This window comes from Streptomyces atroolivaceus (genome assembly GCF_000717025.1).
GTDB classification, from domain to species: domain Bacteria; phylum Actinomycetota; class Actinomycetes; order Streptomycetales; family Streptomycetaceae; genus Streptomyces; species Streptomyces atroolivaceus.
On record NZ_JNXG01000006.1, the window covers coordinates 230,687 to 287,923 of the forward strand.

Consider the following 57,237-nt stretch of genomic DNA (forward strand, 5'->3'; position numbering starts at 1 on the left):
GGTGTTGCGCAACGCCTACGGCGTGAGCCCGGGCATGCAGCAGAGGGTGCGGGCCAGCATCGCCGAGCTGGACTACCGCCCACAGGCGGCTGCCCGCGGGATGCGGGGGCGGACGTACACGATCGGCGTGCTGCTGGACAACGTCCGCAACGCCTTCTTCGCAGACATCCTCGACGGCATCCAGGAGGAACTCCGCACCAGCGAGTACACGGTGCTGATCGGCGCGGCCGGCTTCGACCCGGACGAGCAGGCGAAGACGATCCGTTCGATGGTCGACCGCCAGATGGACGGCCTGATCCTCATCGCGCCGGGGACCTCGCGCGCCAAGGTGCTGGCAACGGCGACGGCCACACCGACCGTGGTCATCGGCCATCACGACGGCACCGACACCCACGACTCGGTTGTCGACGCCGACGATACCGGCGCCGAGCTGGTGGTGGACCACCTCGTGGCGCTCGGCCACCAGGACATCGCCCTGGTCTCCGCCCCCGGCACCAAGGCCAATCAGTGGAAACGCACACCGGAGGTCGTCCTCGCCGACGGCTACCGCGCGGCCATGGAGCGGCACGGCCTCGCCGAGCATGTACGCGTTCACCACGCCGCGTACTCCGACGAAGGAGGCTTCAAGGCCGGCATGACCCTGCTGACCGCCGAGCGCCGGCCGACCGCCGTCATGACCGGCGCCGATGTCGCGGCTCTGGGCATCTACCGGGCGGCCCACGAACTCGGGCTGAGCATCCCGGACGACCTTTCGCTCGCCGGGTACAACAACACGGCCCTGGCCGCTCTGGCCCCCGTTCAGCTGACCAGCGTCGACCAGGCAGGGCACACCATGGGCTCCTCCGCCGCCCGCATGCTCATCGAGCGCGTGGAAGGCCGACGCGACAGGGCCATGCAGACCTCCATGACACCGCGACTGGTGGTACGCGGCAGCACCGCCGCCCTGAGTGGCAGTTAGGCCGAGGATGGAAGCGGGTCTGCCGTGCGCTCTCCGACGCCTCTCGAACCAAGTCTCGTACAGAGGATCCTGATGGACCATGAGAATGCCGCACGCCGCAGAGTGGGCATCAAGGATGTCGCGCGGGAGGCCGACGTTTCTCTCGGCACCGTTTCCAATGTGCTCAACCGCCCGGAGCTGGTGGCTGGGCCCACACGAGCCCGCGTGCTGGCAGTAATCGACTCGTTGGGCTACGTGAGGACGGAAGGAGCCAGGCAACTGCACGGGTGGGCGGCCCGTGTCCTCGCAGTGGTGGTGCCAGATCTGGCTCACCCGTTCTTCACGGCCCTGGCCGTAGGCGTGGAACAGGCCGCCCGCGAGGCCGACCTCGGTGTGATGGTCTGCATCGGCACCCGCGATCCCGAAGAGGAGGCGCGCTATCTCTCCCTGATCACCTCGCACCGGATCCGAGGTGCCGTGCTGACCTCCGGAGAGGCCGTCGGGCGCACAGTGGCTGCCTTCCGGCGGAAGGCTGTTCCATTCGTCGTCGCCGACCAGTGCGGCCCCCAGCCCGGCGCCTGCTCCGTCGGCATCGACGATGTGGCGGGTGGGCACGCCGCGGTACGCCACTTGATCGACCAGGGACACCGCTCCATCGCCTACGTCAGCGGGCCCGACCTCCAGCAGGTACGGGACCGCCGCAGGGGAGCCGTCAACGCCGTCACCCAAGCGGGGCTCCAGCCCACAGCCCTGAGGGAACTCGCCTGTGCGGACCTCACCGTGGGCGCGGGCAAGGACGCCGGGCACCGCATCCTCGGGCTCCCCCACCGCCCCTCCGCCGTCTTCTGCGCCAACGACCTGCTTGCCCTGGGCGTGCTCCAGGCCCTGTACGAAGCCGAGCTGAAGGTGCCGGAGGACCTTGCGGTGGTCGGCTACGACGACATCGAATTCGCCACGTCCGCCGTCGTCCCGCTCACCTCGGTGCGACGGCCTGCCGTGGCGATGGGCCGGCGGGCCGGCCGTCTGCTCGTCGAGGAGACGACCCGCGGCGCCGGCCACGAGCACGCCCACGTGGTACTGCAGCCGGAACTGGTCGTGCGCCGGTCGACCCTGGCCGCGCCGGCGCGGTGACAAGGATCGGTCAGGGCTGTTCAGGAGCACGGTGATGCAGCTCCCGCTGCGTCGTACGGCGCGTAAAGGGCAGCAGCGCGGCCGAGACCAGCAGGGTGACCAGCCCGAGTAGTCCGACAGCCGATGCCAGGTCGCCCAGAAACTCCTGACCACCCAGGAGGACCAGTGGGCAGAGGAACTCACCGAGAAAGAACGCCGCCGTCCACAGTCCGGTACCGCGCCCCCGGTCGGCGAAGTCGAGCCGGGACATCGCCAGCGTCAGCAGCGAGGGCAGAAGCAGCCCCGTCCCGACGCAGTTCAACACGGCGCCCACGATCAACAAGGGGAGGCTGTCGGCGGTTCCCATGACAAGGAAGCCGGCGGCACACAACAAGAAGAGTCCCGGCAGTCGACGTCGCGGCCGGTCGGTGAGCCGGGTGAAGACAAGCGAGCCGACCACGGTGGCGGCGCTGGCGATCGCCGTAACCGCTCCAATGACGCCGGTGGAATCCACACCCAAGTCGTCGAGCAGATAGGACATCTCCACAGGGACGGCGTAGAAGACAACCGCACCGAACACGGTCAGCAGGCACAGGCCGGCCATCCGGCGCACGGGAAAGGGCCGACGCTCGGCCCCGGCGGGCTCCTCCCCTGCCACGCGCTCGGCGCCGGGCGCCGGTGCCGGCAGCACCCGGGCCATGACGGGGGCAAGCAGCAGACCCACCGCGTACAGCCAGAAGGGTGCACGCCAGCTGACCGCCCCGAGAACACCTCCGAACACGAAGAAGACGGTGGCCGATGCCGACGCGCACATCGTCTGCAGGGCGAAATAGCGGTCACGCAGCTTGCCGGTGTAGTAGTCACCGATCAGGGTGGTGCAACAGGTCATGATGGCGGCCTCCGCGATCCCCAGCAGCACGCGGCTGACCACGATGCCGTGCAGGGAGTCCAGCCACAGCGGCACCGTGCCGAACAACGTGTACAAGATCGCCGCCACGACCAACAAGCGTTTGCGGCCGAGCCGATCGACGATGACACCGGCGAACGGGGCAAGGAGAGCCAGTGACAGCGCCGGGACCGTCAGCACCAGGGGGACCAACGCCGCGTTGCCCGGTACACCCTCGAAGTGGTCCTGCATACGAGGCAGAACCGGCGCGAGCAGCACTGCGCCGAGGATGGGCAGACAACTGCCGGCCATCAGCAGAGCAGCTGGCAGGCTGCCCACCACCGGGTGGTCGTCGCGCTCACTGACAGTCGGGGCAGCAGAAACCGGCATGGCGGCACTCCAGGATGCGAGGCGGGAAGGTCGCGCCGTGAAGCGGGCGAGTCCGGCTGTCGGAGGTCGCTGCGCATGGGCGCGTGATGTGCCATGACTATGCGGTTCGGGCGATGCGCTGCCCACCCCCCACGCGATCCAAGTTTCGGATGACGTCGATCCAAGCCGTGGATGACGCGATGTTTCCCCGCCAGGTCTCACCGGTGGCCGCAGGGACGCACACTCATCAGTCTGCGGTCGGCGCCTCTGACACCTCAGCCATGCGCCTGCCTACGCGGGCTGTCGTTTCACGCAGCCAGATATGGGCCGCGTCGTGCGTGTGCACCGGGTGCCACCACATCGCCTCCCGCAGCGGGACCGCTTCGTAGGGCGGCTGCACCACGTGCACGGCGGCGAGCGGTGCAAGGAGCCGGGCGAGGCGGGCCTGGATCAGGGCGATGCGCCGCGTGCCCGCCACCAGCAGCGGCAACAGCTGAAAGCTGTCCACGGAAACTTCCACGTGCGGCTCGATGCCGAGCATGCCGAGCTGGCGCACGGCGGGGGCGTCGTAGGTCCGCTGGTAGGTGACCCACGGCAGTCGTCCCAGATCGTCGAGGGTGAGCCGGTCCTCGATGCTCGGGTGATCGTCCGCGACGAGGAAAACCCAGCTGTCCTCGTAGAGGTCGGTGGCCGGGAAGTCACTGATCACGCCGTGCGGTATGAGCAGACCGTCGGTGGTGCTCAGCAGCGTGGCTGTGTCGTCGACCACGGTGGGCGGGGTCTGGACGAAGCGCAGCCGGATGCCGGGCGCCTCCTCGTGGACCACCCGGGCGAGTTCGGCGCCGAAGACGGCGACAGCGTAGTCGGACGCCACGAGTTTGAACTCGCGCTTCTCGCTCCCCGGGTCGAAGTCGGCCTGGCTGGCGAAGAGGCGTTCCACCACTTCATAGGCGGTGGAAGTGCGGTGCAGGAGAACCTGCCCGAGGGCGGTGAGTTCGTAGTGGCCGCCGACACGGGCGAGCAGATCGTCGCCGAAGTGGCGGCGCAACCGGGCCAGGGAAGCGCTCATCGCGGGCTGACTGAGCCCGACGCGCTCCCCGGCGCGGGTGACGTTGCGCTCTTCGAGCAAGGCACGGAGGGCGACTACGAGGTTGAGGTCGAGGCGAGCCAGATTCACGATTTTTCCCCTTGCGGTAAGGCGCCGACCAGGAAGGAATAAATTTGATGGATGGCGGCCATCCATGGAATCGATTTCCGTGATCCCGGGTGCTGGGTCCAGATTAGTCACACCGCAATCAGGAGGACATGTTCGTGAAATCTGCATCCGCGTCCGCGCTGTTCGCCGGGCCGTTCGCTCTGGCCACGCTCTCGCACCCGGACGGACCGGCCTTCCCCGCGCTCGTCACGGCGGACGCCCAGGTGATCGACCTGCGCACTGCCTTCGGTGACAAGTCCCTGGCCATCCGTGATCTCCTGGAGACCTGGGACACTGCTGAGGAGCGGCTTACGGCGCTGGCCGGTGACAGTGCTCTGGAGCGAAGGCCACTGACGGACTTCCGGGTGCACGCACCGGTCGAGCCCCGTCAGGTGTTCCAGTCCGGCGCCAACTACCGGCAGCACGTCATCGACCTGCATGTCGCGCACCGGGCCCCGGGCGACGACCGCTCCGAGGACGAGCGGCGTGCCGAGGCCGCAGAGATCATGGACCGCCGGGCGGACGAGGACCTGCCCTACGTCTTCATCGGCCTGCCGAGCGCGATCACCGGCCCGTACGACGATGTCGTACTCCCCTCCTGGGCCGAGAAGCCCGACTGGGAGCTGGAACTGGTGGCGGTCATCGGCAGGCCGGCCCACCAGGTGCCCGTGGAGGAGGCCCTCAGCCACGTCGCCGGCTACACGATCGCCAACGACCTGACCGACCGGGCGACCGTCTTCCGCCGGGACATGCCGCAGATCGGCACCGACTGGCTCCGCAGCAAGAACGCCCCGGGATTCACCCCGCTCGGCCCGTGGATCGTGCCGGCCGCGACGGTCGGGGACACCGACGACCTGCGCCTCGTGCTGAAACTGAACGGCGAGACCATGCAGGACGAGTCCACCAAGGACATGATCTTCGACGTCGCACGCATGGTCTCCTACGCCTCGCAGACCGCCCACCTGCTGCCCGGTGACCTGGTGCTCACCGGCTCCCCGGCCGGCAACGGCATGCACTGGGGACGACTCCTACGTGACGGCGATGTCATGGACGGATCCATCACCGGCCTCGGAGCTCAGCGCACCCGATGTGTCGCGGAGGCGTCATGACCCTCGACCGCACCGATCCCGAGGGCTCGATCGCCGAGGCCGCCAAGGCGTACTCCAACTGGGGGCGTTGGGGCGCGGACGACGTGCTGGGCACCCTCAATTTCCTGGACGAGGCGAGGCGACGTGAGGCCGCCACGCTCATCCGCCGGGGCGTCAGTTTCTCCCTCGCCCAGAGTTTCGACATGGACGGCCCGCAGAAGGGCTGGCGCCGCCGCACCAATCCGGTGCACACCATGCTGGACACCGGCACCGACGCGGCGCTCGGCCTGCAGGGCTTCCCGCACGGCCTCGGCGGTGCCGACGACGTCATCGCGATGCCGCTGCAGTGCTCGACGCAGTGGGACGGGCTGGGCCACATCTTCGACCACGGCAAGGCGTGGAACGGCCGGGACGCGGCGAAGACGGTCACCTCCGAAGGCGACCTGGTCACCGGCATCGAGCACATGGCCCCTCATGTCGCCGGACGTGGCGTGCTCCTGGACGTCGGCCGCACGATCGGCGAGGACGGGGAACTGCCCGACGGCTTCGCGATCACCGAGGAACACCTCACGGCAACCGCCGGAGCCCAGGGCGTGACTGTCGGCCGCGGCGACATCGTGCTGGTTCGTACCGGACAGCTCGCCCGCACCCGCCGCGACGGCTGGGGCGACTACGCAGGCGGCGCGGCCCCCGGCCTGTCCTTCACCACCGCGGGCTGGCTGCACGGCAGCGAGATCGCCGCGATCGCCACCGACACCTGGGGCTTCGAGGTACGGCCCAACGAGTTCGACGTCGCCTTCCAGCCGCTGCACCAGGTCGCCATCCCCAACATCGGCCTGCTCATCGGGGAGATGTGGGACCTGGAGGCCCTTGCCGCGGACTGTGCCGCCGACGGCGCGTACGCGTTCTGGCTCACCGCCGCGCCCCTTCCCATCACCGGCGCGGTCGGCTCCCCCATCAACCCGATCGCCGTCAAGTAGTACCAGCCAGGAACAAGGGAGTTCCCCCATGAATGAAGCTCGTACGGTCCTGGTGATCGGTGGAGGCGCGGCCGGTAACGCCGTGACCCTTCTCCTGCGTCGCGCGGGTGTCGACGTGAACCTGATCGAGGCCAAGGAGGACTGGAACGCCACCGCCGGCTCCGGCATCACCCTCCAGGGCAACGCCCTACGCGTGCTGCGCGAACTGGGAGTATGGGAGCAGGTCGAGGCCTCAGGATTCGGCTTCGGGTCAGTCGGCATCACCGCCCCCGACGGGACCGTCCTGCACGCGCAGGACGACATCCGCAGCGGCGGCGACGACCTTCCCGCCACCGTCGGCATGCAGCGGCCACAGCTGCAGCGCATCCTGATCGAGGCCGTGCGCGCCAGCGGCGCGTCCGTCCGCCTGGGGGTCACCGCCGAGATCACGGCCCAGGACGCCCACGGTGTCTCCGTCCGCTTCAGCGACGGCTCCGAGGGGCGCTACGATCTGGTGATCGCTGCCGACGGCCTCGGCTCGACGACCCGGGCTGCCATCGGCATCACGGCGAAGCCCGAGCCGACCGGCATGGCCATCTGGCGCGTCGCCGCCCCCCGCCCGACCGGCGTGGAGCGCACCGACCTCGCCTATGGGGGCCCTGCCTTCATCGCCGGCTACTGCCCCACCAGCGACAGCACGCTCTACGCCTACGTCGTCGAGGCCAACCGCGACCGCGCCTCGATCCCCCCGGAGTCGTACGCCGACGAGATGCGACGCCTGGCCTCCGCCTACGGCGGCAACTGGCCGGAGATCACCGAGCACATCACCGACCCGGCGCAGGTCAACTACACGTGGTTCGACCGCATGCTGGTCGAGGGCTCGTGGCACCGGGGCCGGGTGGTCCTCGTCGGCGACGCCGCCCACTGCTGCCCGCCCACCCTCGCGCAGGGCGCCGCCCTGTCCCTGGAGGACGCCTGGGTGCTGACGCAGATACTGACCGGCTCCGACACCTGGGACGACGCCCTGTTCCAGCAGTACTACGAACGACGGATCGCGAGAGTCCGGCCGGTGGTGGAAGCGTCCGTACAGATCGGGCAGTGGCAGCTGGACGGCGTACGTGACGCCGATGTTCCCGGCCTGATGGGCCGCACCATGACGATGCTCCGGGAGCTGCCGTGACCGCCCCGACCGTGGACGTACACGCGCACGTCCTGCTTCCCGAGGTCGAGGCACTCGTGGCGGGCCGGCCCGGCCACGATGCGGCAAAAGCTCTGGACGCCCGACGCAACGGCGCCGAGGCTCTCGCGGTGAGCGGGCCCATGGTGGGTGAGCGCATCCCGAAACTGACTGACGTCGCCGTGCGCCTCGCGGCGATGGACCAGCAGGGCGTCGACGTTCAGCTGGTCAGCCCGTCCCCCTCGCACTACCACTACTGGGCCGACGAGGAGACGGCCACGAAGGTGTACCGGCTGGCCAACGAGGCCACCGCAGCGCACTGCGCGGCGGCCCCGAAGCGGCTGCGCGGCCTCGGACTCGTACCGCTCCAGCACCCGGAGCTGACGGTGGAAGCTCTCGACGACGCCCTGGGGAACGGTCTCCTGGGTGTGGAGATCTCCAGCCACGCACCGGGCCGTGAGCTGTCCGACCCTGCGTACGAGGCGCTGTGGACCCGGGCGGAGGAGAGCGGAGCGGTGCTCTTCCTGCATCCCTTCGGGTGCACGCTCGACGAACGCCTGGACCGGTGGTACCTCTCCAACACGGTCGGCCAGCCCACCGAGAACGCCGTCGCACTCTCCCACCTCATCTTCTCCGGGGTGCTCGACCGGCACCCCGGTCTGAAGCTGGTCGCCGCCCACGGCGGGGGCTACCTGCCCACCCACATCGGCCGCTCCGACCACGCCTGGTCCGCACGCTCCGACGCGGGCGCCGGGTGCGCACACCTGCCGAGCAGCTACCTCAGGCGGATGTACTTCGACTCGCTCGTCCACGACCCGCACGTCCTGCGGGAGCTGGTCCGGGTGGCAGGGGCCGACCGTGTGCTCCTCGGCTCCGACTTCCCCTTCGACATGGGCTCCGAGGACCCGGTCGGTGCTCTGCGCGCCGCGGGACTGTCCCCGGCCGACTTCGACGCCGTACGCGGTGGCAACGCCGCCGCCCTGCTCGACCCCACTCTCACCTGAGGAGGAAACCATCATGAGCGCACGCCTGCTCACCCATCTGCGTCACGTCGACCTGGCGGTGCCGGACTACGAGAAGCAGCTCGACTTCTACTCCGGCGTCTGGGGGCTCACCAAGGTCAGCGAGGACTCCGGGATCTCCTTCCTGGCCGCCGAGGGCTCCCCCGAGCAGTACGTCGTACGGCTGCGCAGGGCGGAGGAGAAGCGGCTCGACCTCGTCTCCTACGGCGCTGCGAACCCGGCCGACGTGGACACCCTCGCCGAGCGGCTCCTGGCCGGCGGAGTCCGGCTGATCTCGCGGCCCGGGGCCGTGGACACCCCGGGCGGCGGCTACGGCTTCCGCTTCTTCGACGTCGACGGCCGCACCATCGAGGTCTCGGCCGACGTCGAGGTCCGGCAGCACCGGAAGATCGAGGAGAAGGAAGCCATCCCGGTCAAACTCTCCCACGTCGTCCTCAACTCCCCCGACCTGAACCGCACCCGTCAGTGGTACGAGCACCACCTCGGCTTCGCCCTCTCCGACACGCTCTCCTCACCCCACATGGGCGAGGTCATGCACTTCATGCGCATCAGCAACCAGCACCACTCCATGGCCATCGCCCAGGGCCCGCACACCGCCCTGCACCACGTCTCCTTCGAGATGCGGGGCATCGACGAGTACATGCGCGGCTCCGGCCGGGTGATGCGGGCCGGCTTCCGCAAGATCTGGGGGCCCGGACGGCACATGGCGGGCGACAACACCTTCACGTACTTCCTCGACCCGCACGGCAACACGGTGGAGTACACGACCGAGCTGGAGAACCTCGACGAGGACACCTGGCACCCGCACGTCTACGACTTCTCCCAGCCCGAGGTCACCGACCAGTGGGGCACCGCCAACGCGATGAACGAACTCGTCGCCAAGGAGTCCTTCAACGACCCCGACCGCGGCGTGTTCGTCGCCCCGCCGGTCTGAGCCGGACCACTCCTCTCCTGTCGGGGGCCGCTGCGGCCGTGTCACACACACTGCCGCAGCGGCCCTTCCCCGCCCCCTTCTGGAGCCGCACCATGCGTTTCGCCACTTACGAACATCAGCACCGCCACCGGGTGGCCGTCGTGGAAGAGGACGGCACCCTCTTCCCCCTGCCCGGGGTCACCTCACTCACCACGTTGCTGGCGGAGACCGACGGGCTGCCCGGCCTGCTCGCCGCGGGAGCGGCGGCACTCGACGTACCGGCCGGCCCCCATGTCTCCCAGGTCCGGCTGCTGGCGCCACTCCAGCCCACGTCCGTACGCGACTTCGTCACCTTCGAGGAGCACGTCGAAGGTGTGCGCCGCGCGGTGGACGGCGTCGCCGGTGTACCCGAGCAGTGGTACGCGGCACCGACCTTCTACTTCACCAACCCCCACGCGATCTACGGCCCCCACGACGGCGTCCCGGTGCCGCCCGGCTCCGCAGTGCTCGACTTCGAACTCGAGGTCGCCGCCGTCATCGGTCGCGAGGGCCGCGACCTCACCCCGGAACGGGCCCGTGACCACATCGTCGGCTACACCGTCTTCAACGACTGGTCCGCCCGCGACCTCCAGTCGGCGGAGATGAAGGTGGGTCTCGGCCCTTGCAAGGGCAAGGACACCGCGACCACCCTCGGCCCCTACCTGGTCACCGCGGACGAGCTGGAGCCCTACCGCGACTCCGAAGGTTTCCTGCGGCTGGCCCTCACCGCCAAGGTCAACGGTGAGACCGTCGGCGAGGACCTCCTGTCCAACATGAGCTGGACCTTCGAGGAGATGACCGCCTACGCCTCACGCGGCACCCGGGTGGTCCCGGGCGACGTCCTCGGCTCCGGCACGTGCGGTAACGGCGGCTGCCTCGCCGAGCTCTGGGGCCGCCGCGGTAAGCAGACCCCGCCCCCCTTGCAACCGGGCGACACCGTCACTCTGACCGTCGAGGGCGTCGGCACGCTCACCAACAGCGTTGTCGTCGGTGCTGGGCCCCTGCCCCTGCCGCCCGGCCGGCGCCGCAACCGGGAGCGGCCGTGACCGGCCCGCACACCACAGGTCTGCTCGGCAAGGTGGTCGTCGTCACCGGCGCGGCCCGTGGTCAGGGTGCAGCCGAGGCCGCCGCCCTCGCCCGGGAGGGCGCCCACGTCATCGCCACGGATGTCGACCCGGTGGACGGGTGCCGCGGCCTGGATGTCACCAGCGAGAAGGACTGGGCGGACCTCGCGGCCGAACTGCGGGAGACGTACGGGCAGGTGCATGGTCTGGTCAACAACGCCGGCATCACCTGGCGCGCCCGCGTCGCCGACGTGCGCCCCGAGGACATGGCGCGCGTCCACTCGGTCAACGTCACCGGCCCTCTCCTCGGCATCCAGCACCTCATGCCCCTGATGCCCCCGGGCTCCTCCATCGTGAACGTCGGCTCCTCCGCAGCCCTCACCGCCCACTACCCGGTCGCGTACACGACCAGCAAGTGGGCACTGCGTGGCTTGTCGAAGACGGCAGCACTGGAGCTCGGCCCCCGCGGCATCCGTGTCAACACGGTCCACCCCGGCTACATCGAGACCGAGATGACCGCCTCCGCCACCCCGGCATTCCGCGAGACCAACATCCGCGAAACCCCCCTGGGGCGCACCGGAAGCGTCGACGAGGTGGCGCCGCTTGTGGTGTTCTTGATGTCCGACCAGTCGTCGTTCATCACCGGAGCCGAAATCCCCGTCGACGGCGGCCTCACCGCACACGGCGGCGTCAAGTCCGTCTCCGACGCCCTGCGCCCCGCGGCCGCTGAGTGAAACGGCTCGAAGGCAAGGTGGCTCTGATCTCCGGCACCGCCCGAGCTCAGGGCCGGGCTGCGGCCCTGCGCTTCGCGGCCGAAGGCGCGGTGATCGCACTGACTCGCCCACTCGCCGCCGAGGGTGCCCCACACGGCATCCGCGCCGACTGCGTAAGCCCCGGAAATGATCGACACCGTCGGCTCGCGGTCCAACCTCCTCTCCGAGGAGCACCCGATGCGCAGCATCGTGGAGCGCATCCCTCTCGGCCGGGTGGGAGTCCCCGCCGACGTCGTCAACGCAACCGTGTTCCTCGTGTCCGGCGAGGCCTCGTTCATCACGCACGCCAACCTCGTCATCGACGGCGGCTGGTCCACGGTGCTGCCCGGCGCCCTCATACAAAAGGAATCACGCACGTGAACAAAGTCAGCGGCAGTGCTGCCGAGGCGGTAGCCGACATCCCCGACGGCGCCTCACTCGCCGTCGGCGGTTTCGGACTCTCCGGAGTTCCTGACGTCCTCATCGGCGCCCTCCTCAAACAGGAGGCAGCCGGACTGGAGGTCGTCTCCAACAATTGTGGCGTGGACGGCCGCGGCCTGGGCGTCCTGCTGGCCGCAGGGCGCATCGCCCGGGTCACCGGATCCTACGTGGGTGAGAACAAGGAGTTCGCTCGGCAGTACCTCAGCGGCGAGCTTGAGGTGGAGCTGACCCCGCAGGGCACGCTCGCCGAACGCCTGCGGGCCGGCGGCGCAGGCATTCCCGCCTTCTACACTCCAGCCGGCGTCGGCACCCAGGTGGCGGAGGGCGGCCTTCCCTGGCGCTACGCGCCTGGGGGCTCGGTCGCCGTCGCCTCACCACCCAAAGAAATCCGGGACTTCTCAGGGCGGCCGTACCTCCTGGAGCACGGCATCACCACCGACTTCGCCCTCGTCCGGGCCTGGCGCGGCGACCGGCACGGCAACCTCGTCTTCCGCCGGGCCGCCGCGAACTTCAACCCGCTCGCCGCCATGGCCGGCCGCATCACCATCGCAGAAGTCGAGGAACTCGTCGAACCCGGCGAGCTGGCACCCGACGACGTCCACCTGCCCGGCATCTACGTGCAGAGAATCGTAGAACTCACCCCCGAACAAGCCGCTGACAAACGTATCGAGAAGAGGACGGTGAGCATCTGATGCCCTGGACCCGTGAACAGATGGCCTCCCGCGCAGCCGAAGAACTCGCTGACGGCTCCTACGTCAACCTGGGTATCGGCCTCCCCACCCTGATACCCGGCTACCTCCCGCCCGGAGTCCACGTCGTGCTCCACTCCGAGAACGGCATCCTCGGCACCGGCCCCTACCCCACCGAGGACGAGGTCGACCCGGATCTCGTCAACGCGGGGAAGGAGACAGTCACCGTCCTGCCCGGTGCCTCCTTCTTCGACTCCGCGCTCTCCTTCGGCATGATCCGGGGCGGGCACATCGACACCGCCTTTCTCGGCGCCATGCAGGTGTCGGCCCACGGAGACCTCGCCAACTGGATGATTCCCGGCAAGATGGTGAAGGGCATGGGCGGCGCCATGGACCTGGTCCATGGCGCCCGGCGTGTCGTCGTCCTCATGGAACACACCGCCAAGGACGGCAGCCCCAAGATCGTTGAGGAGTGCACGCTGCCCCTCACCGGTCGGCGATGCGTGGACCGCGTCATCACCGACCTCGGGGTGCTGGATGTAACCGCCCGCGGCCTCGCCCTCGTCGAAACGGCCCCGGGCGTCACCTTCGCGGACATCACCGCGTGCACCGAGGCTCCCGTGCACGCGGACAGCCACACGGCCGCATGTTGATCCCACGGACCTGAGCCGCGTCCCCGGCTGACCTGTCTCACCGAAACCGTTGACACCGGGGTAACACTCTCGCAATATGATCAGTACACCAATGATTGACGTACTGATCATTCGGGCGGCGCTTCTCGTCGCCTTCCATCGGTGTCCTCCACTTCCCTGCCAAGGAGGCCATATGTCCGAGACCCCTGTTCCACTCCGCATCGCCGTAGTCGGCGGCGGTATCGGCGGTCTGGCCGCAGCCCTGTCCATCGCCCGCGCCGGTCACCACGTGACCCTGGTGGAACGCGCCGCCCGGTTCGGGGAGATCGGAGCCGGCCTACAGCTCGCCCCGAACGCTTCACAGGCGCTCGAAGAGCTGGGGGTGCTCGATGCGGTCCAGCGCACCGCGGTCGCCCCGCCCCGGCTCGTGATGATGGACGCCCTCAGCGGAGATCAGGTCACCTCTCTCGATCTCCGCAGCCCGGCTTACACCGAGCGCTTCAGCCATCCCTACCTGGTCACGCACCGCACGGACCTGCATGCCGCGCTCCTCGCCGCCTGCCAGGAACACCCCGCCATCACGCTGCGCACCGGGCACACCGTTACGCACGCCGAACAGGACGACTCCGCGGTCCACCTGCATTTCGCCGAGACTGCGACGGAGTTGACGGCCGACGCGGTCGTGGCGGCGGACGGTCTGCACTCGCGGCTGCGCCAGGCCCTGGTCGGTGACGGCGAACCTGTCTGCTCGCGCTACGTGGCGTTCCGCGGAGCCCTTCCCGCGGACAGGATGACCGGCCGGATGTCCCAGCACGCCGCGTCGGACGCGGTGATGGTCTGGGCCGGGCCGCGCATGCACCTGGTGCAGTACCCGGTACGTCGCGGCGAGCTCTACAACCAGGTCGCGGTGTTCGAGAGCGACCACTACACACCGGACTCGGACGCCTGGGGCACCGAGGCCGAGCTCGAGGAACGCTTCGCGGGAACCTGCCAGGCCGTGCGCGACGCCCTACCCCTGATAGCGCGGGACCGGCGCTGGCCTCTGTTCGACCGTCTCCCCGTCGACAACTGGGTACACGGCCGGATCGCACTGCTCGGTGACGCCGCGCACCCGATGCTGCAGTACCTGGCCCAAGGCGCCTGTCAGGCTCTGGAGGACGCTGTCGCCCTCGGAGGGGCTCTCGGCCGGTTCACCGACCCTGCCGACGCTTTCACGGCGTACGCCGATCAGCGCCGCGAGCGCGCGGCCCTCATCCAGACCAACGCCCGCCGCTTCGGCGAGATCTGCCACCTGGAGGGAATGGGGGCCACCCTGCGCAACCTGCTCTTCGCGTCACGTGAGCCCGAGGACTTCGACGACGTCTCCTGGGTGTGGACGCCGTTCCCGGCCAGCGTCCCCATCCCGTGATCCAGCAACCGCAGGAGGACACCATGACGACCGACGCACTCGCTTACCAGGCCCTGCCGGGCCTGGGGGCGGCTCCGCTCTGGCGCTTCTACGGGAACCTGTTCCCCGCTCAGCCGAAGAGCCGTGCCGTTCCCTACCGCTGGAGCTGGCAGGAACTGCGCCCCCTCCTGCTGCACTTCTCCCGGACCCTCTCGCTGGAAGAGGCCGAACGCCGGGTCCTCATGCTCGTCAATCCCGGTCTGACCGATCCCCCGGCAACTGTCAACACGCTTTACGCCGGACTGCAGGTCATCCTGCCCGGCGAGACCGCGCAGGCCCACCGGCACACATCCAACGCCTTCCGCTACATCCTGGAGGGCAGCGGCGCGTGGACGACGGTCAACGGGGAGCGTGTCTTCATGGCTCCGGGTGATCTGCTGCTCACCCCGGGATGGCACTGGCACGACCACACCCACGAGGGCGACGCGCCGATGATCTGGCTCGACGCTCTCGACTACCCACTGGTCAACGCCCTGGAGGCCGGCTTCTACGAGAAGTTCCACCAGCGCCTCCAGCCCGTCACGCGAGCGGACGACGCGGGCAGCAGGCAGTTCCTCCACGGGAGGCTCAATCCCGTCTGGCTCTCGCAGGACGGGCCCCACTCCCCCGTGACCCGCTACACCTGGCAGGAGACCCAGCGGTCACTGGAGGGCATCGCCGACACCGCCGAGGGAAGCGATGTCGACGGCATCGTCCTGGAGTACACCAACCCGTGGACGGGCGGCCCGGTCATGCCCACCATCGGCTGCCGCGTCCAGCGTCTGCGCCCCGGCTTCCAGGGAGCCGGCCGCCGGCACACGGCCTCCACCGTCTTCAACGTCGTCCGCGGTGAGGGCGCCACGATCGTGGACGGCGTACGGCTGGAGTGGGCCGAACACGACACCTTCGCCGTGCCCGGATGGGCTTCCTACCGTCATCTGAACGCCTCCGCCTCCGACGACGCGGTCCTGTTCTCCTACAGCGACGAGCCCGCCATGCGCTCCCTCGGCCTCTACCGCACCGAAGACGCCGATCCCGGCGCCTGATCTCCCCCACCCGACACTCCACAAGGAGGCCACGATGCGTCTGGCCCTGTTCAACATGGGACGCCTCGGAATCGTCGACGGCGACGACCTCGTCGACGTGACCGAACAACTCACCGGAACCGACACCCCGAGTGCGGCCGGTGCGCTGCACCAGCACATCGAGACCGTCGCACGCGACGGAGCCGTACAGGTCGACCTCACCGGCTGCGCTCGCGTTCCGCTCGACGAAGCGGCCCTCGAAGCCCCCCTGCCCCGGCCCGGAAAGGTCGTCGGCGCACCGGTCAACTACCTCGACCACAAAGCTGAGATGGCCTACACCACCTCGGTCGCCGACCTCGGGGTCTTCCTCAAGGCCAACTCCTCGGTCATCGGTCCGGGCCAGGACATCGTCCTGCCCTACACCGACAAGCGCACCGACCAGGAAGGCGAGCTCGGCGTCGTCATCGGGCGCACCGCCAGTCACGTCGACGCGAAGGACGCACTGGATCACGTCTTCGGTTACACCTGCGTGCTGGACATCACCGTGCGCTCCGGTGAGGACCGCTCCACACGCAAGTCGTTCGACACGTTCACACCGATCGGGCCCTGGATCGTCACCGCAGACGAGATCCCGGACCCCGACTCCCTCGACCTGCGCTGTGATGTCGGTGGCACCACCCGGCAGCGCACCAACACGGCCGATCTGATCTTCGGGGTCGCGGAGCTGATCGCCTACACCTCGTCCGTCATGACACTCCACCCCGGCGACGTGATCGCGACAGGCACGCCCGCTGGAGTGGGACCGCTCAGCCACGGGGATCGCGTCGTCCTGGAGATCGACCGGGTGGGCCGTCTCGAAGTGGGCGTCGACGGCTCCCGGGCCACCCCGTACGAGCAGCGCCCCGGACGACGGGACCGCTGACCGAAGGTCGCACACAGGTGGTGCCGCGCACTCCTAGACTCCCTCCAGACCGGCTGTCTCTCGGCCGGCACCACCTAGACGACGGACGGAGGGAGCACCCGTGGCGCGCGCACTGGAGCTGCCCAACTACATCGGCCATCTGATCCGGCGAGCGGAACAGGTGCACACGGCTCTCTGGGCCCAGCACGTGTCCCGGGAGATCACCTCCCAGAAGTTCGCCATCCTCAACGCGCTGAGCCGGGACCCCGGCGTGGACCAGCGGACTCTCGCACGCTTCACCTCGCTGGACCGCTCCACGGTCAACCTGATGATCCGCCGCCTGACCGACCAGGCGCTCGTGAGCCAAGTACGCGACGAAGACGACCGTAGGCGAACCCTGCTGAGTCTCACCGACGAGGGGGCCGCGCTGCTCGATTCCCTGATCGCTCCGGCAGAGCGGATCAACGAACTACTTCTCAGATCACTTCCCGAGGGTGAACGGGCGATAGCCGTTGACATCCTCAGCAGACTTGCCTCGCTGGATGAGGAGTCGCTCCGCGGCGGAGCCTGAGACCTGACAGGGCGTCCTTCGGAAGAGACCCGCCCAGTGCTCGGACTTCACCCTTCGTGTGAGGAACAGAGCCCGTCGGACGACCGCACCACGGGCGAAGAAGGTGTCACACATTGACATACGACCGCCTCGAGACCGCTTCCCCGCCGAGCCGACGGCCCAGGAAGCCTGCACCAGCGGCTGGCACGGGCCCCGTCATCGGCCGCGCCCTGCAGATCCTCGGCGCCTTCACCGCCGAGCATCCGTACCTGTCACTGAGCGACCTGGCCCGGCGAGCGAACCTGCCCGTGTCGACCGTCCACCGCATGCTGGGGGAGCTCCTGGCCTGGGGAGCCCTGGAGCGGGACGCGCAGGGACGCTACCGAGTCGGACTGCGGCTGTGGGAGATCGGATCCCTCGCGCCCCGCAGCCAGGGGATACGCGAGCTCGCGCTGCCGCACCTGCACGACCTCTCCGCCCTCACCCGCGAGAACGTACAACTCGCGGTCCGGGACGAGTCGGAGGTCGTCTTCGTGGAGCGCATCGGCGCCGACGGCGCCGTGCCCACTCTGACACGGGTGGGAGGACGGCTCGCCCTCACTGCCACAGGCGCAGGACTCGTACTGCTCGCCCACGCCCCGGCCCAGGTACAGGACGAAGCGATGGCCCGGCCGATCCAGCGGCATACCCCGTACACCCTGACCAACCATGTCCAGCTCAGAAGAGTTCTCGCCCAGATACGCGTGTGCGGATACGCAGTGAGTGACCGGCAACTGTCCGCGGACACACTGTCGGTCGCGGCCCCCGTCACCACCGCAGACGGAGAGGTGGCAGCAGCCGTTTCCGTCGTCGTCCGGCACGGATCCACGCGTGTGGGACCTCTCGCAGATCTGGTCCGCTCCGCAGGCCGAGCTATATCGCGGGCTCTTCACACGCCCGTCGCCTGAGACGCTCCCTCCCGCAACAATTACCTTCCCGCCATCCGGAAAGACACCTGTCCGCCGAACCCCGCTGCTCTCAATATGACTGCACCGACAGCCGAACCGGCCGGACGTCACACGGCGCTCCGGGGTTCAGTCGGCAACCGCAGTCGACAACGGAGTGCTGCCATGTACATGCCCCTCGCATACCCCACCCAGCAGCGAGTCGTCCGATGAGCGCCCGCCTCGAGCGGGCCCTGGACGACGGGCCCATGAGCCGTTTCCAGTGGAGTGCGATCGCCATATGCGTACTTCTCAACACCCTCGACGGCTTCGATGTCCTCGTCATGTCCTTCACCGGAAAGACGATCTCCGGCGAATGGCATCTCGACTCCGGCACCCTCGGGCTTCTGCTCAGCAGCGGCCTGGCAGGCATGGCCCTGGGAGCACTATGTGTCGCACCCTGGGCCGACCGGGTCGGCAGGAGGCCCGTCATCCTGGCAGGTCTGGCCATCGCAGCAGGTGGCATGATGCTTTCGTCGACCAGCCAGAACTGGCAACAGCTCGGCGCACTTCGCCTCCTGACCGGCGTCGGCATCGGCGCGGTGCTGGCCTGTAGCAACGTCATCGCCGGGGAGTTCGCCTCACGCCGCTGGCGCGGTATGGCCGTCAGCCTCAACTCCACCGGGTACGCCGTGGGCGCAACGGTCGGCGGCATCTCGTCGGTCACGCTCATCGACCATCACGGATGGCGGTCGGTGTTCCTGGTCGGCGGATTGGCCACCCTGGCTGTTATTCCGCTCGCCTACTGGCTCCTGCCGGAGTCCCTCGACTTCCTCATCGCCAGAAAGCCCAAGAACGCCCTGCACAGGGTCAACGCCCTGGCCCGTCGCATGCGACAGCCTGAACTCACTTCACTCCCCGACACGGGCGACACGGGGCACTCCGCCACAATTGGATTCCGTAGCCTCCTCGCGCCGGACCTGCGGCGCCCCACTCTGGTGCTGTGGGGAGCGTTCTTCCTGGTCATGGCTGCCTTCTACTTCGTCACGAGCTGGACGCCAACCCTGCTGGTGGAAGCCGGCATGTCGTCGAAGCAGAGCCTGACCGGGGGCACGCTCCTCAACCTGGGCGGCATCTTCGGCACCGCTCTCCTGGGTGCACTGGCCGCGCGCTACGCGCTCGTCAGCGTGCTGCGCACCTACCTCTTCGTGGCCGCCGCACTGGTCGTAGCGTTCGCGGCCTCCACCAACACCCTCGTTCTGGCTTTCTGTGTCGGCGCGGTCATCGGTGTCGCCGCGAACGGGTGCGTCGCCGGCCTCTACGCACTGACACCGAACATCTACCCGACCGAACTGCGCGCCACAGGCGTGGGAGCGGCCATCAGCGTCGGCCGGGTAGGCGCCATCATCGCCCCTTCAGCGGCAGGCTGGCTGTTGGACGCGGACTGGACACCGCTGGCGCTTTACGTAGCAACGGGAGTCGTATTCGCCGCTGCGGGGTTGCTCCTGTTTGCCATGCGTACCACTCAGCAGGCATCCGACGCCCGGACTCTGCATTCCCGTATCCGCGACGACGACCGCTTGCTCGCATGACGGCCGCCGCCCGCTGAGGTCCCTGACAGCTCGCCGAGCCCTGCCGGCCGTCGAGGCGGATGAGCAGGGGCGCGCCAGCCGCTCCGGTCGGGCGAGGTCGGCATCGATGACGGCCTCGGCACCGGAACCTCCAGTCGGTTCACGGACGGCTCTGACCATGCGTTGCAGTAGTTCCCGCAGCCGGCGCTGATCGTCTGCGGCGAGCCCATCGTCGACGGGGTGCACGACCGGTGCGGCGGCACTTGTCTGGGGATGTTCCCCCGTTGGTACAGGTACGAATGAAGGCACGTGAGGCACGGTGTCCATCTGGGCTCCCACGTCGTCAGCGCGGGCAGAGCGGTGCCTACAGGCGCTCGTGTTACTAAAACAGCCACCACCTGATCAGATCCGGACATTTGTGAAGGCTTTATGTAGTGCGTGAGCGTTCATTGAGATGATGTCAGGGCCTCGTCATGTTCGTTCGTCGGGCGGGGGTTTCAAGGCTGTCGCGGGTCGGCTGCCGCCGCGATGGGGCGTACGAGGGGCGGGCCTTGGCTGCGGCGGTGGTTGTCGGTGCTGGCGCGGGGCGTCTTGTACGACCGCGGCACGGGCGGTTTCCGGGGGCCTTCGGTCCCCGCCGTCGTGCTGCGGATTCGGAGGGGGTACTTCGTCGTGTCTTCGAGATCCCAGTTACGTTCTCCCCGTGTTCCCTGGCGGCGCCGCACGGCGGTGGCCGCCGCGTTGGCGCTGGCCGTGAGCGGTCTGGGCGCCGTGGCGGCCACGCCGGCCGCCGCGGTCCCCCCGACCGTGGTCGCCACCGTGCCGACCGGGGCAAGCCCGCAGGAAGTGGCCGTGGCGCCGGACGGCGATCACGTCTACGTCAGCAACGGCAGCGGTCCCAACGGCTTCCCCGCCGGGGAGACCGTCACCGTCCTGAACACGTCCAGCAACACCGTCGGGGCTACCATCACGGTCGGCAACAATCCGGCCGGGATCGCCGTCACCCCCGACAGCGCGCGCCTGTACGTCGCCAACCGCGACAGCGCCACGGTCAGTGTCGTGGACACCGCCACCAATACGGTGACGGCCACCATCGGCGGGTTCAACGACCCGACAGGGGTCGCGGTCGACGCAGCGGGCAGCCGGGTCTACGTCTCCGACTCCGCCTACCCCAACGGGTCGGTTCGTGTCATCGACACCGCCAGCAACACGGTCGTCGCGTCGGTCGCCGTCGGCCCGTTCCCGCAGGATGTCGCTCTCAGCCCGGACGGATCGCGCGCCTACGCCACCAACCACGGCAACAACACGCTGAGCGTCATCGACACCGCCGCTCTCACCGTGAGTGCCACCGTGGCGCTGAGCGACCAGCCGTTCGCGGTCGCGGTCAACCCCGTGACCGGGACGGCCTACGTCAACCACTCCAACGACAACTTTCTGTCCGTTGTGGACCCGACCACGCTCGCCGTAACCACGACGATCACCGTCGCAGGAAATCCGATCGGCGCCGCATTCAGCCCCGACGGCGCGACCGCATACGTGACCAGCTACTCCAGCAACTCCCTGGCGGTGATCAACACCGCGACCAACACCGTCACCGAGAACGCTCCCCTCGGCAGCGGCCCCTACGGTGTCGGAGTGAGCCCGGACGGCACCCTCGTCTACGTCGCCAACAACGGCAGCGCCACCCTCGACGTCCTTCAAGTCGCGACGACCACGCCCGCACCGGCCGTTACCGCGATCAGCCCGGCCTCGGGTCCGACCGCGGGCGGCACCGCCGTGACGATCACCGGCACCGACCTGGCCGACGCCACCTCCGTCACTTTCGGCGGCACCCCCGCCACCGGCGTCAGCTGCGTGGCAACCTCCTGCACCGCCACGTCCCCCGCCCATGCCGCCGGGACCGTCGACGTCCAGGTGACAACCCCCGGCGGGACCAGCGCGACCACGCCGGCCGACCGGTACACCTACCTGGTTCCGCCCGCGGACATCGACGTCAACCTCACCGCGCAGCCGCACCTGGGCCTCCTGGTGCCTTACCTGTCCTACACCCTCACCGCCCACAACACCGGCCCCGGCGCCGTCACCTCCGCGACCTTGACCGCGAAGCTCCCGCCGGGCGCGACTGCCACCAACCTGTCCGCCGGGTGCACCGTCGCCGCCACCACGGTGACCTGCGCCTATGGCGCCATCACCGACGGTGCCAGCGCGCACAAGACGTTCCGTGTTCCCCTGCACCTGCTCGCCTTCGGCCAAGTCAAGGTCACCGGCACCCGTACCGTCTCCGCTCCCACCGACCCCAACTCCGCCAACGACACCGCGACTGCCACCTGCACCGCCATCTCCATCATCCTGGTCACCTGCCCCTGACCCATCCGGCGCGCGCCGGTGCGCCACGCACCACCGCTGCCCTCCACCGACTCCAACAGGCCGGAGGAGGGCAGCGGCTTGAGCGAAGCGTGCAACTGCGCGCCGTCCTGGAGGCTCGCGCCTCCAGCGGCAACGCGAGCCGCAGCCGCCGTGTAGTGGAAGTCCGGAAAAGGATCGAGCCTTCTCGCTGACGCGCTACCGAGGTGGATCGGTGTCGTAGTCGTTCCGGGCCTGCTCGACCTTGTCCAGGTTGCGCGGGTCCCGTCTCGTACGGTCTGATGGCGCGGCTGCCCACCGTACGCAACGGATCTCACCGAACCCGGCGGTGCCGCCGGTGCGGAAAGATCTGAGCCATACCGGAAGTCAGGCCGCGACGAGCTCCTGCTCGCGGTCCGGCGTCTTGAGCTTGGGCTTCTTGTTCGGCAGCGAGAGCCGGAAGACCTTGTGCCACGCGGAGACCACCTGCTTGGGCAGCGGCCCGGTGACGTACTCCAGCTCGTACTTCTCGAACAGCGCGCGCACCTTCACCGCGACCTCGGCGTACCGGTTGCTCGGCAGGTCCGGGAACAGGTGGTGCTCGATCTGGTGTGACAGGTTGCCGGTCATGAAGTGCATGGCCCTGCTGCCGCTGATGTTCGCCGAGCCCATCATCTGGCGCAGGTACCACTGGCCGCGCGTCTCGCCCTTGATCGACCGGCGCTCGAAGACCTGCACGCCCTCGGGGAAGTGCCCGCACATGATCACCGAGTGGGACCAGATGTTGCGGACCAGGTTCGCGGTGAACGTGGCGGCGAGCGTGGGGAGGAACGACGGGCCCGACAGCAGCGGGTGGATCACGTAGTCCTTGAGCACCTGCTTGCGGATCTTGCGGCCCACGGCCCTGGCCCGCGCGCGGAACTCCGGGTTCTCGCGGCGGCGCTTGTGCAGGTTCTTGCCGAGCTCCAGGTCGTACGCTGCGATGCCGTACTCGAAGAAGCAGGCGTTGATGAAGTTCCACAGCGGCTGGCCGAGGTGCAACGGGTGCCACTTCTGGTCCTCGTCGACGCGCATGATGCCGTAGCCGAGGTCGTTGTCCTTGCCGATCACGTTGGTGTACGTGTGGTGCAGCTCGTTGTGCGAGTGCTTCCACTGCTCGGACGGCGAGACGTGATCCCATTCCCAGGTGGTGGAGTGAATCCTCGGGTCTCGCATCCAGTCCCACTGGCCGTGCAGGACGTTGTGGCCGATCTCCATGTTGTCCATGATCTTCGCCACGGACAGACCGGCGGTGCCGAGCAGCCAAGCGGGCGGGAAGATCGAGAACAGCAGCACGCCCCTGCTGACCAGCTCGAGCTTGCGCTGCGCCGAGATGACCTTACGGATGTAGGCGGCGTCCTTCTCGCCGCGGCTGGCGATCACCTCGTCGCGGATCGCGTCCAGCTCGCGGCCAAGCTCCTCGATCTGCTCCGCGGTCAGGTGGGCGGTGGGGTCGATGGCGGTCAAAGTGCTCCTACCGTTCGATGTCGCATGGGCCCGCCGCGGCGGACACGCAGGTCTGGATGAGGACGCCCGGCTCGGCCTCGGTGATCTCGCCGGTGCGCAGGTCGCGGACGGCGCCCGCCTTGAGGGGCGTGATGCAGCCGAAGCAGATGCCCATGCGGCACCCGGAGGGCATGAGCACGCCGGCCTCCTCGCCGATGTCCAGCAACGGCGTGGCGCCGTCCGCGTCGACGGTCTTGCCGGTGGCGCTGAACGTGACCTCGCCGCCGTCGCCGGCGATGACGATGCTGGGGCGGAAGCGTTCGGTGTGCAGGCGCTCATGTACGCCGTGCTCGGCCCAGTGCTCTTCGGCGGCGTCGAGCAGGCCCGCAGGCCCGCAGGCCCAGGTCTCGCGTTCGGCCCAGTCGGGCACGAGTTCGTCGAGACGGGCGATGTCGAGAATGCCGTCCGTGTCGGTGTGCACCTCGGTGAGCCGCAGCTTCCTGTCCGCGACCAGTTCGTGCAGTTCGTTGCGGAAGATCACGTCTTGCGGCTGTGGCGCGCAGTGGACCATGACGACGTCGTCGAACTCGATGTCGCGCAGCATGCCCATCACGGGTGTGATGCCGCTGCCGGCCGTCAGGTAGAGCACCTTGGCGGGCTTGGCCTGCGGCAGCACGAAGTCACCGGCCGGCTGGTCGAGCTGGATCAGCGTGCCCGGTTTCGCACTGCGGACCAGGTGGTTGCTGACCTTGCCGTCCGGGATCGCCTTCACTGTGATCGCGACGCGGCCGTCCCGGCGGTTTGTCGGCGAGGTGATGGAGTAGGCACGCCACAGGCGCACCCCGTCGACGTCTACCCCGATCCGCACGTACTGACCGGCTGTGTGGCCGCGCCAGCCCCGTCCCGGCTTGATCACGATAGTCGCGGCGTCACCCGTCTCGGGGTGCACGGCTTCGATGCGCCCACGCAGGTCAGCGCCCGCACGCAGCGGGCTGACCAGGTCGAGGTAGTCCGACGGCAGTAGCGGCGTCGTGACCATCTCCAGCAGTTTCCAAGCCCTGCTGCGGAGGGCTGCACTCGTCATGACTCCAGCTTGCTGCGCCTCAAGGCGTAAAGTCCTGACCGCAGGATGTAAATCTGGTCGACTGAATTGTTCGCAGGGAACAAAAACGTGAGCCATGCAATCCGGAGGGCCAGCGAACTGGCCCTCAATGAGACGACGGTCACCGCACTTCGGGCCGCGCTGAAGACCACCGCCGACGAGGTCGTCCAGGCGATAATCGATGAGGTCCCTCCCTACGCCAACGCCCTTTCGGGCCACATGGGCGCCACCATCCGCCGAGCCGTCCGCACCGCCCTGGGGCACTACCTGGACCTCGCGAGCGGGAACGCCACGGGCGGCGACGCCGGTGACGCAGCCTACGAGCTGGGCCGCGGCGAGGTGCGCGACGGCCGTTCGATGGACGCCCTGCTCAGCGCCTACCGCGTCGGCGCCCGCGTGGCCTGGCGATGCCTGGCAGCGGGTGCCGTACCCGCAGGTCTGCCCGCCGCCGAGGTGGCCAAGTTCGCCGAGCTGACCTTCGCCTACATCGACGAGCTCTCCGCCGCGAGCGCCGCGGGCCACGCCGACGAACTGGCCGCCCGGGGCAGGGCCCACGAACGCCATCTGGAACACCTGGCCCGCGACCTCCTCGCCGGTGCGAGCCCGGACGTGCTGCTGGCCTCTGTTCAACGGGCCGGATGGCAGCCTCCGGTCTCACTGACCGCGGTCCTGCTGCCCGCCGCCCAGGCCCGGCCGGCCTACCGGGCGCTCGACCCGAGCACCCTCGTCCTCGACGATCTGCCGGACGCCACCGGTGTGCTGCTCGTCCCCGATGCCGACCGATCACATCTCCTGCGGCAGCTGACCGACCGCATCGCCGTGGTCGGCCCGGCCCGGCCATGGACTCGTGCGTCCGCCTCGTACGCACGAGCCATGCGCGCGCGCTCCCTCTCCTCCGATATTCGCGACACCGAGGACCACCTGCCCGAGCTGGTCCTGAGCGCCGACGTGGAAGCGTTCGCAGACCTGCGTGCCCGAGCCCTGGCTCCGTTGCGGACCTTGCCTGTTGCGACCGCACGGCGGCTGGAGGAGACGTTGCGGGCGTGGCTGCTGCACCAGGGCAGGCGGGACGAGGTGGCGGCGGCGTTGTTCGTCCATCCCCAGACGGTCCGGTACCGGATGTCACAGCTGCGTGAGCTGTTTCCGGATCTCGCATCGCCACACCAGGCCCTCGAACTGACGCTGGCGGTCGGTCTTCGGGTCAGCTGACGCGTATGTCGACCGTCCACGGCCGCGTCCGCGAGCGGTCCAGGAATCGTGCCTCGTTCGGTGCCATCAGTTGGCTCATGCCGTCCGGGAAGAGCGGTATCAGCCAGCACGGACCAGGGGCCCATGTGAAGACCAGACGAGGCCTCGGGAAGCCCGTCGGGGGCGCTGTCTCTGAGAAGCGCGGTGGCGGATGCGGCTCGACTGGATCCGGTGGACGATGCGCACCGGCCCGCTCGTCGACGCGCGCATCGAGCATCCGGTCGGCTATCTGGGCCTCCGTGTGCTGGAAGACGGCTTTCATGTCGTCGTGGCGGGCGCCGTCTGGCGCGAGCTGACCCACGGGCCCGCGGCGGGCTGCAGCTGGGTGACCGGCGGGGCGGCCAGTCCGGGGCACCAGGGGCGGGGCGGGCCGCTCGCGCCGGGGACCATCGTGGTTCTGCGACGGCCCCGCGCCTCCTTCCGACAGACCAACCGGACGACCGACCGGCCAGGCCTGGCACCCCGCGCGAGGGATGATGGGGATGGAATGACGGAACGTGAGTCAGGAGATTCCATGGCAAAGCGGGTTCACCGCCCTCGTGAGGACGCGGAGTTCGATTTCATCCTCGGGATGAGCGGAGTTCCGGTCCTCGCGTACTTCACCGGGACCTGGCCCAACGCGATCGAGCCCTGCCGGGTGATGGACCTCGTCGTGGGCAGCATCGCCGACGACTACACGGGCCGCCTGACGGCCGTCCGCGCCGACATCACGCGTTGTCCGGCCGCAACCGAGCGATACGGGATCACCGGAGCCCCGGCCTACGTCCTGCTGAAGGAGGGAGAGGCGGTGGCGCACGGCACGGGGCCCATGACCACAACCGAAGTACGGAAGGTCCTGGACGGCCACCTCTGAGCGGCCGCTGCGGCTCGTGGCCGCGACGCCCGTTACGCCTCGCCCATAGGAGCTGCGCCGCCTGAGACGCCTTGGGGCTGAGACACCTCCACAGGTCACATGACGCCGTCCAGGACGAGGCCGTCCGGTAGCTGTGCTGCGGCGACCAAGTCGGGGGAAGCGGTCCTGGATCAGCGCCCCGCGCCGGGTCTTCAACTGCACCGGATCGCCCGCCCGGGGCGGGGTGCAGAGCGGCCCCGGAAGCCGTCGGACTTGGACTGGACCACCATCCGGCCGGGGGCGAGGGTCCGCACATCACACAGGTCAGAGGCCATGTTCCGGCGACTGTTGTCGCCATTCTCTGTCGTCGCACCCAACAGCTGTCGCGCGCGTGTGCGCCGGTGCTCAGCTGTCCGCGGGCCTGCTCAACGCTCCGGCCGTGATCGTGGAACGGACCGGCCCTCTCTCATGCGCAGGATCAAGGTGACCACGTCCTCCGAGCGGGTTCCGGGAGTCAGGACTTCCTGCAAGAGGAGGCCGCGAATCGCGGCAACGGTGACGGTGGCCACATCCCGCGCTTCCCTCGTGTCGAGCCCTTCGCGTTCCGCGAGTGAGGACAGCATCACGGTCAGGTCGCCGATCGACTCCACGAACTCACGGAAGTCCTCGGGGCCGTACGCGGCCAGTCCGACGACGTAGAAGAAGCCGCGGGCACGGGACAGCTGCTCCGGCCGGGTGTAAGTACGCCAGATCGCCACAACGAAATCGTCGAAGGTGCCCTGCTGGGCGGCCTCCAGAAGTGCCTCGTTGTCACGGGAACGCTGCGTCTTGAGCATGGCGGCCAAGACGCCCGAGAGTGACCCGAAGTGGTATCGCAACAGGGCGTGGCTGGTCTCGATCCGGGCGGCGATCTCACGGAGCGACATCTCCGGCGGGGGAAGGGCCTCGCCGAAGGCGTCGAGAAGCCGTGCCAGGAGTCGCTCGCGCGCGCTGCCCTTGCGTTCCGAGGTTGACAAGGATCACTCCCACAGTTTATCCATTGGAAAAGAAGGATGGGCGGTTCCGTGTTGCTTCGCACATGGTCGCAGTCAGCTCGCAACGGCGGAGGATCGACTATGGGACCTGCTCATGTGGTCGGCGCGGCGGTCATCGACGGATCGGGGCGCGATCCCAGCAACCTCGACATCACTGTCGAGAACGGCCGCATCACCCAACTCGGTGCCTCCAGCGCGCCCGGCGAGCGTCTCGATGCCGAGGGATTGACGATGACGCCCGGCCTGATCGACGCTCACGTCCACCTGGGCCTGCGGCCCAGGGCCGTCGCGGCAAAGAACTCAGTCTGCGCGCAGCCCTCGAGACGCCGATGGAAGCGCTCGTGGCGGCGACCCGGAACAACGTCGAGATGCTCGGCCTGTCCGGCCAGGTGGGTGTCATCCCCCCGGGCGCGCAGGCAGACCTCGTCATTTGGAACGGCAACCCGCTCGAAGACCCGGAACTGTTCTCCGACCCCACCGACGCCGTCCTCGTAATCCAGGCTGGCCAAATCGTAAAGGACCTCAGATGAGCACCATGTGGCAGGGCTGCCTCGCCCACACCGACTACTTCGAGATGCGCTCCAGCGGTGGGCACGACTACGGCGTCTGGGTCACCACGCCACCGCGCTACGACCCTGCCGTGGCGCAAGCACCTGTCGTGTACGTGCTCGACGGCAACTGGGCCGTGGGCCTGACCGCCCCACTCATCGTCACGCAACTGGACCCCATGCAGTCGATTCAGCCCTACGTCCAAGTCAGCGTGGGTTACGCGGGCGAGGAAGCAGAGCACTGGGAGCGGTTGCGCAACCGCGACCTCGTGCCCCCCGGCGAACCCATCGCGAAGGAGTACGTCGATGCGGTGGAGATGGGGATCGAAGCGGGCACGATGACTCGCGAGCAAGCCGACGCCTACCTCGCTGAACTGAGCGACAGCCGCGGGGATATGTTCCTGAACTTCCTTACCGAGGACCTGCACCCGCGGATCGAACGCGACTACGGCACAGCCCCGAGCGGCCACGGCCTCTTCGGCTATTCCTACGGCGGACTCTTCAGTCTCTACGCCTGGCTCACCAACAGCACCTTCTTCGAGAGCATCGGCGCGGGCAGCCCTGGCATCGTCAATGCAGACAGTCAGGTCTTCGCTCGTCTTCAGGCAATGGGTGACACCCTGCCTGCTACCAAGCTTCACGTGACCTTCAACGACCGAGAGATACTCGGAGACGTGGCGGTCTACCAGAATCTTGCGAAGAACGCGGCCACGTTCCTTCACCGCCTCACCTCACGAGGCGGATCCGTCACCAGCGCACTCATGCACGAAACCCACGTGACTGGGCTGCAGGCATCGTTCCTCAGCTACCTCAGGACCTGCCGTGCCCAGTAAGCCAGGACGTCGCGGCTCTGCCTGAACGCCGCGCCGGGCGGCGGCGCTCCCGGCCAGTGCCGCCGCCCCGAGTGCCTGGCGCCACTCGCCGCACCCGACCGGTACGCGTTTCGAGCCCGAGCCGGTCGCGCCTGCAAGCGCGCCACCCAGGGGGAGGAACCGACGAGGTCCGGACCGTGGTTCCTGCGTGCCTGCACGCGGTGGCGCCAGTACTGGATCCGCGTCATCGTGGGATCACCAGCAACCGCGCCTTCCGCAACACCGGGGGCAACGCCGTCCAGCGCGTCAACGGCGACAGCGCCCCCCTCCCTCGCCGTCCTGCCCGTCTCCGACGAGTGCCGCTCCCCCACCGACACCTCACTGGACGTCAGCGTCCAGAACCGCGCCCGCCTCTACGCCGCGTACGCCCGCGACAAGAACGACGACACCACCGACGCCACGACCTTCGCCGACGCTGTCACCAAGCACCGGATGTCTCCGACCAGCAAAAACGCGAGCACCCGGCTTCACTGGTGCAACATCGGACGCAGCGCCCGACCGTTATTTCCCGGGACGCTCCCGGTACCTGAGGCGACGTCGGTTTCCGCACGGTCACACCGGGGGGACTGCGCGTCGGTCCGACCCCGCCGGATAGTCCCACCTGCACGGGCAACACGTTCAACGTCCTCACCGGCGTCGGAACCGACTCCCCGAACAAGCTCCTCAGGCTCGTCCCGTAACCAAGACACGGCCGGGGACATCGGGGCGACGCGCCGTACATGTCCCCGGCTCACGGCGCCGGGAGGGTTGCTCACACGGCGCACGCCCGGAGCGAGCTGTCGTCGGCCCGGACCGGACCGGCGCGGGCAGGCCCTGGCCCGCCGGAGGTCAGGCTGATGACCCGCTGTCGACGACCAGGTCGGTGCCGACCACCGACCCGGCCCCAGGCGAGGCGAGGTAGAGCACCGCGGCCGCCACTTCTTCGGCTTTCGCGACCCGGCCGAGCGGATTCTCCGACTTCATCCGCTCCGCGCGGCCGGCCTCGGTCTCCCCGGGCCGCAATGACATCGGTGCGGCGGAGGCGCCCGGGCTGACCGCGTTGATGCGGATGCCCTGGTGGATGTGGTCGAGGGCGGCGGCGCGGGTCAGCGCTGAGACCGCTGCCTTCGAGGTGATGTATGCCGCGGTGTTCGGAATGCGGAGGTGTGCGCCCAGATTGGAGGAGATGTTGACGATGACCCCGCCGCCGTTCTCCTTCATGTGCGCGATCTCGTGCTTCATGGCCAGCCAGACGCCGGTGACATTGGTCCGCAGGACCGCGTCCCAGTCCTCCTCGCTCACCTCGCCGACGGGTACGGCGCCCCGGAATATCCCGGCGTTGTTGACCGCGATGTCCAGACCGCCGAAGCGGCTGACGCTCTCGCGCACGAGGTCCTGGAGCAGGACGGAATCCGTGACATCGGCGGTGACGGCCACGGCGGTGCCGCCGTCGGCCTCGATGAGGCCCACCGTCTCGTCCAGGGAGGCCGCGGTGCGCCCTGCGGCGACCACGGATGCGCCCTCGGCGGCGAAGGCGAGAGCGATCGCACGGCCGAGTCCGGAGCCTGCGCCGGATACGAGCACGGTCTTTCCGGTGAAGCGGTTCATTTCTGCATCCTCTTCGATCGATGGGTCGGTCGGTGCGGTGGTTGAGGAGTGCGGCGACGGCCAGGGCCGGCCCGTGGCGGGCGGAGGCCAGGCGTCGCCGTCGAGTGTGAGCAGGAGGGCCGACAGGACGGTGGAGCCGAGCTCCATCGCGCTGTTCGTCACGCCGCTCGCCAGCCCGGTCCGCTGCTGCGGCACGCCCTGGGTCGCGGGCACGGCGGCTCCCCCGTAGGAACGTGCGGTGCCAGCAGGACGAGGCCGGGCAGCAGTCCATACGCGTACGGGGTGTGTGGATCGAGTCGGGTGGAGGCAAGGAGAGCGAGCCCTGCCGCGGCGGTGCCGAGCCCGGCCTTCGTGAGCGCCCGCGTCCAGTAACGGACGATGAGTGGCCCCGCCGCCCGTCCTGAGGCGAGCAGGGCGAAGGCGAACGAACGGCACGAAGGCTGCCGGGGTCTGCAGCGGTGACCGGTCGCGTGTCTGCTGGAGGTGGAGCGAGAGGACGATGAAGGTCGTCGAGGTCCCGCAGGTGCTCAGCGCAATGGCTGCGGAGGCGAGGGCTCGTCTTCGGTCGAGCAAGAAGCGGATCGGCAGTAGGGGATCGCAGGCGCGACGCTCGGAGTACAGGAACGCGGTCAGCAGCGTGGCTCCGCCGAGCAGTGGCACGAGCACGCCCCCCGAAGACCAGGGCCGGGCATCGGTAAGGACGAGTCCGTAGCTGGCTAGGGCCGTTCCAGCGGCGGTGGGAAGGGCACCGGGCAGGTCGAGAGCCCTGCCCCGGTCCGGCGCGGTGCGTGGAAGCAGCCGGGGCGGAAGGGCGAGGGCCCCGGCAGCGACCGCGAGCGGCGCGCCGAAGGTCCAACGCCACGAGAGCAGCGACAGGATGACACCGGCGAGCAGAATGCCGACGGTCGCGCCGAGCACGGAGAGCCCACACCAAGTGACCATCGCCTTGCCGTACCAGGTGGATGGGGAACGCGGCACGCAGTACCGCCATCGCGGCAGGCGCCACTAGGGCCGCGCCTGTGCCGTGGGCGAAGCGGGCGACGAGCAGAAGATCGAGGCCGGAAGCGAACGGCGCCGCAGCCGAGGCGGCGGCGAGGAGGGCCAGACGTGCGACAAGGGTGTGCCGCCCGCTGTAGCGGTCGGCGAGCCGGCCACCGAAGGGCAGCAGCCCGGCGAAGGCCAGTCCGTATCCGCCACTGAGCAGGACTAAGTCGTGGCGGCGCAGGTCGACTTCACACCCGATGGGAGGCAGTGGAACAGCGATCGGGGTGAGCGGGAATATGAGCGTGGTCTGGATGCTGCCGAGAAGGACGAAGGCGTGTCGGTGCCGCGCATCGAGGGCGTGGGTCGCTTCCCCGGCGGTCACTGCCCCTCCTGTATTTTGATCGATCGGTCAATTATCCGGGCATGGGAGACGAAGCGTGCAGCAGGGTGCAAGAGCTCCAGGGCCTCTGGTGGGGGAATCAATCCAGCAGGGTGAGCGCCTGTTCGGCAGCGTCCTGCACGCGGGCGGGATCGCTGGACGCCTTGCCTACGATTCGTATGCCCTGCAGCAGGACGAGCAGCGTGCGGGCGAGAGCGCGCGGGTCGCGGTCCCTGGACAGTTCACCCTGGGCCTGGGCCCGTACGAGCGCGGAGTGCAGCGGGGTTTCGACGTGCCCCCAGCTGATCTCGACCCGACGGGCCGCCGCGGGGTCGTGCGGAGCGAGTTCGGCCGCGGTGTTGGTGATGAAGCAGCCGTGAAGCCGCCGCTCGGGGGATGCGGCTTCCGAGGCGAAGCGGCGTACTACCGCCCGCACGGCGGGCAGTGCGGGGCCCGGCTGCGACAACTCGGCGAGGAGGGAGGGGTCGCACCCCTCGGTGTAGCGGTCCATGGCCTTCAGGTACAGCTCGTGCTTGTTGCCGAAGGTGGCGTAGATGCTGGCGCGACCGATGCCGAGTTGCTCGACGAGGTCGGCCATCGACGTCGCCTCGTAACCACGCCGCCAGAACAGCTCGAGGGCCGACTGCAGCGCGGCGTCCGGATCGAATTCCTTGGTTCTGGCCACGCCTGGACCTTAGACCTATACAGAACGCTCGGTCAAGAAAGGTTCTGCCGCTCATGCGCGTCGGCGTGGCGTGGCGCGGCACGCGCAGTGCTGTCTGGTGCGCGGCGTTTTCGAGAACGGAGCGCGGGCGGTCTGGCTGCCCGGCCCCCGTTTTCCGTCCGCTCCGGATCGAGCGCCGCTAGGCTCTCCAGGTCAAGGTCGTGATCTGCTATCGGCGTCCGGTGTCGTCACAGGCCAGGGCATCGCCACGAGAGCCATGGTGACCGAGGCACTCGCCCTGCCGGACGCGGCATACCTCGAAATTGCACACGACCTGGCCAACACCTTCAGCGGCGCCATACCTCGCCGGCTCGGCTTAACTGAAGTCCGACGTGAGCAGATGGCGCTGCCCCCAGCCCCCTCAGCCAGCGGCGTCGACGTGACTGGCGGCTTGAACGCCCCACTCCAACCAGCTGTTATAGGCCTGTCCTGCGGATTACGTCGAGCGGACCTACGTCTTACACAGCACAGTCACCGTCGCGGCGACCTGCCTCTGGCTCAGCGCGATCCGCCGAGGCAGTGCCTAGTCCACTCGGACGACTCGCCGGTCGCCGTTCCGGTCGGCCACCAGGAACTGTGTGAAGTCAAAGGGATTGGCGGGCAGGTTGACGGGGATCAGCGGGTCCTTCTTGCGCGGCGTGACGTGCTCGTCGGCAGCTCTGCCGCGGCTATGGAGTCGCGCTGCTCAGCGGTGAGGGGGCGGGCCAGGGAGGTGACGGCCGCAGGGCAGTCGACCGTGCCTTGGCGGGTGGCGAGGGATGTGGCGGCCGGCTTGGTCAGCAGGGCGCATGCCGTCGGGCCGTCCCCTCGTCCTAGGTCGTGTCGTCAATGTGATCATGGCTGGTGGATCATGGTCAGGTGACGCGTCGCCATGAACTGACGGATGCCGAGTGGAACTTCGTGCAGCCGTTGCTACCCCGGAAGTCGATGGGTCGGCCTCGGCTCGATGACCGGAGGATGCTCAACGGGATCATGTGGAAGTTCCGGGCGGGAGTGGCCTGGCGAGATGTACCCGAGCGGTACGGATCCTGGGCCAGCCTGCACACCCGCTTCCGCCGCTGGGCGGCGGACGGCACGTTCGACCGGATGCTGAAAAACGCGCAGGCCCGAGCAGATGCTGCCGGGAACATCGACTGGCTGGTGTCGGTCGACTCCAGCATCGTCCGGGCCCACCAGCATGCCGCCGGGGCCCGAAAAGGGGGCATCGCAGCCCAGCGCTGGGCCGTTCCCGAGGCGGGTTGACCAGCAAGATTCATCTGGCCTGTGACGGCCTCGGCCGCCCGCTCGCCCTGGTCGTCACAGGCGGCAATACCAACGACTGCACCCAGTTCACCGCCGTGATGGAGGCGATACGTGTGCCACGGCTCGGGCCCGGACGGCCGCGTGTCCGGCCCGATCACGTCTTGGGCGACAAAGGCTTACAGCTCCAAGGCCATCCGAGCCTGGCTCCGACGGCGCGGCATCGGACACACCATCCCTGAACGCGCCGACCAGGCCCGAAACCGCCACCGACGCGGCAGCCGAGGAGGCCGCCCGCCCGCTTTCGACAAGCAGGTCTACAAGCGACGCAACGTTGTGGAACGGTGCTTCAATCGCCTGAAGCAGTGGCGCGGGATCGCCACCCGATACGACAAGACCGCCCAGTCCTACGAAGCAGCAGTCACCCTCGCCTCACTCCTGATGTGGGTGTGAAACGAAGGGCAATCCCTAAAAGGGTGGCTCCAGGGAGTACCCGTTCTCGCCAGGAGGGACGGACTTGCGCTTCGGTTCGGCAGCGCGCTGTTCCGCCACTGTGGGGTGGATGGCGATCGCCTCATCCGCCCGCCCTTGCAGGACCAGGATCTCGCACAGTTCCTCGCGTGCCTTGATCGTGCCCAGGGCTCGCAGTTCATCGGCGGCGGCGTCAAGACGGCCGGCCCGCCTGAGGAGGTTGGCCTTGACGATACGGGGATCGGTCCAGGGGCGGTCAAGACCGGCCACGGTGATCGCCTCGTCGACGCGGCCGAGGCCGGCCAGGGCCCAGGCCCGCCACCAGTGCTGGAACTCCTCGTGACCGTGGTGGGGCACAACCCTTGGGTGCTCGACCAGATAGAGCAGTTCCTCGGGGCGGTCGAGAAGGGGGTGGACGAGTGGTGCCAGGAGGTTGGAGCAGTCGTACCAGCCGAAGCCGGGCTCCGCGACGACGATCGCGTCGTCCAACCGGCCTTCTGCCAGCAACATCGAGGAAAGCCATGCCCGGTACCCGACCCAGTCGTCGGCGGCGATGGCGTCTCGCATCACGGCCTCGGCCTCCTCGACCCGGCCATGACGGCGCAGAGCACCCGCGTAGACGTCCAAGACGGTGCGCGCGTCCTGGCCGCCACCCAGTTCGCGCAACTCCTCGAGCCGCCCGTGACGTGCCAGCAGTCCGGCATAGGTGATGAGGGTGTTCTGGGCGAGGAAGCGGCGCCCGGCGATGTCCTGGCCGAGGATCCGGATTGCCTCATCAGCACGGCCCGCCCGCTCCAGCACACGGGCCTGCAACTCCTGGACGTCGGAGAAGGCGTAGTCCCGGTGCGCTTCGCCGCTGGCCTGACGTGCATGGTCTGCGAGCGGGGCAATCAGCTCCAGAACCCGCTCGTCACGGCCCTGCCCATCGGTGATATCTACCAGAACGGACAGGAGCCACGACTTGTCGAGGTGCGGGACGAGTAGCTCGATGGCCTCGTCGATGCGCCCTGCCTTGCCGAGCACCTCAGCAAGATCACGACACTCGGTCGTGGAGGCCCGGCCAGAATCGTCCGGACGGACCAGATCCAAAGCCTCCTCCGTCCTGCGGCCCGCCCGGAGCAGGATCTCGGCCTTCGCATACAAGGCGGCCCGCCACCCCGTCACGACGAACGGCTCCATCACAGATAGCGCGCGCCCCAAGTCCCCCGCCTGGCACAACTCCTCTACCGCCCCCTCGGCACAGAACCACTCGCCACGATCCACTGCCACCTGGGCAACCAGATTCAGGTGACCGTGCTCCAACAGGAGCCGCACCGTTCTCGGGGATAGACCGCGATAGTTGCTCGCCTGCCACGCAAGATCGTCCATATCCATGGTCGGAAGCGTAGAAGCACCCACCGACATGTCACCGAGGCACCGCCCGATCGGTCACCCTCGCCCCCTCACGCCGTCCGCTTGGCCTTTGACGACAACTCCTAGCGCGTGCATCAGGCGGAAAGCTGGTAACCGGTACGTATTCGAACCCTGCGGTATGCCCCGCTCTCCGTGGTCCTGTGACACCGTCACGCATTCCCTGCACCGCCCCCAGGTTCTGCTCCTGGGCCGCTATCACAGCACCGGCCGTCTACGACTGGTGAGGAAGACCGTCCCGCTGGAACCCGGCCGCCCCGGGGCATCGCCGACCACCTCACCGCAGCCGGCCCCGGCCCTCCATGGACCGGTGTCCGGTTCACCGCGTCATGGAACAGCCGCACCCCTTCGGAGCCGGTCCTGGTCGCGCCCGTCTTCGTCGCGGAGATCAGCGCCGACGTCAGACCCTTGACCACGACACCTTCGACGCCGGGGACGTCAGTCCACTCGTACAGCCGCTCCCCCGCCCCCGCGGGGTCGGTGGTCGACGGGCACAGCGTCCACGGCGGTGCGGAACTGGTGCGAGGTGGACAGTGCCTCCAGCGCCTCGCGGCGGCGCGCGAACGGATCGGCCAGCAACTCGCTGAAGAAGACGGTGCCACGAGTGCCCCTCACCGACGAGCTGCGCTCCTACGGCGCGGCCCACCGCGAGGCAGTGCCCTCCGTCGAGCACCGCTCCCACAAGGAGCTGAACAACCGGGCCAGGAGCTCCCACCAGTCGACGAGGCAGCGTGAACGCGTGACGAAGAGCTGTCACAGTACCGGCGGAGCCCAGCGGTTCCTACCCGCGTTCAGCGGCACCTCACCCCACCTCCGACCCCGCCGCCTGATGACCACGACCCACCACCGAGCTGAAACGACCGTCCGCTTCGCCCTCCGGAACCAGATCACCGGGCGTCACCGGTCTGCCCGCCACGGCCTGAGCACGGAGCCGGACCTCAGCTGCCTCACACCCGACGCGCCGTCAGGCAGCCACAGAGTCAACAACATGACAACGCCAGCCCTGCCCAGAACGATCGCCAGTCGAGCCATTAAACGCCAGAACCACCTACAAACAGCCCAGTCGCGCTCGATACGGAACACATAACTCCAGCCCACACTCCCCGACCGCCCACCCCACCTCTCAACACGCCATCAGCACACCAGATCAGCCGGTGCCCGATACACCAACAAGCCCCCTCCGAACGTCATCCATATGGAGAAAGCGTGACCCGAAGACGGACTTGCTCGCGATACTTGTGGCGATCCGATCAAGGACCGGAGATCCGTACAGAAGGAGTTTTGATGCGTAAGACCGCAATCGCTACCGCTGCAGGGGTGGCAACTCTCGCCGCCACCCTCTTCGGCAGCACGTCGGCCGTCGCGGTAGCCGCGAGCCCGACCTGCGCCCACACCTGCATCCTGAGCGTACGAACAGCCACGCACGATGCCTACGACCGTCTCGTCATCGACCTCGGGCAAGGGGCCGTCCCCGGGTGGACCGTCAGTGAGCAGACCACCCCGCTCTACTGGGGCGAGGAGAGCTCCCAGACTCAGGTGCCGATCAAGGGTGACTCCTATCTGAAAGTCACCCTCATGCCGGCCGAAACGTTCGACGGGAACTACCAGCCCACTTATACGAGCCCGAGATCCGAGTCCTTCACCTACCCGAGCCTCAAGGGGCAGGCCCTCGTGTACAGCTTCGAGGACAGCAACACCTTCGGCCTCGCTCTGGGACAACATTCCACCTACAAGGTCTTCAAACTGACCGCTCCCAACCGGGTGGTCATAGACGTTTACCACTGATCCGTGCACTACACCGCTCGGCCGTCGGCTCGTGCCGACGGCCGAGCCTCGATGTCCCCCGTCGGCGGTCGGGGCATACCGCCGGACCACTCCCAGCAGTTCCGCTCGCCGGGACGCGGGTCGTACAGGACTCGGGCTCCTGGTCCTCATCGAGCGCGGCAGCCGTTTTCGCGCGGGCCGCGTGGGCGCGCGCTCTAAGGAATCCTCCTGTGGTCCGGCCCGGTGTGTGCGTGATTGCCAGGCTGCTGGGTGCGCGGCAGCGGAGCCATCGCCGGGGCGGGCTGCGGTCGGAAGTCGTGGACGGCACCAACACAGTCCCTCGCGACGCGGGACCCGAAGAGAACGTTTGATCTTGTTGACCCTGGCCTACCGAACGATGACCCGAACATGCTCGCTCGTATTGAAGGACTCCGAATACGTGAACGCCGTGCTGTGGCCTGCCGGGAGGCGCACCCTGGAGAGATGAGCGCGTCAATCGTCGTTCACCGTCCCTCTCCCACGGGCGGGCGGCTGGCCACCGTCCGTGGGTAGATTGCCGGGCCGGCGATGGGCGCTGCCGATGTCGCGGAGTTCCTGCGGTCGTGCCGGGCTCCCGGGCTCGGAGCCGCTCCAGGTCGCTGATGTCGCCGGACTGCGGGATGCCATCGGGCATGGCTGCACCTCGGGGTCGGGCGCGTCGTGGGCGTGCTTCAAAGCGATGCGGGCTTCCACGCGGTCCGGGCCGGACAGCGCCTGACAATCCGGATGCGTGAGGACGAAGGTCGTCAGTTCCAGGCACGTGCCCGGTATCGGGCGAGGCGCTCGGCCTGCTCATGCGTGTAGCCGGGACCGTCTTCCCCCCTCCGGCTGACCTGGTAGGTGGTGGTGACACCGCACCGGATGCAGGGGCCGGGGTCTCCCTCGATGGCGCGCCCGTCCGACCGCGCGACGGTCCGACCGCGCGACGGTCCGACCGCGCGACAGATCAGCCTTTCGCTTCGCGGACGTCCTTTCCCTCTTCGGCGAACGCCTTGAAGTCCTGCATGTGCTCTCGCGACTGCTTGCGGAAGGCGCCGGGCATCAGGAGCCCTACCAGTCGCATCAGCATGCTGCCGAACCGGTACTCGTTCTCGCTCACCCAGAGCGTGGTCTCCGGACCGGCCTCCGTCAGCCGGTCGCGCACGGCGCTCCACATGCCGTCGCCGACGATCTCGCGGTCGAAGTGAACGACGCTCGCTTTCGGGATCCCGTGCAGGTCTGGAGGTTCCCGGCGCGTGATCGTCTCAGTGCCCTCGAAAGTCCGCTGCCCCATCTGCATCACGACCCGAGACTTGGTACCGACCTGCCCGTGCACGCCACTCAGCGGCTCGTGCAGCACCAGGCCCCGCAGCCACTTCGGCATGTGTGCCGGGTCGGCGAGCAGCTGGACCGCCCTCTCCCGAGGAAGGGCGATCTCGATCGAGACGGTGTACTTCATGGCAGAGCCCTCCAGATTCCTCAGTGAACGCGCGACTCGACCAATCTCTCACCCGCACGAGGATGCCCTGACAGGATCACCGCCGTCTGCGGGTGCCGGCGGGCCGATTCTGAGCATCGGAGTGGTCCAGCAGGGCCAACCATCCTGCACGGTCCCAGGAGGAGTACCCGAACGCAGCAGGAGCGTCCAGCCGGCAGCGTTCCGCGCCCGGCATGCTGCGACCGGCCAGAAGCCGCACCCTGGAGACATGAGAGCGCCGATAGTCATCCACCGCCCCTCCCCCACGGGCGGGCGCCGGGTCACCATCCGTGGGCACATCGCCGGGCTCGCCTACGACGACCAGGACGTCATCGAGTTTCTGCGGCGGGCCGGGCTCCCGGACGCGGAGCAGTTGCTGGACCGGCCGGAGTGGGTGGAGTGGCGGGGCGGTCGTGCGCACAGTTACGCGGCGGCGTAGACACTGCACTGGCCGTACTGCTCGAGCGATGGCCATCGAGATCCTGGCGTGCCCATGCAACCGCAGCGCGTGGGTCAGCGTGAGCTCTGTCCGTGAGGAGCACAGAGGACCGGCGGCGCGGTGGGCTGGACCGAACGTGCTGGAGACCGGCAGGACCGACATGGACGCCGCGCTGGAGCGTCTGATAGCGGGAACCACCAGCGGACACAACGCCCTCCTGCGCGACGACGACAACCGCCTCGTCACCCAGGCCGTGCTCTGCCCGGCGGCCTACACGCTCACTCGAGACAAGCCGGAAGCCATGGTCAAGCTGGCTGCGGCCATAGCCGCCACGGCGGGACTCGTGGCGGGTCTCGCTGTGGTCGAGGCCGTCCCGCACTTCAAAAGGGTCTCGCGACCCTCAAGTCGCAGCTGAACCGCAGCAGGTCGGAGACCGCCCTCGAGGCCTCCGCAACCACCACTGGGTCGAGTTCCCCGTAAGGGCCACCGTGCCGAAGCAGCCGCCACGCGAGCTGACCACCCCGTGACCCAGGCCGGACGCCCCGCCTGCCCGGGGAACTGTTCGAACGCACGGCGCAGGCAGCCACCAGCGACACCGTTGCACGGGCCAGGTGCTCGACGGCGCACGCTACGTCAGCGGGGCATCGCCGATCCCGACCACCCGCTCCGCCGGCCGGAGATGATGCTGCCTATGGATACGCAGATAACCGTCGCGCTGATCGGTGCGGCTGGTGTGGGTGGCACGATCGCTGGCGCCATCGTGGGGGCTCGGATTCAGGCGAACGGTGGGCATGCGCAGGCGCAAGCGGCGAGGGACGCGGCGGAGACGGCGGCCCAGGCTGGGCGGCGGCAGGCCTTGCACGACCTGCGGTGGACGACGATGACGGCACTGCTGCGAGCGGCTGGCGAGAGCATGGAGGCGACGGGGCGTCTCTACCTGGCGGGGGCAGATGCGCACGCTGAGCGAGCGGAGGCAGAACGAGTGCTTCACGGCTTCCGTCTCGCCTATGCCGAGGCGGAGCTGGCAGCGGCCCCGGGGATCAGGGAGGAAATCGCGGCTGTCGGACAAGTGGTGAGGACGGCGCACTACCTGGCGCGCATGCGGGCTCCTGCGGAACGGGCGTGGCGCATGTTGGACGACTTGTGCCGGGAGGGTGATACGGCCGCAGTGCATGCCAAGGGTGCTCTGGCTCGTCTGCGTGCGGCGGGCGCTCCGCTTTGGAATCCGTCGGTCGGTGGTGGTGATCCGCCGCCCGAGTACGACGAGGTGATCGCGGCTCTGAACGCGGTGCCTCAGCTGGAGCGCGGGCAGGTGCGGCTGCTGTTGGGGGTGGCGGCAGTTCCGCTGGAGTACGAACGCAGGCGCGAGAACGTGGTCAACGCGAGGCGGGACTGGGCTGAGCAGAACTATCGCTACCAGGAGGCCCGGCAAGGGCTGATCGGGGCTGCGCGGCGGGTGTTGGGCACGGATGGGCCTTAAAGCAGACTGTCTGCCCCCCAGTGGTTCGCGGGCCGGTGTCTACCAGACACGTCCGGTCGGGGGCCGGGGCGGCAGTCAGCCTGGTCCGCCAAGGTGAGGAGACGACCGGTGGTCTCCTCACCGACCGTCTCGACGAGCCGCCCGTTGACGGACAGCGCGCCTACTGCGAATAGAACGCCTTGACGCTGACGGCTGGCCCGTCGGCACTGCGTGCTACGGCGGCCCTCGCCGCCCCCGTCACCTTGACCGTCTCGGTACCGCTGGCTGGGACGACGGTCAGGCCACCGACCAGGGTTACCTCGACAGCTTGTTGGGTCTCACCCTCCTTCGGCTGGTTCCACACGATGTGGACGACCCGCACGGTGACAGGGAGTTCGTTGTCGTTGGTCAGCTTGACCCCTCGACACGAAGATCCCCGGCTGCCCGTCCGACTGGGTCGCCCGGACGATCCCGCCGGGCGACAGCGTGACGGAGTGCAGCATCCACCTGGTGACGGACGACGGCGACAAGCCGTTCGCGGTGGGTTTCGCGGAGGCGGGCCGGCCGGGACTGGTGGCCTGGCGGGCCCCCCACTGAGGCGACCGCCTAAGCCGGCCGACAGGTCCTTGTCGTCGGTGATGGCCTCGGGGCTTCCATCCGAGATCCGCTACGCCCGGCCCTTGGGCTATGGCTCCGGTTTGCCCACCCCGAGGTCGACCCCGGTCCCGTCACCCTGTCCGAGTCCACATACGGATTGCGCACCGTCAGCTCCACCGCCACGATTTGTCTACCGTCGGTAGTGCCGGTACCACGCCTGCGCCTCTACGAAGTGCCGGAACTTCTGCGCGGGGAAGGCGAAGGCGTCGCGAACCCGTGGCAGTCGGGCACCACTCCGGCCTCGCCCTCGCCCTCGCCGCCTTCCCGTACCAGGAGGCAGCGTTCCGTTGCGCCACGAGATCACCGACCTGACCGACTGGACTCGCGGCGACATGGACATCAACACCGCCCCGTCCTTCGACGTGGACGACTACGCCGACCACCTGACGGGGGCGCACCAACGCTCTGCTCCTGTCGGCGTCGTCGGGCCGGGAGAGTGTCGTCACGAAGATCACTCCCGGTGCGTACACCGTCGTGATCCAGGTCAACGGCCGCCACTTCCCGCCGTGCCGTTCCCGGTCGTCGCGGCATGATCCGCGACCGGCCTCCTACCTGATCTGACCGCTCTCCACCAAGGCCGTGCCTCAACCTCGCCGCGGCCCGGTCATCCATGCCTCACACCGGAACGCCGGCCAGCACGGCAATCCCCCGATGGAGTGACCCGACCGCGTCGAACAGATTTCAAGGCCCGCCTCCGCACCCTGCCCGCCCCAACGGCCCGATCAGAACGTGTGTTCACGAAATGAGCCGTGACGGAGCCCGATCCGACGCGTTCTTAGAGCACCAGTGCCACTCCCCCGCCTAGAAGGAGGACATCGTGAATCCCGCCCCCGCCCTCGTGCACCAGCCCTCTGGAATCGAACGACGGCCCGCCCCTGCGACGGTGCGCCGTGTTGACGACACCCGCTGCTCAGCACGTCGGGAAACGAGGTGGGCGGCATGAGTGAGTCGACCGATGAAACCGCCGACACCGTTCCGGCGCCCCGCCCCGCCCCCCTTCCGTCCGCCCCGCCGACCACGGCGCCGGAAGCCGCACCGGCCGCCGGCGCGGAGCAGAAATCCCCCGTCCCTGAGATGCGGTACGTGGACCTGACCGGCAGCCGTGAAGCGGCCGGCCGCTCCATCCGGATGCGCGACATGGCCCGGCGCCTGCCCCAGCTGGTCCGGCGCTCCCTGGCACTCGCCTGGCGCGTCGACCGACGGGCCACCACCGGCCTCCTGCTGTGCCAGACGGTCGCCGGCGTCATGCAGGCCCTGGGTCTGATCGCGATCAGCGGCACCCTCACCGCACTCCTGACCAGCGGCGACGTGTATCACCGGCTCCTGCAGGCATGGCCGTCCGTGGCCTTGCTGGCCACCGCCACCGGAGTGCGGGCACTTCTAGGCATCACCGTCAGCTGGCTCTCCTCCCGGCTGAGCCCTCTCATGTCGCGGGAAGCCGAGCAGATGCTGCTCACCGGCTGCGCCGAGGTGGAACTCTCCGCTTACGACGACCCCGACTTCAACCGCGACCGCGAAGCCGCCGACCGCGGAGCCCAGGTCACCGGCGACCTCATCGACGAGGGCCAGGACCTGATCGCCTCAGCGGCCTCCTTCCTCGCCGGGGCCATCGTCCTCGCCGGAGTGAGCTGGGTGCTCCTCCCCCTTCTGGTCGCCGCCAGCCTGCCGCAGGCCCTCGCCCAGGTCAGCGCCGCCCGGGTCCGCTACCTGGCGAACCTGCGCAGCAACGGCGACAACCGCATGCTGTCGGTGCTGCGGTGGCACATCTTCACCCGCGAGGCCGCCGACCAGATCCGCGCCGGCACCATGGCCGGTTTCCTCTCCGGCCGGTACCGGCAGACGGTCGCCCGGATCAACCGCGAGGACCGGACAGCAGCCGACAAGGGCGCCCGCATGTCGCTGGTCGGCGCCCTGTGCGGTGGCCTCGGGTCGGCTGTCGTGTGGGCGGCGGTGGTGTGGCTGCTGGCCACCGGCCGCATCAGCGTCGGCCACGCCGGCACGGCCGTCTTCGCTCTGCAGACGGTGGGCCAGTCGGTGCGCGGGCTGGTCGCCGTCGGGGCCCGTGCCGTGCGTACCGGCCTCTACATGGACGACTGGACACGATTCCTCGACCTGGCCGGCGGCTACACCATGCGCCGCGGCGTCCACCGGCCGCCGCCACCGGCTGAGATCGAGATCAGGAAGGTCTCGCACCGCTACGCCGGGAAGGACCAGGACGCGCTGTCCGACATCTCGCTGACACTGCGCCGGGGCGAGGTCACCGCACTGGTCGGCTTCAACGGATCGGGGAAATCGACACTGTCGAAGCTGGTCAGCGGCCTGTACCTGCCCACCGGCGGACAGGTGCTGTGGGACGGCGTCGCCACCGACGACGCCGACCCGCAGGCACTGTGGCAGCAGGTGGCCCTGGTGCCGCAGGACTACGCGCACTGGCCGCTGACGGTCCGCGAAAACGTGACCCAGGGGCAGCCCACGGCCCGCGGCGACGCGGCGGTCCGCGAGGCCTGCGAGGCCGCGGACGCCGACGAGGTCGTCGACAAGCTCGGCGCCGGCCTGGACACGCTGCTCGCCCGCGAGTGGCTGAACGGGGAGGAGCTGAGCGGCGGCCAGTGGCAGCGCATCGCGCTCGCCCGGGCATTCTTCCGCGAGGCAGGGCTCCTGGTCCTCGACGAGCCGACCGCGAACCTCGACCCCCGCGCCGAGTACCGGATCTTCCAGCGGCTGCGGGACCTGGCCCGGGACCGGGTGGTTCTCCTGGTCACGCATCGCATCACCAACGTCGCCGTCGCCGACCGGATCGTGGTCCTCGACGAGGGCAGGATCGTGCAGGAGGGCTCCTACAGGGACCTCGCCGCACAAGAAGGCGGCCTGTTCCAGCAGTTGCTGTCCTACCAGGTCACCCCGGAGCCGGGCGGCGAAAGTCACGGGACCCGCGCGTGAAGGGATCCGACACCACCTCACAAGCTCCGCCCGGGCTCACGGCCCCGGCTGCCCCGCCAAACCCTCGACCCATCCACCAGTCCTCCCCTGCTTCTCCGAGGTGTTGACGTGCCGATCACCCGCTCCCACATCCGCGCGACCCTCGACAGTTATCTGACTCGACACCCGCACGAGCGAGAGTCCCTGGCCGGCCTGTTCGCCGTTCTGGAGAAGCTTGACGACCCGTCCGGCCGGACAACTCTTCCCGGCCACGTCACCTGCAGCGCGGTCGTCATCGGAATTGGCGTTCGGGGGTGAGCAGCAGCCCAGTGGCCTTGTGGACGATGTGCAGTACGTGCCGGTCTTGGTCGCGGCCCGTTGTCCACCCTCGGTCTGGTGAAGAAGAGGTAGTGCTTCGGGTCCTTGCGCCGCAGCGTCGCCTTCAGCGTGTCCTGGACGGTGACGGACGTGACCTCGTCGATGCCGGGTCCGCCGGCGGGCCCGGTGCCCGCGAGGATGAGTTTGCGCACGAGGTCGGGTTCCTCTGCCGCGATGACCTGGGCGATGAAGCCGCCCATCGACAGGCCGAGCAGGTCGACCTGGTCGAACCCGAGGGCCCGGATGAACAGCACGGTGTCGCGGGCCATCGCCCCGATGGTGGCGGGTGCGGAGCCGCCGGACGCGCCGACGCCGCGGTTGTCGTAGGTGATCACGCGGCGTCGGGCGGCCAGTCCGTCGACGACCCGTGGATCCCAGTTGTCCAGGACCGCGGACAGGTGGTTGAGCAGGATCAGGGGTACGCCGTCCTCCGGGCCGAGCTGCCGGTAGGCGAAGTGGACGCCCTGCACGGACACGGCGCGGGTCGGCGCGTTCTTGTACGACGACGGGGTGGGTGTGGGGGAGCTGGACGATGCGCTCATGGCCGGGTCCTGGTGTGCGGTAGGGGACGGGGTTGTGGGGATTGGGCTTCTCGTTGTGACGGGCTGCCTCGGCGTCCGGCTGGGCTGTGCCCGCGCTCACGTCATGGAGACGACGACTTTCCCGGCCTTCGCGCGGCCCTTCTCGACGTACTCCATGGCCTGGAGGGTTTCGTCGAACGGGAAGACGCGGTCGACGACGGGACGGACCTTTCCGGCGTCGATGAGGGGGGTGAGTTCGCGCAGCTGGTCGCCGCCGGCCTTCATGAACAGGAACGAGTACGTCACGCCGCGGCGCTTCGCGTCACGTCGGGTCTTGAAGCTGAGGGCGGTCGTGGCCAGGCGGAATACCGGGTTCAGGCCGAGTTCACGGGCGAAGGCCGGGTCGGGCGGGCCCGCGACGCTGATGGCCATGCCACCGGGCTTGAGTACGCGCAGGGACTTGGCGAGGTTCTCGCCGCCGAGGCTGTCGAGGACGACGTCGTAGCCGTCGAGGACCTCTTCGAAGTCCTGGGTGCGGTAGTCGACGACGATGTCCGCGCCGAGGTCCTCGGCCAGGTCGATCTTGGCGGTGCTCACGGTGGTGGCCACGTGCGCGCCCAGCGCCTTGGCGAGCTGGACGGCGATGGAGCCGAGACCGCCGGCGCCCGCGTGGATGAGGACCTTCTGACCCGGCTGTACGTGGGCCCGCTCGACCAGTGCCTGCCATGCGGTCAGCGCGACCAGGGGAAGGGAGGCGGCCTCGGCCATGGTGAGGGTGGCCGGCTTGGGTGCCAGGTCGTCCTGATGCACGGCGATGAGTTCGGCGAAGGTGCCGATGCGATCCTTGTCGGGCCGGGCGTAGACCTCGTCGCCCACCGCGAAGCGGGTGACGGACGGGCCGGCCTGGACGACCGTCCCGGCGAGGTCGTTGCCCAGCACGAGCGGGAGACGATAGGGCAGGAACGCCTTGAAGTCCCCGTTGCGGATCTTGAAGTCCAGCGGGTTGACGCCCGCCGCGTGGATCTTGACCAGGACGTCGTCGGCGCCCACCTGCGGGTCGGGTTGCTCGGCATCACGCATGCCAGCTTGGTCGCCGTACTTCTCGACCATGAAGGCCCTCATCGTCGTCTCCGTTCCGTGTCCCGTCCGTGAGGACGAGGGGGTGCGTTCGAGCCGGGATCATCCCAGTACGAACTAGTTTGTGTGTTGTATTTCTCGGTGCGGCGCGGGCGCACTGTCCCCTCGGCCGTGTCCGGCGATCAGGCCACCGGGACGACCGGGGTGGTGATCCGGTCGGCGGTGCCTCCCTGGAGGCCGTCCAGGGAGGCGGTGATTCCCTCGTGGGGTGCGCCGCGCGGCACCGCGCTGACATCGGTGAGGCGGGTGTACTGCACGTCGGTCAGCTGGACGTCGAGGGCGTCGAGGTAGCTGTCGAGCTGGGACAGGTTGCGCGGGCCGACGATCGGGACGAGCGTGGCCGCGGAGCGTGCGGCGCGCCCGCGCACCCAGGCCACCGCAATCCGGGCCGGTGCCACGCCCGTCTCCTGGGCTATGGCCAGGACGGTGTCGACGACGGCGGTCTTCTGGTCGGTGCTCTCGGTGTGGGTGACCATGCCCAGGTCGCTCAGGCGCCCTTCGGCGGAGCTGCGGTACTTGCCGGTGAGGAGTCCGCCGCCGAGCGGGGACCACAGGGCGGCACCCAGGCCGAGGCTCTCGGCCATGGGCAGGAGTTCACGGTCTGCGGAGCGTTCGACGAGGCTGCACTCGTACTGGATGCCCACGATCGGGGCCTGGTTCCTCAGATCGGCGAGGGTTACCGCGCGCGAGACGCGCCAGGCGGGGAAATTGGACAGCGCGGCGTGGTGGATCTTGCCGGCGCTTACCAGGTCGTCGAGCCCGCGCAGGAGTTCTTCCATCGGGGTGAGCTCGTCGGGGAAGTGAACCCAGAGCAAGTCGATGTAGTCGGTGCCCAGGCGCTTCAGGCTGGCCTCCACTGAGGCGACCATGTTCTTGCGGCTGTTGCCGGTCCTGGAGATGTCGGGCTGCCGGGCGGCACCGAGGGCGAACTTCGTGGCCAGGACGAAGTGGTCGCGGTCGGCGGAGATCAGCTTTCCGGTCAGTTCCTCCGATTCGCCGAACTGGTAGCCGTCCGCGCCCGAGGAAGGTGCCGCCCGCTTCGGCGAACCGGTCGAAGATCCGGCGTGCCTCGCCCGGCTCGGCGCCGGCGCCCCGGCCGGTGCCGAAGTTGGCGGTGCCGAGCGCGTACTCGGACACACGAAGGCCGGTCCGGTGTCCGAAGGTCGCATAACGCATGAGACGTCCTTGCATGAGGGGTGAAAAGGCGGCCGCCCCGGGGTGGAGGAGCGAGCGTCAGCCGGCGGTCTGCTGGGGCGCCGCGGACAGGCTCTGCTTGACGTACCTGCTGGTCTCGTCGGCGAGGATCTCGGGCAGGCCGGTCTCGATGCCGTGAAGGGCCTGGGCCGCGACGTCGGCGGCGGCGACCTTCTGATCGGCGGGCACGCCGGCGGCCATGTCGGTGTCCATATAGCCGACGTGCAGCGCCGAGACGGTGATCCCGCGAGGTGCCAGCTCTTCACGGGTCGCGTCGCTCAGCGCCCAGGCGGCGGCCTTGGAGGACGCGTAGGAGCCGAGGCCGGCCGGGTGGAACCAGGACAGGGCGGACAGGACGTTGAGTACGGCCCCGCCACCGTTGCCCTCGATGACGGGGGCGAAGGCCCGGGTCGCGGCGAGCGGGCCGAAGAAGTTGGTCTCCATCTCTCGGCGCACCTCGTCCAGGTCGCCTCCGACCAGCGTCGCGCCGGTGGATATGCCGGCGTTGTTGATCAGCAGTGTCGCGTCGGAGGCGATGCGGGCGGCCTCCCGTATCGACTCCTGGTCCGTGACGTCAAGGCGCAGCGGGGTGACGCCCGGCAGGTCGACCGTCTCGGGACGGCGGGCCGCCGCGTAGACCTTCGCGCCGCGCTCGACGAGCTGAGCTGCGAGATGCCGCCCGAGCCCTCGGTTGGCGCCGGTGACGACCGCGACCGTGTCCTTCAGTTCCATGCTCACTCCTGACCTTGGCGGGCGCCGTCGGCACCCTCAGCAGATTAGATTATGCCCCCAATCTAAACATGGGTCTACGATAGATGCCAGGCGACATCCAAACGGGAGGTGGTCATGGGCCGCGTATCGCAGGCGCAGGCGGAGGAGAATCGCAGGCGGGTGGTGGACACCGCATCCCGGCTGTTCCGGGAGCAGGGCACGCAGGTCAGCGTCGCCGACCTGATGAAGGCGGCCGGTCTGACCCACGGCGCCTTCTACAAGCAGTTCGCTTCCAAGGAGGCGCTCGTCGACGAGGCCACCGCCCACGCCTTCGCCGAGCTCACGCAGCGCTACAGCGCCGGGCTCGAGCGGCACGCCGGGCAGCGCGAGGCTGCCCAGCAGTCGCTGGTCGACACCTACCTCTCCGTCGAGCACCGTGACGACCCGGCGGACGGCTGCCCGGTCGCAGCTCTCGCCACCGACATCGCGCGCGAAGGCGGAGGGCGAGAGGCCCGTCGCGTCTACACCGAGGGAGTGACCGGCTTCGCCGATTTCCTATCCACCGACGACCAGGACGGCATCGTCCGCCTCTGCACCCTGTTCGGCGCGCTGGTCCTGTCCCGGGCCACCAACGGCTCACCGCTCTCCGAAGAGATCCTCGCCGCCGCGCACGCTGCCTTGACCGAAGCAGGCTGAACAAGGCACCGCACGGGTGCATATCGACCGCACTCGTGGGCGGCGAGGCACCTGCGGCCAGACGGAGGCGGCGGGAGAAGGCCGCCGACGCCTGGCGCGGCGGCTGCACCTCGCACCGGACACCGGTCAGTTCCGGGCGGCATGTTCGTGAAGTGGAAGTTGCGCAGCCGGTGTCAACGTGTCAGCAGGCCTGCTATCTACTCCCGGATGTCGCACAGGGTCTCGTCGACGCTCGCGGCGACGTTCACACTTGCTGCCATCGCGAGGAACATCACGGCGGACACCACACGCGCCTCTCTCGCCGCGTCCGCCACGCTGACCCGTGCGTCCCGGCACAGCACGGCGGCCACGGCCTCCGGGTCTGCCCGGTGATGGCGAGGGCCTCACGGTGATAGGGCTCGGCGGGGTCGCCGAAGACCATCTCGCGCAGGTAGACGCGCCCGTTGTCGACCTGGGTCCGGTGCGCCGTCCCGGACAAGAGCGCCCATGCGCTCAACCGCAGAAAGCCCGGATCCCGGGGTGACCGGCCACCGCGCTTCGACCCGGCCGACTATCGCGAGCGCAAGGCGGTGGAGTGCGGGATCAGCCGCCTCAAGAAGAACCGCGCTGTCGCCATGCGATACCGCACGCTCGCGGTCCGCTACGAGGCGACCTCCTGCGTCACGGCCATCAACGAACGACTGTGACCCTCGACCATCACGCGATGGGGTCCACGTTCCACGTCTCCGGCAGGTCGCTGCCGCAGAAGACGCAGACGAAGTCGTCTTCGCGCACGATGTTGTGCTCCTGGCAGCCAGAACACCGACGGAACACCACCTCGTGGGTGAAGCCGGAGGGCCGTTCGAGCCCTACGTCGTCCAGAGCACGAGCGACTTCCGACCAGGAGCCGATGTCGGGGCAATAGCCGGTGGACTGATTGCTGATCTCGCTCACGGCCCACCGGTCCGCCTCGCGCACGAAACCGATCTCGCCGGCACTCAAAACCATGGCTCCGCCGGCACAAGCCACGTGCTCGCTCCGTCGCGGCGCCAGCCGAAGCGCACCGTCCGCGCCGACCACGAAGGTGAACGGCTCGGCCAGCTCCGCCGCCGATCGCCCAGCGATCCAGTCGCCGAATTCAGCTGCCGAGCTGATCCGGCACCCGCCGCTGCCAGGCCGGACCGCAGCCTTCAACTCGACCGGTCCGACGTATCGGTAACCCCGCCCCCGCGCACTCACGTCAGCCAACCAGACCACCTCCGAACACGCCCTGGTTGCCAGGCTATTCACCGGCCTGGGCATGGGTGGGGATTTTGGTGTGTCAGTGCTTGACGGAGAGGCTAGCGAGGTGCCGCGAGTACGTCCCGGAGTACGTTCTCGAGCGTGACGCGGGCCAGCTCGTGCCTCAGGGTCTCCTCGATGCCCTCGTAGATGCCCTGCATCGCCGGCTGGATGCCGTGACCCACCACGCATCCCTGGTCCGGGGTGGTGCGGTGCATCGCGAACAGCGGGCCGGATTCCACTGCCTCGTACACGTCGAGCAGGGTCATCGACTCCAGCTCGCGCGCCAGCGACCAGCCCGCGCCTACTCCCCGCCGGGACTGCACGAGCCCGGCCCTGCGCAACTCGCCGAGCAGCCGCCTGATCACCACGGGGTTGGTGTTCGCGCTGGTCGCGATCTGCTCGGAGGTGGCGACCTCATGGCCCTGGCGCTGGTAGAGACCGATCCAGGCCAGCGCGTGGGCGGCGATGGTCAGCCTGCTGTTGGCGCTCATGGACTTCTCCTCTCGGCCGCAACGCCTCATGTTACGACAGCGCAGTCGTAACAGCAAAGGTTGCAACAGAGTGTTGTAACAATTAACGTTGCGACTACGAGGAAGATCGATCAACGAGGTGAGAAGAATGAGCAAGCCACTCACGGGCAAGGTCGCCCTGGTTACCGGGGGGTCGCGCGGACTGGGAGCTGCGACCGTACGACTGCTGGCCGAGCAGGGCGCCGATGTCGCTTTCACCTATGCCAGCTCCGAGAGGCAGGCGCAGGCTGTCGTAGACGGGGTGCAGGGCAAAGGGGCGAAGGCCGTCGCCTTCAGGACCGACCAGGCGGACACGAGCCGGGCGCCGGCGCTGATCGACGACGTGGTTGCGCACTTCGGCGGCCTGGACATCCTCGTCAACAACGCGGCGATCTCGGTGGAGCAGGGCCGCACGGTTGACGACCCGGACGCTGACACCGCCGCACTGGACCGAATGCACGCCACCAACTACCTCGGCGTGATCGCCGTCATCCGGGCTGCCTCCCGCGTGCTGCGCGCAGGCGGCCGCATCATCACGGTGAGTTCCGGACTGGGCTCCCGGGTCGGCGCCCCGGGCCTGGCCGACTACTCGGCGACCAAGTCAGGGATCGAGAGGTACACCATGGGGGTCGCACGCGACCTCGGGCCCCGGAACATCACGGCCAACGTCGTGGAGGCCGGACTGATGGAGGGCGGCATGCAACCGCCGGCCCCCGAGACCCTCAAGGCCCTGGTCAGCTCGCTGTCCCTGCAACGCATGGGGCACCCCGACGAGATCGCTGCGGCGATCGGCTTCCTGGCGAGCCCCGCCGCGTCATACGTCACGGGCGCGGTGCTGGACGCCCACGGTGGCTACAACGCCTGAACCAGAACCCCTGCCGTGCGCCCCGAAGCACATCGCCCCTTCGGGGCGCGCACCGCCGACGCCCCCGCGAGAAGGCGTACGACTCGAAGGCTGTGGGCGGTGAGCTGCGACACCGCTGCATCCAGGCGCTGATCTCACGCAAGGGCCCCGAACATCAAAGGCCGGCAGCTCCCCCAGGGCCTGTCCGGACCGATCATGTTCGGAGCCGGCTGAAGCCGGTCTGGCCCAGGTCAGGACTGGCAACGGAGACTTAAGCACTTGTCGGCCCCGGTCCGGACCGGATCACCAGCACGACCGCAGGTCTTGTACGTGCTCTGGGGAGTGCCGGCCCTCTCCCCTACCCAGGCCGGTCCGGACCAGTAAGCCGGGGTCCGCGTCCCACGGCGAGGCGGCGATGTGCACCCGCTGGGTGCCGGGGATGCCCACCTCGACGAGGACCCCGCTGCGGAACATCCACAGACCGAACAAGTCGTCGTCCTCGTCGTGCAGCATGACCTGCCCGCCCGCCGGCTCCTCCTGCGATGTTCAGCGGCAAGCCGAAGGCCGGCTGTGGCTGCAGCAGGACCACGTACACCGCGAGCGGCAGCGGCCAGTTCACCGCCACGATCGGCTCCAACGATGCTGTAGCTATCTACGTCGGCGCGACCGGTGGGGAGGGACGTGGCGAGGGGACAGCACGACGGACGTCTCCTACAGCACCGAGAAGAACTGGACGGCGTACAACCAAGTCGCCTGCTGTTGTGACTGAGCGCTGTAGACGGCCCCCTGAACATACTGATCGGCCCAGGTACGCGGGCGGTAGCAGGGGCCGGGTAAGTACTCGGTGCATGGTGGCGGGATTCAGGTCCTGCCCGGTCAAGGCGCCCGCGTGGTTGAACACCACTCCGGGCGAACCGATCGTGGGTCCATGAATACGGCCGCGCCTTGGGAACGGCTGAGTCCCGCCCCAGATCTCGCTCCTTACACCCCTCGCGGCGGCCTCTGACGGCGGCCACGCGCGTCCGGTCAGCCGGAGCACGATCTGCTCGTGGACGACGCTCGTCACTGGGGATCGCAGTGGTGAACAGCTCACGGGCAAAAAAAAGGGGGGTAAGGCCGCCACGGACGCCCAGGTCCTTGCAACGGACGTGGATACGGGCCTGGCGTCCATCGCACAGCGCTGCCTCGTGCGCGGTAATGGCAGGGCCCTTCGGGTCTCCCTTTGCTCGAAGTTCTCCCAGTAGCGGGCGAAACGCCAAAGCGGCGTCGGCCCCGTCTGTGACGACCATCAGGCGATACACCGGCCCGCACTCCATGCAGAGCACCCGACACGATGGCGGCCAGGTACGTTTTGGCGCTCTCTCTCCAGACTGGCGTGATCCGCTCGAACACCTCGGACCTGCTGCTGTACTGCGGAGGTGACGAAACAACAGCAGTGCACCGTAGTACGAACCGGGCAGTACGACGGCGTTCAGGGAGGCACCTTCGCCACCGGCATCAGCGCCCAGTCCGCCGGCGCCCAGGCGCTGTGCCTCCACCAGCTGGTGATGCCCGCCGGCAGCAGGGGCCGCCCTCACCTGCACGAGGGACATGAGTCCGCCATTTTCATCCAGTCCGGGCAGGTCGAGGTCTGGTACGGCCGGGACCTGACCGAACACGTCCTCCTGCGCGCCGGCGATTACATCCACATCCCGGCCGACACCCCGCACCTGCCGGTCAACACGGGCGAGCAGGACATGACCTGTCTGGTCGCCCGGACCGACCCTCAGGAGCAGGAAGGTGTCCGTCTCCTGGACCTTCCCGCCTGGCTGGCCACCCGCATCGGCCCCCTGACCGTCGGAAACGGTTGACGAACAACCCTCTGCCTCAGGGCCAGGCCGCCCCCTCGGCTCAAAGGTTCTGTCCGGCCGATCTTGGGCTCTGAGGAAGATGCTGCTCATGAATGACGTCCGAAGGGGCCGTGCCGCGTGGAACGCCAGCTCCGCTTCGGCCGCGTGAACGCGGCTGGGGACGACCTGGGTGCGCTATCGCGACGTCCCCGGACTGTCGGGGCCGCAAATGCGGCCATCCGCGCGCTCGAACGGGAACGACTGGGCACAGTCTTCACATGCTCTGTGGTGGTCGATCATGGAGTCGTAATACGTCGCCATGAACTGTGCGATCGCGAGTGGGAGTTCGTCCAGCGCTGCTGCCCTCATGGTTGCCGGGGCGAAGGCGACTGGACAGCCGCAAAGTCATCAACAGGATCGTGTGGAAGTTCCGAACCGGGTCTGCCTGGCGGGAGGTTCCTGGCCGGTACGGACCGTGGGCCACGCTGCATACCCGTTTCCGCAGGTGGGCGGCGGACGGTACGTTCGAGCGGATGCTCCGGGCAGCCCAGGCCACGGCGCCGCGGAGGGCGACATCGATGGGCTGGTGTCTGTCGCGGTGTGCCGGCGTTCGTCGGGCAGGACATCGCCCCTCAGGGAACATGAGCGTGAGTGGCTGTGGCCACATGCTTTCAGGCCCGTGCGCTTCACCGTGCGAGCCACGAGATGCGGTCCTCCCGCAAAGATCGCACAGGTGGAAGCGTTCATGGAACTGTTCAAGTGCTCGAAAGATGCGGGGTAGCAGCGTCGTCATGGCATGAGTCCCACACTTTGAGCACCTCGCGATCACCTGCAAGACCGTCACCGAGGTCGCCGACCAGCTCTCCGCCTCCCAGCCAGAATCACCCGAGCATCGGGACAGCTCACGCGCCCTCACAGAGTTCAACGAAGCGACCGGCTGGCTCCGGGCCAGAGGAGTCTGTCGCCGCTCGGCCACGAACTACTGTCCAGGAACGTCGAGGGCACCCGAGCCAAGCTGAACGCCTTGTCAAGCTCGGTGTGCTCACCGAAGCCGACACATGCAACTTCGTCAGGGCACATCAGCCGACGACGGGTTGTCCAGCTCACCCGGAAAAAGGGCACCAGCCAGCGGACGTCTGCTCAGATCTCCAGCCTCTGCGGCGGAACCTCGCGGACCAGACTGGTCAGCGGACCGTGCGTGCGCCACCCCAGCGACTCGTAGAGCGCCCGCCCCTCGGCCGTCGCGGCCAGCACAGCGGACGAGGAGCCCGTGGCAACAGCAGCGTTCTCAAGCGTCCGCACGACGAGGCTGCCAAGTCCCTTGCGACGGTGCGCCGACGAAGTCTCGACCTGGTCGAAGACAGCGGTGCGCCCAGGATCAGGCATCGCCACCTGACCACGGGCGGCGAACGCACCATCCTCCGTCACAACGAGCACCCGCGTGACGCCGCCCCGCGCCCACGTACGTACCTGGTAGCCATCGGGGGCCAATGCGGCGTTCGTGTACAGCAGCGTCGACATCAGGAAACCGTCGTCATCAAGGCGCCAGCCGGGCGCCGCCCACGAGGCGACGGTCTGCGGCGGCAAGAAGAGCTTGAGCCAGGTGTTCGGGACGGTAACCGTCTCCGTGAGTTCACGGACCAGAGACTCGTCAGCATCCGTCAGCACGTGCCGGGTGACATGACTGGTCAGCCCGACGTCGACGGTGAAGCCCCAGGGCTCGGACACCGGCGGCGCGGCTCCGCGTGAGACAACCCAGCCCTCCACCCATGAACGTACGACTTCGACGTCCATGCGGATCCCTCCGTAATGAGTGCAGAACGCAACTGCACATTACACGGAGAGCCTTACCAAGAGGTCGCAACCGACGACGCCATAGATCAGGTCTCCTGCCCCACCCTCCTTCGAGAGGCCGCGGCGTCGCCCTGACGCCGTCCTCGCCGACAGCGGCTGCGGATGCGGGTGCGGCTACGGCAAATGCCGTCGTCCGGTCCGAGTCCTCGGAGCCAGGCCGCTGATCGCACGGCGGGGCACTGAGCACGGCTCTGGGCCGGGCTGGGCGCCCGAAGCTGGATCTTCGAGCGCGCGTTCGCCCACCTGCGCTGGTTCCGGCGTCTACGGATCCACTGGGAGATTCGAGACGACATCCACGAAGCTTTCCTGACCATGGGGTGTCCACCGATCTGCTGGCGACGCCTTGCTCCCCGCCCGGCCAGGCTGGCCGACGGCGCACGAGGGCGACTGGCGCCCTCACTCCCAACTGGTCTCCGGGATATGGCTGTGTGCGTGCATACCCCACCCTTCGCGATCATGCCTGGAGGAGTGGTCCGCAACCATGCCTTCCCAGGACCGATCCGGCCACCACAGAGCTCCGTGCTCCTCGTGAAGGTGATCGTGGAGAGCCTTGAGGGCGACCGGATCCGTGACCCGCGTGAGGACGTGGAAGGGCCACTTCTCCCGTCCGGAAAAGATCCGGCTCTGCCTGATCTTCCACCTGCCCATGAACACCCCCTTGCCGACGCCGACATCATGCGGCATCGGCAGACTGGCATCAAGAGCGGGCGGCAGCAGTCGCGAAGGCGGAACTTGCGCACCTGTAAGGTCTGCTGAGGCTGCCGGCCGGCCGACTGAAGGACCAGCCGGAGGAGACCGGCGGGCGAGGTCTTGGGCACCTGCCCGTACGGACGGCCGATCCGGCGCGGCCCGGCGCAGCGGCAGCCCTGTCCGGACCGGCGCTGCGACGGCGGGATCCGAAGTGGCAGGAGTTCGCGGCCGCCTCGAACTCACCCCGCCGTCCGCAACGACCATGGCTGCGGGACCCGTGACGAGGACGGGGCCCGCAGTCGGCCGTTTCACCGGGCAGAGGTCAGCCGCTGACCGTGATGTTCGAGCTTCCGCTGCTCTGGTAACCCTCGGTGGCCATGATCATGTAGTACCTGAACTGGCCCATGTTCATGCCCGCGCGGGCCCAGGCGTCGAAGTGGTTGCCGGTGGTGATGGTGCCGGAGCCGCTGGTCACCTTCGACTGCCGGACGCTCCAGTACTGCTGGAAGGTCTTGGTGCCTTCCACGGAGGGGGCGTTGTACCGGGTCGTCTGGTAGATGTCGTACGTGCCGCCGTCACTGGAGACGGTGCCCTTGTGGGTGCCGGTGGGCCTATAGCTGCCCCAGTTGTCGACGATGTAGTACTCCACCAGCGGGTTGGAGGTCCATCCGTAGAGGCAGCCGTAGCCGTTGCCCGACGGGTTGAAGTAGCCGCCGTAGCGAACCGTCCTGCGTCCGCCGGTACTCCAGCCCTTGCCGGCGACGAAGTTGCCGCAGTTGGTCCACCTGGTGCTGTAACTGCCGCCACCGTTGAGCGTCATGGAGACGGAGCCGCCACCGTCGGTCCAGAACGAGTAGTACAAGCCGTCGCTGCCGGTTTGGTTGGTAGTGATGGTGGTGGCGGCGTGTGCGGTACCGGGCAGCAGCAGCCCGGACGCGGTTGCGAGCGCGA

General features: G+C 68.7%; 53 protein-coding genes and 3 pseudogenes (2 of these 56 only partly in view). 35 read left to right on the forward strand and 21 right to left on the reverse strand.

The annotated features are described in order from the left end of the window. On the forward strand, positions 1 to 958 hold the 3' portion of the coding sequence (locus OO67_RS15660; RefSeq protein WP_244300211.1) for a LacI family DNA-binding transcriptional regulator. It extends 113 nt beyond the left edge of the window; 958 of the gene's 1,071 nt are visible here — the last part of the coding sequence; its start codon lies off the left edge, out of view; the stop codon is at positions 956 to 958. 72 nt (positions 959 to 1,030) lie between these two features. Further along, entirely contained in the window at positions 1,031 to 2,068 is a 1,038-nt protein-coding gene (locus OO67_RS15665) for a LacI family DNA-binding transcriptional regulator (protein WP_033300651.1), read from the forward strand. 10 nt (positions 2,069 to 2,078) lie between these two features. Here OO67_RS15665 and OO67_RS15670 read toward each other — a convergent pair whose 3' ends face one another. Both OO67_RS15670 and OO67_RS15675 read right to left on the reverse strand, forming a co-directional pair. Beyond that, a complete protein-coding gene (locus OO67_RS15670) occupies positions 2,079 to 3,323 on the reverse strand; it encodes an MFS transporter (protein ID WP_051709442.1) in 1,245 nt (414 codons plus the stop codon). A 226-nt stretch (positions 3,324 to 3,549) separates the two neighbouring features. Then, positions 3,550 to 4,479, reverse strand: coding sequence for a LysR family transcriptional regulator (locus OO67_RS15675; protein ID WP_033300652.1), 930 nt, complete (start codon positions 4,477 to 4,479; stop codon positions 3,550 to 3,552). A gap of 128 nt (positions 4,480 to 4,607) precedes the next feature. Between OO67_RS15675 and OO67_RS15680 the strand changes: the two genes are divergently transcribed. The 17 genes from OO67_RS15680 (at position 4,608) to OO67_RS15760 (ending at position 22,036) form a co-directional block, all read left to right on the forward strand. After that, positions 4,608 to 5,606, forward strand: a complete 999-nt coding sequence (locus OO67_RS15680; protein WP_033300653.1) for a fumarylacetoacetate hydrolase family protein — start codon at positions 4,608 to 4,610, stop codon at positions 5,604 to 5,606. Next, on the forward strand, positions 5,603 to 6,565 hold the full coding sequence (locus OO67_RS15685; RefSeq protein WP_033300655.1) for a cyclase family protein: 963 nt from the start codon (positions 5,603 to 5,605) through the stop codon (positions 6,563 to 6,565). Before OO67_RS15680 ends, OO67_RS15685 begins: the two co-directional genes overlap by 4 nt. A gap of 28 nt (positions 6,566 to 6,593) precedes the next feature. After that, positions 6,594 to 7,724: an FAD-dependent oxidoreductase gene (locus OO67_RS15690; protein WP_033300657.1), complete on the forward strand. Its 1,131-nt coding sequence runs from the start codon at positions 6,594 to 6,596 to the stop codon at positions 7,722 to 7,724. Further along, the gene (locus OO67_RS15695; RefSeq protein WP_033300659.1) at positions 7,721 to 8,725 is read left to right on the forward strand and encodes an amidohydrolase family protein; all 1,005 of its coding nucleotides are present in this window, start codon (positions 7,721 to 7,723) and stop codon (positions 8,723 to 8,725) included. The genes OO67_RS15690 and OO67_RS15695 overlap by 4 nt, the downstream gene beginning before the upstream one ends. Before the next feature lie 13 nt (positions 8,726 to 8,738). Further along, on the forward strand, positions 8,739 to 9,677 hold the full coding sequence (locus OO67_RS15700; RefSeq protein WP_033300661.1) for a VOC family protein: 939 nt from the start codon (positions 8,739 to 8,741) through the stop codon (positions 9,675 to 9,677). Between the two features lie 92 nt (positions 9,678 to 9,769). After that, the gene (locus OO67_RS15705) at positions 9,770 to 10,741 is read left to right on the forward strand and encodes a fumarylacetoacetate hydrolase family protein (protein WP_033300813.1); all 972 of its coding nucleotides are present in this window, start codon (positions 9,770 to 9,772) and stop codon (positions 10,739 to 10,741) included. Further along, complete coding sequence (locus OO67_RS15710) at positions 10,738 to 11,493, forward strand: SDR family NAD(P)-dependent oxidoreductase (RefSeq protein ID WP_033300662.1); 756 nt, start codon at positions 10,738 to 10,740, stop codon at positions 11,491 to 11,493. Before OO67_RS15705 ends, OO67_RS15710 begins: the two co-directional genes overlap by 4 nt. 165 nt (positions 11,494 to 11,658) lie before the next feature. Then, positions 11,659 to 11,892 (forward strand): SDR family oxidoreductase, encoded by a 234-nt coding sequence (locus OO67_RS39300; protein WP_051709443.1) that lies wholly within the window; start codon positions 11,659 to 11,661, stop codon positions 11,890 to 11,892. Then, positions 11,889 to 12,644, forward strand: coding sequence for a CoA transferase subunit A (locus OO67_RS15720; RefSeq protein ID WP_033300663.1), 756 nt, complete (start codon positions 11,889 to 11,891; stop codon positions 12,642 to 12,644). Before OO67_RS39300 ends, OO67_RS15720 begins: the two co-directional genes overlap by 4 nt. After that, positions 12,644 to 13,294 carry a CoA transferase subunit B gene (locus OO67_RS15725; RefSeq protein WP_033300664.1) on the forward strand — a complete coding sequence of 217 codons (651 nt, stop codon included), beginning with the start codon at positions 12,644 to 12,646 and terminating at the stop codon, positions 13,292 to 13,294. Before OO67_RS15720 ends, OO67_RS15725 begins: the two co-directional genes overlap by 1 nt. A gap of 172 nt (positions 13,295 to 13,466) precedes the next feature. Next, positions 13,467 to 14,681 carry an FAD-dependent monooxygenase gene (locus OO67_RS15730; protein WP_033300665.1) on the forward strand — a complete coding sequence of 405 codons (1,215 nt, stop codon included), beginning with the start codon at positions 13,467 to 13,469 and terminating at the stop codon, positions 14,679 to 14,681. Between the two features lie 23 nt (positions 14,682 to 14,704). After that, the gene (locus OO67_RS15735; RefSeq protein ID WP_033300814.1) at positions 14,705 to 15,745 is read left to right on the forward strand and encodes a cupin domain-containing protein; all 1,041 of its coding nucleotides are present in this window, start codon (positions 14,705 to 14,707) and stop codon (positions 15,743 to 15,745) included. Between the two features lie 34 nt (positions 15,746 to 15,779). Further along, positions 15,780 to 16,646, forward strand: a complete 867-nt coding sequence (locus tag OO67_RS15740) for a fumarylacetoacetate hydrolase family protein (protein ID WP_033300667.1) — start codon at positions 15,780 to 15,782, stop codon at positions 16,644 to 16,646. Positions 16,647 to 16,746: 100 nt separating this feature from the next. After that, on the forward strand, positions 16,747 to 17,196 hold the full coding sequence (locus tag OO67_RS15745) for a MarR family winged helix-turn-helix transcriptional regulator (RefSeq protein WP_033300668.1): 450 nt from the start codon (positions 16,747 to 16,749) through the stop codon (positions 17,194 to 17,196). Between the two features lie 113 nt (positions 17,197 to 17,309). Then, the gene (locus OO67_RS15750; protein ID WP_078597941.1) at positions 17,310 to 18,122 is read left to right on the forward strand and encodes an IclR family transcriptional regulator; all 813 of its coding nucleotides are present in this window, start codon (positions 17,310 to 17,312) and stop codon (positions 18,120 to 18,122) included. A gap of 206 nt (positions 18,123 to 18,328) precedes the next feature. Continuing rightward, entirely contained in the window at positions 18,329 to 19,690 is a 1,362-nt protein-coding gene (locus OO67_RS15755) for an MFS transporter (RefSeq protein ID WP_051709444.1), read from the forward strand. Positions 19,691 to 20,341: 651 nt separating this feature from the next. Beyond that, complete coding sequence (locus OO67_RS15760) at positions 20,342 to 22,036, forward strand: IPT/TIG domain-containing protein (RefSeq protein ID WP_033300820.1); 1,695 nt, start codon at positions 20,342 to 20,344, stop codon at positions 22,034 to 22,036. Positions 22,037 to 22,399: 363 nt separating this feature from the next. On the opposite strand, the gene OO67_RS15765 is transcribed toward OO67_RS15760, so the two are convergent. Further along, a complete protein-coding gene (locus tag OO67_RS15765; RefSeq protein WP_033300670.1) occupies positions 22,400 to 23,518 on the reverse strand; it encodes a fatty acid desaturase family protein in 1,119 nt (372 codons plus the stop codon). Between the two features lie 7 nt (positions 23,519 to 23,525). Beyond that, a complete protein-coding gene (locus OO67_RS15770; protein ID WP_033300672.1) occupies positions 23,526 to 24,581 on the reverse strand; it encodes a ferredoxin reductase in 1,056 nt (351 codons plus the stop codon). Positions 24,582 to 24,668: 87 nt separating this feature from the next. Here OO67_RS15770 and OO67_RS15775 point away from each other — a divergent pair, with 87 nt between their 5' ends. After that, positions 24,669 to 25,808 (forward strand): PucR family transcriptional regulator, encoded by a 1,140-nt coding sequence (locus tag OO67_RS15775; protein ID WP_033300674.1) that lies wholly within the window; start codon positions 24,669 to 24,671, stop codon positions 25,806 to 25,808. Positions 25,809 to 26,361: 553 nt separating this feature from the next. Then, complete coding sequence (locus tag OO67_RS15780; RefSeq protein ID WP_033300822.1) at positions 26,362 to 26,700, forward strand: thioredoxin family protein; 339 nt, start codon at positions 26,362 to 26,364, stop codon at positions 26,698 to 26,700. A 404-nt stretch (positions 26,701 to 27,104) separates the two neighbouring features. On the opposite strand, the gene OO67_RS15785 is transcribed toward OO67_RS15780, so the two are convergent. Next, positions 27,105 to 27,695 (reverse strand): TetR/AcrR family transcriptional regulator, encoded by a 591-nt coding sequence (locus OO67_RS15785; RefSeq protein WP_033300676.1) that lies wholly within the window; start codon positions 27,693 to 27,695, stop codon positions 27,105 to 27,107. 347 nt (positions 27,696 to 28,042) lie between these two features. Between OO67_RS15785 and OO67_RS39815 the strand changes: the two genes are divergently transcribed. Both OO67_RS39815 and OO67_RS15795 read left to right on the forward strand, forming a co-directional pair. Further along, the gene (locus OO67_RS39815; RefSeq protein ID WP_033300677.1) at positions 28,043 to 28,243 is read left to right on the forward strand and encodes an amidohydrolase family protein; all 201 of its coding nucleotides are present in this window, start codon (positions 28,043 to 28,045) and stop codon (positions 28,241 to 28,243) included. Then, positions 28,240 to 29,094 carry an alpha/beta hydrolase gene (locus OO67_RS15795; RefSeq protein ID WP_033300679.1) on the forward strand — a complete coding sequence of 285 codons (855 nt, stop codon included), beginning with the start codon at positions 28,240 to 28,242 and terminating at the stop codon, positions 29,092 to 29,094. The genes OO67_RS39815 and OO67_RS15795 overlap by 4 nt, the downstream gene beginning before the upstream one ends. Positions 29,095 to 29,961: 867 nt before the next feature. Here the strand turns inward: OO67_RS15795 and OO67_RS15800 are convergent. From OO67_RS15800 to OO67_RS15810, 3 genes and pseudogenes are all read right to left on the reverse strand, one after another. Then, entirely contained in the window at positions 29,962 to 30,720 is a 759-nt protein-coding gene (locus OO67_RS15800; RefSeq protein ID WP_033300823.1) for an SDR family NAD(P)-dependent oxidoreductase, read from the reverse strand. 1,021 nt (positions 30,721 to 31,741) lie between these two features. After that, positions 31,742 to 32,086, reverse strand: a pseudogene (locus OO67_RS40475) (MFS transporter); the annotation flags it as partial. A 97-nt stretch (positions 32,087 to 32,183) separates the two neighbouring features. Further along, on the reverse strand, positions 32,184 to 32,768 hold the full coding sequence (locus tag OO67_RS15810; protein WP_033300682.1) for a TetR/AcrR family transcriptional regulator: 585 nt from the start codon (positions 32,766 to 32,768) through the stop codon (positions 32,184 to 32,186). 897 nt (positions 32,769 to 33,665) lie between these two features. Between OO67_RS15810 and OO67_RS36700 the strand changes: the two are divergent. After that, positions 33,666 to 34,499, forward strand: a pseudogene (locus OO67_RS36700) (IS5 family transposase). A 15-nt stretch (positions 34,500 to 34,514) separates the two neighbouring features. Here the strand turns inward: OO67_RS36700 and OO67_RS15825 are convergent. Further along, the gene (locus tag OO67_RS15825; RefSeq protein WP_033300685.1) at positions 34,515 to 35,891 is read right to left on the reverse strand and encodes a tetratricopeptide repeat protein; all 1,377 of its coding nucleotides are present in this window, start codon (positions 35,889 to 35,891) and stop codon (positions 34,515 to 34,517) included. Between the two features lie 474 nt (positions 35,892 to 36,365). Next, the gene (locus OO67_RS38615; protein WP_157841691.1) at positions 36,366 to 36,542 is read right to left on the reverse strand and encodes a hypothetical protein; all 177 of its coding nucleotides are present in this window, start codon (positions 36,540 to 36,542) and stop codon (positions 36,366 to 36,368) included. On the opposite strand from OO67_RS38615, the pseudogene OO67_RS40830 reads away from it, so the two are divergent. Beyond that, a pseudogene (locus tag OO67_RS40830) lies at positions 36,517 to 36,822 on the forward strand (IS6 family transposase); the annotation flags it as partial. The gene OO67_RS38615 and the pseudogene OO67_RS40830 overlap by 26 nt on opposite strands. A gap of 389 nt (positions 36,823 to 37,211) precedes the next feature. Continuing rightward, positions 37,212 to 37,712, forward strand: coding sequence for an AMIN-like domain-containing (lipo)protein (locus OO67_RS15830; protein WP_033300687.1), 501 nt, complete (start codon positions 37,212 to 37,214; stop codon positions 37,710 to 37,712). 964 nt (positions 37,713 to 38,676) lie between these two features. Here OO67_RS15830 and OO67_RS15835 read toward each other — a convergent pair. Further along, entirely contained in the window at positions 38,677 to 39,168 is a 492-nt protein-coding gene (locus OO67_RS15835; protein ID WP_033300689.1) for an SRPBCC family protein, read from the reverse strand. Positions 39,169 to 39,415: 247 nt separating this feature from the next. On the opposite strand from OO67_RS15835, the gene OO67_RS15840 reads away from it, so the two are divergent. The 4 genes from OO67_RS15840 (at position 39,416) to OO67_RS15860 (ending at position 44,681) form a co-directional block, all read left to right on the forward strand. Continuing rightward, on the forward strand, positions 39,416 to 39,625 hold the full coding sequence (locus OO67_RS15840; protein WP_033300691.1) for a hypothetical protein: 210 nt from the start codon (positions 39,416 to 39,418) through the stop codon (positions 39,623 to 39,625). 136 nt (positions 39,626 to 39,761) lie between these two features. Beyond that, positions 39,762 to 40,040 (forward strand): hypothetical protein, encoded by a 279-nt coding sequence (locus OO67_RS15845; RefSeq protein WP_033300692.1) that lies wholly within the window; start codon positions 39,762 to 39,764, stop codon positions 40,038 to 40,040. A 276-nt stretch (positions 40,041 to 40,316) separates the two neighbouring features. Next, positions 40,317 to 41,105: a hypothetical protein gene (locus OO67_RS15850; RefSeq protein ID WP_033300693.1), complete on the forward strand. Its 789-nt coding sequence runs from the start codon at positions 40,317 to 40,319 to the stop codon at positions 41,103 to 41,105. A 1,710-nt stretch (positions 41,106 to 42,815) separates the two neighbouring features. Continuing rightward, complete coding sequence (locus OO67_RS15860; RefSeq protein WP_033300824.1) at positions 42,816 to 44,681, forward strand: ABC transporter ATP-binding protein; 1,866 nt, start codon at positions 42,816 to 42,818, stop codon at positions 44,679 to 44,681. Between the two features lie 149 nt (positions 44,682 to 44,830). On the opposite strand, the gene OO67_RS15865 is transcribed toward OO67_RS15860, so the two are convergent. From OO67_RS15865 to OO67_RS15880, 4 genes are all read right to left on the reverse strand, one after another. After that, complete coding sequence (locus OO67_RS15865; RefSeq protein WP_244300213.1) at positions 44,831 to 45,580, reverse strand: alpha/beta fold hydrolase; 750 nt, start codon at positions 45,578 to 45,580, stop codon at positions 44,831 to 44,833. Between the two features lie 96 nt (positions 45,581 to 45,676). Then, entirely contained in the window at positions 45,677 to 46,681 is a 1,005-nt protein-coding gene (locus OO67_RS15870) for an NADP-dependent oxidoreductase (protein ID WP_033300696.1), read from the reverse strand. Positions 46,682 to 46,818: 137 nt separating this feature from the next. Then, entirely contained in the window at positions 46,819 to 47,865 is a 1,047-nt protein-coding gene (locus OO67_RS15875; RefSeq protein ID WP_244300215.1) for an aldo/keto reductase, read from the reverse strand. A 64-nt stretch (positions 47,866 to 47,929) separates the two neighbouring features. Continuing rightward, complete coding sequence (locus tag OO67_RS15880) at positions 47,930 to 48,622, reverse strand: SDR family oxidoreductase (protein ID WP_033300698.1); 693 nt, start codon at positions 48,620 to 48,622, stop codon at positions 47,930 to 47,932. A 114-nt stretch (positions 48,623 to 48,736) separates the two neighbouring features. Here OO67_RS15880 and OO67_RS15885 point away from each other — a divergent pair, with 114 nt between their 5' ends. After that, positions 48,737 to 49,297: a TetR/AcrR family transcriptional regulator gene (locus OO67_RS15885; RefSeq protein WP_033300699.1), complete on the forward strand. Its 561-nt coding sequence runs from the start codon at positions 48,737 to 48,739 to the stop codon at positions 49,295 to 49,297. A gap of 197 nt (positions 49,298 to 49,494) precedes the next feature. On the opposite strand, the gene OO67_RS38620 is transcribed toward OO67_RS15885, so the two are convergent. Further along, positions 49,495 to 49,647 (reverse strand): hypothetical protein, encoded by a 153-nt coding sequence (locus tag OO67_RS38620; protein WP_157841692.1) that lies wholly within the window; start codon positions 49,645 to 49,647, stop codon positions 49,495 to 49,497. A 93-nt stretch (positions 49,648 to 49,740) separates the two neighbouring features. Between OO67_RS38620 and OO67_RS15895 the strand changes: the two genes are divergently transcribed. Beyond that, positions 49,741 to 49,983 carry a transposase gene (locus OO67_RS15895; protein ID WP_051709448.1) on the forward strand — a complete coding sequence of 81 codons (243 nt, stop codon included), beginning with the start codon at positions 49,741 to 49,743 and terminating at the stop codon, positions 49,981 to 49,983. A 10-nt stretch (positions 49,984 to 49,993) separates the two neighbouring features. On the opposite strand, the gene OO67_RS15900 is transcribed toward OO67_RS15895, so the two are convergent. Then, the gene (locus OO67_RS15900) at positions 49,994 to 50,470 is read right to left on the reverse strand and encodes a hypothetical protein (RefSeq protein ID WP_382056635.1); all 477 of its coding nucleotides are present in this window, start codon (positions 50,468 to 50,470) and stop codon (positions 49,994 to 49,996) included. A gap of 146 nt (positions 50,471 to 50,616) precedes the next feature. Next, a complete protein-coding gene (locus tag OO67_RS15905) occupies positions 50,617 to 51,051 on the reverse strand; it encodes an Rrf2 family transcriptional regulator (protein ID WP_033300701.1) in 435 nt (144 codons plus the stop codon). A gap of 127 nt (positions 51,052 to 51,178) precedes the next feature. On the opposite strand from OO67_RS15905, the gene OO67_RS15910 reads away from it, so the two are divergent. Then, the gene (locus OO67_RS15910) at positions 51,179 to 51,934 is read left to right on the forward strand and encodes an SDR family NAD(P)-dependent oxidoreductase (protein WP_033300704.1); all 756 of its coding nucleotides are present in this window, start codon (positions 51,179 to 51,181) and stop codon (positions 51,932 to 51,934) included. Positions 51,935 to 52,216: 282 nt separating this feature from the next. On the opposite strand, the gene OO67_RS15915 is transcribed toward OO67_RS15910, so the two are convergent. Beyond that, positions 52,217 to 52,426 carry a hypothetical protein gene (locus OO67_RS15915; protein ID WP_208861019.1) on the reverse strand — a complete coding sequence of 70 codons (210 nt, stop codon included), beginning with the start codon at positions 52,424 to 52,426 and terminating at the stop codon, positions 52,217 to 52,219. Positions 52,427 to 53,331: 905 nt separating this feature from the next. On the opposite strand from OO67_RS15915, the gene OO67_RS15920 reads away from it, so the two are divergent. Next, the gene (locus OO67_RS15920) at positions 53,332 to 53,763 is read left to right on the forward strand and encodes a cupin domain-containing protein (protein ID WP_051709450.1); all 432 of its coding nucleotides are present in this window, start codon (positions 53,332 to 53,334) and stop codon (positions 53,761 to 53,763) included. A gap of 317 nt (positions 53,764 to 54,080) precedes the next feature. Continuing rightward, positions 54,081 to 54,542: a transposase gene (locus tag OO67_RS40835; protein ID WP_157841693.1), complete on the forward strand. Its 462-nt coding sequence runs from the start codon at positions 54,081 to 54,083 to the stop codon at positions 54,540 to 54,542. 340 nt (positions 54,543 to 54,882) lie between these two features. Here OO67_RS40835 and OO67_RS15925 read toward each other — a convergent pair whose 3' ends face one another. Further along, entirely contained in the window at positions 54,883 to 55,536 is a 654-nt protein-coding gene (locus tag OO67_RS15925; protein WP_033300706.1) for a GNAT family N-acetyltransferase, read from the reverse strand. 1,072 nt (positions 55,537 to 56,608) lie between these two features. Next, on the reverse strand, positions 56,609 to 57,237 hold the 3' portion of the coding sequence (locus OO67_RS15935) for a glycoside hydrolase family 11 protein (RefSeq protein ID WP_033300709.1). 97 nt of this gene lie beyond the right edge of the window; 629 of the gene's 726 nt are visible here — the last part of the coding sequence; its start codon lies beyond the right edge, outside the window; the stop codon is at positions 56,609 to 56,611.

What these genes read in the sequence shown, in the direction of transcription:
- OO67_RS15665 (WP_033300651.1), top strand. Translation starts at nt 1,031, where the DNA reads ATGGACCATGAGAATGCCGCACGCCGCAGAGTGGGCATCAAGGATGTC.
- OO67_RS15670 (WP_051709442.1), bottom strand. Translation starts at nt 3,323, where the DNA reads ATGCCGGTTTCTGCTGCCCCGACTGTCAGTGAGCGCGACGACCACCCG.
- OO67_RS15680 (WP_033300653.1), top strand. Translation starts at nt 4,608, where the DNA reads ATGTTCGTGAAATCTGCATCCGCGTCCGCGCTGTTCGCCGGGCCGTTC.
- OO67_RS15685 (WP_033300655.1), top strand. Translation starts at nt 5,603, where the DNA reads ATGACCCTCGACCGCACCGATCCCGAGGGCTCGATCGCCGAGGCCGCC.
- OO67_RS15690 (WP_033300657.1), top strand. Translation starts at nt 6,594, where the DNA reads ATGAATGAAGCTCGTACGGTCCTGGTGATCGGTGGAGGCGCGGCCGGT.
- OO67_RS15700 (WP_033300661.1), top strand. Translation starts at nt 8,739, where the DNA reads ATGAGCGCACGCCTGCTCACCCATCTGCGTCACGTCGACCTGGCGGTG.
- OO67_RS15705 (WP_033300813.1), top strand. Translation starts at nt 9,770, where the DNA reads ATGCGTTTCGCCACTTACGAACATCAGCACCGCCACCGGGTGGCCGTC.
- OO67_RS39300 (WP_051709443.1), top strand. Translation starts at nt 11,659, where the DNA reads ATGATCGACACCGTCGGCTCGCGGTCCAACCTCCTCTCCGAGGAGCAC.
- OO67_RS15725 (WP_033300664.1), top strand. Translation starts at nt 12,644, where the DNA reads ATGCCCTGGACCCGTGAACAGATGGCCTCCCGCGCAGCCGAAGAACTC.
- OO67_RS15730 (WP_033300665.1), top strand. Translation starts at nt 13,467, where the DNA reads ATGTCCGAGACCCCTGTTCCACTCCGCATCGCCGTAGTCGGCGGCGGT.
- OO67_RS15735 (WP_033300814.1), top strand. Translation starts at nt 14,705, where the DNA reads ATGACGACCGACGCACTCGCTTACCAGGCCCTGCCGGGCCTGGGGGCG.
- OO67_RS15740 (WP_033300667.1), top strand. Translation starts at nt 15,780, where the DNA reads ATGCGTCTGGCCCTGTTCAACATGGGACGCCTCGGAATCGTCGACGGC.
- OO67_RS15755 (WP_051709444.1), top strand. Translation starts at nt 18,329, where the DNA reads ATGAGCGCCCGCCTCGAGCGGGCCCTGGACGACGGGCCCATGAGCCGT.
- OO67_RS15770 (WP_033300672.1), bottom strand. Translation starts at nt 24,581, where the DNA reads ATGACGAGTGCAGCCCTCCGCAGCAGGGCTTGGAAACTGCTGGAGATG.
- OO67_RS15780 (WP_033300822.1), top strand. Translation starts at nt 26,362, where the DNA reads ATGGCAAAGCGGGTTCACCGCCCTCGTGAGGACGCGGAGTTCGATTTC.
- OO67_RS39815 (WP_033300677.1), top strand. Translation starts at nt 28,043, where the DNA reads ATGGAAGCGCTCGTGGCGGCGACCCGGAACAACGTCGAGATGCTCGGC.
- OO67_RS15795 (WP_033300679.1), top strand. Translation starts at nt 28,240, where the DNA reads ATGAGCACCATGTGGCAGGGCTGCCTCGCCCACACCGACTACTTCGAG.
- OO67_RS15800 (WP_033300823.1), bottom strand. Translation starts at nt 30,720, where the DNA reads ATGAACCGCTTCACCGGAAAGACCGTGCTCGTATCCGGCGCAGGCTCC.
- OO67_RS15825 (WP_033300685.1), bottom strand. Translation starts at nt 35,891, where the DNA reads ATGGATATGGACGATCTTGCGTGGCAGGCGAGCAACTATCGCGGTCTA.
- OO67_RS15830 (WP_033300687.1), top strand. Translation starts at nt 37,212, where the DNA reads ATGCGTAAGACCGCAATCGCTACCGCTGCAGGGGTGGCAACTCTCGCC.
- OO67_RS15835 (WP_033300689.1), bottom strand. Translation starts at nt 39,168, where the DNA reads ATGAAGTACACCGTCTCGATCGAGATCGCCCTTCCTCGGGAGAGGGCG.
- OO67_RS15840 (WP_033300691.1), top strand. Translation starts at nt 39,416, where the DNA reads ATGAGAGCGCCGATAGTCATCCACCGCCCCTCCCCCACGGGCGGGCGC.
- OO67_RS15850 (WP_033300693.1), top strand. Translation starts at nt 40,317, where the DNA reads ATGGATACGCAGATAACCGTCGCGCTGATCGGTGCGGCTGGTGTGGGT.
- OO67_RS15860 (WP_033300824.1), top strand. Translation starts at nt 42,816, where the DNA reads ATGCGGTACGTGGACCTGACCGGCAGCCGTGAAGCGGCCGGCCGCTCC.
- OO67_RS15865 (WP_244300213.1), bottom strand. Translation starts at nt 45,580, where the DNA reads ATGAGCGCATCGTCCAGCTCCCCCACACCCACCCCGTCGTCGTACAAG.
- OO67_RS15870 (WP_033300696.1), bottom strand. Translation starts at nt 46,681, where the DNA reads ATGAGGGCCTTCATGGTCGAGAAGTACGGCGACCAAGCTGGCATGCGT.
- OO67_RS15875 (WP_244300215.1), bottom strand. Translation starts at nt 47,865, where the DNA reads ATGCGACCTTCGGACACCGGACCGGCCTTCGTGTGTCCGAGTACGCGC.
- OO67_RS15880 (WP_033300698.1), bottom strand. Translation starts at nt 48,622, where the DNA reads ATGGAACTGAAGGACACGGTCGCGGTCGTCACCGGCGCCAACCGAGGG.
- OO67_RS15885 (WP_033300699.1), top strand. Translation starts at nt 48,737, where the DNA reads ATGGGCCGCGTATCGCAGGCGCAGGCGGAGGAGAATCGCAGGCGGGTG.
- OO67_RS15905 (WP_033300701.1), bottom strand. Translation starts at nt 51,051, where the DNA reads ATGAGCGCCAACAGCAGGCTGACCATCGCCGCCCACGCGCTGGCCTGG.
- OO67_RS15910 (WP_033300704.1), top strand. Translation starts at nt 51,179, where the DNA reads ATGAGCAAGCCACTCACGGGCAAGGTCGCCCTGGTTACCGGGGGGTCG.
- OO67_RS15915 (WP_208861019.1), bottom strand. Translation starts at nt 52,426, where the DNA reads ATGCTGCACGACGAGGACGACGACTTGTTCGGTCTGTGGATGTTCCGC.
- OO67_RS15925 (WP_033300706.1), bottom strand. Translation starts at nt 55,536, where the DNA reads ATGGACGTCGAAGTCGTACGTTCATGGGTGGAGGGCTGGGTTGTCTCA.